49 protein-coding genes and 9 tRNA genes are annotated in these 54,664 nt (G+C 70.2%); 36 read left to right on the forward strand and 22 right to left on the reverse strand.

The annotated features are described in order from the left end of the window. The first annotated feature begins 327 nt into the window (after positions 1-327). The 4 genes from VGC13_RS20375 to VGC13_RS20390 all read left to right on the forward strand — a co-directional run bounded on the left by VGC13_RS20375 (position 328) and on the right by VGC13_RS20390 (position 3,539). Positions 328-795: a hypothetical protein gene (locus VGC13_RS20375; RefSeq protein WP_331127132.1), complete on the forward strand. Its 468-nt coding sequence runs from the start codon at positions 328-330 to the stop codon at positions 793-795. 509 nt (positions 796-1,304) lie between these two features. After that, the gene (locus tag VGC13_RS20380) at positions 1,305-1,619 is read left to right on the forward strand and encodes a hypothetical protein (RefSeq protein ID WP_331127133.1); all 315 of its coding nucleotides are present in this window, start codon (positions 1,305-1,307) and stop codon (positions 1,617-1,619) included. A gap of 128 nt (positions 1,620-1,747) precedes the next feature. After that, complete coding sequence (ypfJ, locus tag VGC13_RS20385) at positions 1,748-2,602, forward strand: KPN_02809 family neutral zinc metallopeptidase (protein ID WP_331127134.1); 855 nt, start codon at positions 1,748-1,750, stop codon at positions 2,600-2,602. 241 nt (positions 2,603-2,843) lie between these two features. Beyond that, complete coding sequence (locus tag VGC13_RS20390) at positions 2,844-3,539, forward strand: alpha/beta hydrolase (protein ID WP_331127135.1); 696 nt, start codon at positions 2,844-2,846, stop codon at positions 3,537-3,539. Positions 3,540-3,731: 192 nt separating this feature from the next. On the opposite strand, the gene VGC13_RS20395 is transcribed toward VGC13_RS20390, so the two are convergent. Next, on the reverse strand, positions 3,732-5,753 hold the full coding sequence (locus tag VGC13_RS20395) for an amidohydrolase family protein (RefSeq protein WP_331127136.1): 2,022 nt from the start codon (positions 5,751-5,753) through the stop codon (positions 3,732-3,734). A 295-nt stretch (positions 5,754-6,048) separates the two neighbouring features. Here VGC13_RS20395 and VGC13_RS20400 point away from each other — a divergent pair, with 295 nt between their 5' ends. The 11 genes from VGC13_RS20400 (at position 6,049) to VGC13_RS20450 (ending at position 8,068) form a co-directional block, all read left to right on the forward strand. Beyond that, positions 6,049-6,462, forward strand: a complete 414-nt coding sequence (locus tag VGC13_RS20400) for a hypothetical protein (protein ID WP_331127137.1) — start codon at positions 6,049-6,051, stop codon at positions 6,460-6,462. Positions 6,463-6,652: 190 nt separating this feature from the next. Then, complete coding sequence (locus tag VGC13_RS20405) at positions 6,653-7,114, forward strand: hypothetical protein (protein WP_331127138.1); 462 nt, start codon at positions 6,653-6,655, stop codon at positions 7,112-7,114. Between the two features lie 148 nt (positions 7,115-7,262). Further along, positions 7,263-7,335, forward strand: a tRNA-Lys gene (locus VGC13_RS20410). 4 nt (positions 7,336-7,339) lie between these two features. Continuing rightward, positions 7,340-7,413: transfer RNA gene (locus VGC13_RS20415), tRNA-Arg, on the forward strand. A 22-nt stretch (positions 7,414-7,435) separates the two neighbouring features. Beyond that, positions 7,436-7,519, forward strand: a tRNA-Leu gene (locus VGC13_RS20420). A gap of 25 nt (positions 7,520-7,544) precedes the next feature. Next, positions 7,545-7,617, forward strand: a tRNA-Glu gene (locus tag VGC13_RS20425). A gap of 8 nt (positions 7,618-7,625) precedes the next feature. Then, positions 7,626-7,699 (forward strand) — tRNA-Met (locus tag VGC13_RS20430). 3 nt (positions 7,700-7,702) lie between these two features. Beyond that, positions 7,703-7,777, forward strand: a tRNA-Val gene (locus tag VGC13_RS20435). Between the two features lie 15 nt (positions 7,778-7,792). Next, positions 7,793-7,865, forward strand: a tRNA-Gly gene (locus VGC13_RS20440). Between the two features lie 15 nt (positions 7,866-7,880). Beyond that, positions 7,881-7,954: transfer RNA gene (locus VGC13_RS20445), tRNA-Asn, on the forward strand. A gap of 41 nt (positions 7,955-7,995) precedes the next feature. Beyond that, positions 7,996-8,068, forward strand: a tRNA-Gln gene (locus VGC13_RS20450). Between the two features lie 309 nt (positions 8,069-8,377). On the opposite strand, the gene VGC13_RS20455 is transcribed toward VGC13_RS20450, so the two are convergent. Continuing rightward, positions 8,378-9,142 carry a metallophosphoesterase family protein gene (locus tag VGC13_RS20455; protein WP_331127139.1) on the reverse strand — a complete coding sequence of 255 codons (765 nt, stop codon included), beginning with the start codon at positions 9,140-9,142 and terminating at the stop codon, positions 8,378-8,380. Between the two features lie 424 nt (positions 9,143-9,566). Continuing rightward, positions 9,567-9,890: a metalloregulator ArsR/SmtB family transcription factor gene (locus tag VGC13_RS20460; RefSeq protein ID WP_331127140.1), complete on the reverse strand. Its 324-nt coding sequence runs from the start codon at positions 9,888-9,890 to the stop codon at positions 9,567-9,569. 139 nt (positions 9,891-10,029) lie between these two features. On the opposite strand from VGC13_RS20460, the gene VGC13_RS20465 reads away from it, so the two are divergent. After that, a complete protein-coding gene (locus VGC13_RS20465) occupies positions 10,030-10,632 on the forward strand; it encodes a L,D-transpeptidase (protein ID WP_331127141.1) in 603 nt (200 codons plus the stop codon). Between the two features lie 89 nt (positions 10,633-10,721). Continuing rightward, positions 10,722-11,030 (forward strand): hypothetical protein, encoded by a 309-nt coding sequence (locus VGC13_RS20470; protein WP_331127142.1) that lies wholly within the window; start codon positions 10,722-10,724, stop codon positions 11,028-11,030. 569 nt (positions 11,031-11,599) lie between these two features. On the opposite strand, the gene VGC13_RS20475 is transcribed toward VGC13_RS20470, so the two are convergent. From VGC13_RS20475 to VGC13_RS20485, 3 genes are all read right to left on the reverse strand, one after another. Then, a complete protein-coding gene (locus VGC13_RS20475; RefSeq protein ID WP_331127143.1) occupies positions 11,600-12,712 on the reverse strand; it encodes an AI-2E family transporter in 1,113 nt (370 codons plus the stop codon). 119 nt (positions 12,713-12,831) lie between these two features. Continuing rightward, entirely contained in the window at positions 12,832-13,422 is a 591-nt protein-coding gene (locus VGC13_RS20480) for an HU family DNA-binding protein (RefSeq protein WP_331127144.1), read from the reverse strand. A gap of 492 nt (positions 13,423-13,914) precedes the next feature. Then, a complete protein-coding gene (locus VGC13_RS20485) occupies positions 13,915-14,874 on the reverse strand; it encodes a M48 family metallopeptidase (RefSeq protein WP_331127145.1) in 960 nt (319 codons plus the stop codon). A 287-nt stretch (positions 14,875-15,161) separates the two neighbouring features. Between VGC13_RS20485 and VGC13_RS20490 the strand changes: the two genes are divergently transcribed. The 3 genes from VGC13_RS20490 to VGC13_RS20500 all read left to right on the forward strand — a co-directional run bounded on the left by VGC13_RS20490 (position 15,162) and on the right by VGC13_RS20500 (position 17,824). Continuing rightward, entirely contained in the window at positions 15,162-15,707 is a 546-nt protein-coding gene (locus VGC13_RS20490) for a hypothetical protein (protein ID WP_331127146.1), read from the forward strand. 1,008 nt (positions 15,708-16,715) lie between these two features. After that, positions 16,716-16,973 (forward strand): hypothetical protein, encoded by a 258-nt coding sequence (locus VGC13_RS20495; protein ID WP_331127147.1) that lies wholly within the window; start codon positions 16,716-16,718, stop codon positions 16,971-16,973. A 107-nt stretch (positions 16,974-17,080) separates the two neighbouring features. Beyond that, on the forward strand, positions 17,081-17,824 hold the full coding sequence (locus tag VGC13_RS20500) for a PIG-L deacetylase family protein (RefSeq protein ID WP_331127148.1): 744 nt from the start codon (positions 17,081-17,083) through the stop codon (positions 17,822-17,824). 415 nt (positions 17,825-18,239) lie between these two features. On the opposite strand, the gene VGC13_RS20505 is transcribed toward VGC13_RS20500, so the two are convergent. Continuing rightward, a complete protein-coding gene (locus VGC13_RS20505) occupies positions 18,240-19,130 on the reverse strand; it encodes a hypothetical protein (RefSeq protein ID WP_331127149.1) in 891 nt (296 codons plus the stop codon). A 142-nt stretch (positions 19,131-19,272) separates the two neighbouring features. Between VGC13_RS20505 and VGC13_RS20510 the strand changes: the two genes are divergently transcribed. The 5 genes from VGC13_RS20510 (at position 19,273) to VGC13_RS20525 (ending at position 23,434) form a co-directional block, all read left to right on the forward strand. Continuing rightward, complete coding sequence (locus tag VGC13_RS20510; RefSeq protein ID WP_331127150.1) at positions 19,273-21,060, forward strand: ABC transporter ATP-binding protein; 1,788 nt, start codon at positions 19,273-19,275, stop codon at positions 21,058-21,060. A 37-nt stretch (positions 21,061-21,097) separates the two neighbouring features. Beyond that, on the forward strand, positions 21,098-22,072 hold the full coding sequence (locus tag VGC13_RS20515; protein ID WP_331127151.1) for a HAMP domain-containing sensor histidine kinase: 975 nt from the start codon (positions 21,098-21,100) through the stop codon (positions 22,070-22,072). Beyond that, positions 22,069-22,458 (forward strand): response regulator transcription factor, encoded by a 390-nt coding sequence (locus tag VGC13_RS20520; protein WP_331127152.1) that lies wholly within the window; start codon positions 22,069-22,071, stop codon positions 22,456-22,458. The genes VGC13_RS20515 and VGC13_RS20520 overlap by 4 nt, the downstream gene beginning before the upstream one ends. Before the next feature lie 308 nt (positions 22,459-22,766). Further along, positions 22,767-23,033 carry an antitoxin gene (locus VGC13_RS33705; protein ID WP_414683009.1) on the forward strand — a complete coding sequence of 89 codons (267 nt, stop codon included), beginning with the start codon at positions 22,767-22,769 and terminating at the stop codon, positions 23,031-23,033. Positions 23,034-23,035: 2 nt separating this feature from the next. Then, entirely contained in the window at positions 23,036-23,434 is a 399-nt protein-coding gene (locus VGC13_RS20525; protein WP_331127153.1) for a PIN domain-containing protein, read from the forward strand. A gap of 169 nt (positions 23,435-23,603) precedes the next feature. Here VGC13_RS20525 and VGC13_RS20530 read toward each other — a convergent pair whose 3' ends face one another. Further along, the gene (locus VGC13_RS20530; RefSeq protein ID WP_331127154.1) at positions 23,604-24,911 is read right to left on the reverse strand and encodes an erythromycin esterase family protein; all 1,308 of its coding nucleotides are present in this window, start codon (positions 24,909-24,911) and stop codon (positions 23,604-23,606) included. Positions 24,912-25,169: 258 nt separating this feature from the next. On the opposite strand from VGC13_RS20530, the gene VGC13_RS20535 reads away from it, so the two are divergent. Beyond that, positions 25,170-25,946, forward strand: coding sequence for a c-type cytochrome (locus VGC13_RS20535; protein ID WP_331127155.1), 777 nt, complete (start codon positions 25,170-25,172; stop codon positions 25,944-25,946). 206 nt (positions 25,947-26,152) lie between these two features. Here the strand turns inward: VGC13_RS20535 and VGC13_RS20540 are convergent, their stop codons facing one another. The 6 genes from VGC13_RS20540 to VGC13_RS20565 all read right to left on the reverse strand — a co-directional run bounded on the left by VGC13_RS20540 (position 26,153) and on the right by VGC13_RS20565 (position 32,576). Continuing rightward, positions 26,153-26,554 carry a hypothetical protein gene (locus VGC13_RS20540; RefSeq protein WP_331127156.1) on the reverse strand — a complete coding sequence of 134 codons (402 nt, stop codon included), beginning with the start codon at positions 26,552-26,554 and terminating at the stop codon, positions 26,153-26,155. Positions 26,555-26,772: 218 nt separating this feature from the next. Beyond that, positions 26,773-28,401: an alpha-amylase family glycosyl hydrolase gene (locus VGC13_RS20545; protein WP_331127157.1), complete on the reverse strand. Its 1,629-nt coding sequence runs from the start codon at positions 28,399-28,401 to the stop codon at positions 26,773-26,775. A gap of 25 nt (positions 28,402-28,426) precedes the next feature. After that, positions 28,427-28,906, reverse strand: a complete 480-nt coding sequence (locus VGC13_RS20550) for a hypothetical protein (protein WP_331127158.1) — start codon at positions 28,904-28,906, stop codon at positions 28,427-28,429. A 71-nt stretch (positions 28,907-28,977) separates the two neighbouring features. Beyond that, positions 28,978-29,955, reverse strand: coding sequence for a TIGR03885 family FMN-dependent LLM class oxidoreductase (locus VGC13_RS20555; RefSeq protein ID WP_331127159.1), 978 nt, complete (start codon positions 29,953-29,955; stop codon positions 28,978-28,980). After that, complete coding sequence (locus tag VGC13_RS20560) at positions 29,955-30,833, reverse strand: SDR family oxidoreductase (protein WP_331127160.1); 879 nt, start codon at positions 30,831-30,833, stop codon at positions 29,955-29,957. The genes VGC13_RS20555 and VGC13_RS20560 overlap by 1 nt, the downstream gene beginning before the upstream one ends. 471 nt (positions 30,834-31,304) lie before the next feature. After that, positions 31,305-32,576, reverse strand: a complete 1,272-nt coding sequence (locus VGC13_RS20565; RefSeq protein WP_331127161.1) for a PepSY-associated TM helix domain-containing protein — start codon at positions 32,574-32,576, stop codon at positions 31,305-31,307. Positions 32,577-32,942: 366 nt separating this feature from the next. Between VGC13_RS20565 and VGC13_RS20570 the strand changes: the two genes are divergently transcribed. The 4 genes from VGC13_RS20570 (at position 32,943) to VGC13_RS20585 (ending at position 37,779) form a co-directional block, all read left to right on the forward strand. After that, positions 32,943-34,376 (forward strand): amidohydrolase, encoded by a 1,434-nt coding sequence (locus VGC13_RS20570; RefSeq protein ID WP_331127162.1) that lies wholly within the window; start codon positions 32,943-32,945, stop codon positions 34,374-34,376. Next, positions 34,369-35,655, forward strand: coding sequence for an amidohydrolase family protein (locus VGC13_RS20575; RefSeq protein ID WP_331127163.1), 1,287 nt, complete (start codon positions 34,369-34,371; stop codon positions 35,653-35,655). The genes VGC13_RS20570 and VGC13_RS20575 overlap by 8 nt, the downstream gene beginning before the upstream one ends. Positions 35,656-36,560: 905 nt before the next feature. Then, a complete protein-coding gene (locus VGC13_RS20580) occupies positions 36,561-36,794 on the forward strand; it encodes a hypothetical protein (protein ID WP_331127164.1) in 234 nt (77 codons plus the stop codon). A 253-nt stretch (positions 36,795-37,047) separates the two neighbouring features. Further along, positions 37,048-37,779 (forward strand): hypothetical protein, encoded by a 732-nt coding sequence (locus tag VGC13_RS20585; protein ID WP_331127165.1) that lies wholly within the window; start codon positions 37,048-37,050, stop codon positions 37,777-37,779. Positions 37,780-38,195: 416 nt separating this feature from the next. Here VGC13_RS20585 and VGC13_RS20590 read toward each other — a convergent pair whose 3' ends face one another. From VGC13_RS20590 to VGC13_RS20625, 8 genes are all read right to left on the reverse strand, one after another. Beyond that, positions 38,196-39,437, reverse strand: a complete 1,242-nt coding sequence (locus VGC13_RS20590; protein WP_331127166.1) for an acetate kinase — start codon at positions 39,435-39,437, stop codon at positions 38,196-38,198. Positions 39,438-39,562: 125 nt separating this feature from the next. Continuing rightward, positions 39,563-40,783, reverse strand: a complete 1,221-nt coding sequence (locus tag VGC13_RS20595; protein ID WP_331127167.1) for a hypothetical protein — start codon at positions 40,781-40,783, stop codon at positions 39,563-39,565. A gap of 37 nt (positions 40,784-40,820) precedes the next feature. Then, positions 40,821-41,162, reverse strand: coding sequence for a hypothetical protein (locus tag VGC13_RS20600; protein WP_331127168.1), 342 nt, complete (start codon positions 41,160-41,162; stop codon positions 40,821-40,823). A gap of 284 nt (positions 41,163-41,446) precedes the next feature. Continuing rightward, positions 41,447-42,451 (reverse strand): hypothetical protein, encoded by a 1,005-nt coding sequence (locus tag VGC13_RS20605; RefSeq protein WP_331127169.1) that lies wholly within the window; start codon positions 42,449-42,451, stop codon positions 41,447-41,449. A 79-nt stretch (positions 42,452-42,530) separates the two neighbouring features. Next, complete coding sequence (gene pdeM / locus VGC13_RS20610) at positions 42,531-43,205, reverse strand: ligase-associated DNA damage response endonuclease PdeM (protein WP_331127170.1); 675 nt, start codon at positions 43,203-43,205, stop codon at positions 42,531-42,533. A gap of 134 nt (positions 43,206-43,339) precedes the next feature. After that, the gene (locus VGC13_RS20615; RefSeq protein ID WP_331127171.1) at positions 43,340-45,835 is read right to left on the reverse strand and encodes a ligase-associated DNA damage response DEXH box helicase; all 2,496 of its coding nucleotides are present in this window, start codon (positions 45,833-45,835) and stop codon (positions 43,340-43,342) included. Between the two features lie 205 nt (positions 45,836-46,040). Further along, positions 46,041-46,871 (reverse strand): hypothetical protein, encoded by an 831-nt coding sequence (locus VGC13_RS20620; RefSeq protein ID WP_331127172.1) that lies wholly within the window; start codon positions 46,869-46,871, stop codon positions 46,041-46,043. Between the two features lie 541 nt (positions 46,872-47,412). Beyond that, complete coding sequence (locus VGC13_RS20625; RefSeq protein ID WP_331127173.1) at positions 47,413-47,886, reverse strand: hotdog fold domain-containing protein; 474 nt, start codon at positions 47,884-47,886, stop codon at positions 47,413-47,415. Between the two features lie 847 nt (positions 47,887-48,733). On the opposite strand from VGC13_RS20625, the gene VGC13_RS20630 reads away from it, so the two are divergent. The 6 genes from VGC13_RS20630 to VGC13_RS20655 all read left to right on the forward strand — a co-directional run bounded on the left by VGC13_RS20630 (position 48,734) and on the right by VGC13_RS20655 (position 54,444). Then, the gene (locus VGC13_RS20630; protein ID WP_331127174.1) at positions 48,734-49,408 is read left to right on the forward strand and encodes a M23 family metallopeptidase; all 675 of its coding nucleotides are present in this window, start codon (positions 48,734-48,736) and stop codon (positions 49,406-49,408) included. Then, positions 49,408-49,863 carry an SgcJ/EcaC family oxidoreductase gene (locus VGC13_RS20635; protein ID WP_331127175.1) on the forward strand — a complete coding sequence of 152 codons (456 nt, stop codon included), beginning with the start codon at positions 49,408-49,410 and terminating at the stop codon, positions 49,861-49,863. Before VGC13_RS20630 ends, VGC13_RS20635 begins: the two co-directional genes overlap by 1 nt. A gap of 487 nt (positions 49,864-50,350) precedes the next feature. After that, complete coding sequence (nhaA, locus tag VGC13_RS20640; protein ID WP_331127176.1) at positions 50,351-51,724, forward strand: Na+/H+ antiporter NhaA; 1,374 nt, start codon at positions 50,351-50,353, stop codon at positions 51,722-51,724. A gap of 352 nt (positions 51,725-52,076) precedes the next feature. Continuing rightward, positions 52,077-52,370, forward strand: coding sequence for a helix-hairpin-helix domain-containing protein (locus tag VGC13_RS20645; RefSeq protein ID WP_331127177.1), 294 nt, complete (start codon positions 52,077-52,079; stop codon positions 52,368-52,370). Continuing rightward, complete coding sequence (locus tag VGC13_RS20650; protein ID WP_331127178.1) at positions 52,370-52,933, forward strand: hypothetical protein; 564 nt, start codon at positions 52,370-52,372, stop codon at positions 52,931-52,933. Before VGC13_RS20645 ends, VGC13_RS20650 begins: the two co-directional genes overlap by 1 nt. A 713-nt stretch (positions 52,934-53,646) precedes the next feature. Beyond that, the gene (locus VGC13_RS20655) at positions 53,647-54,444 is read left to right on the forward strand and encodes a glucose 1-dehydrogenase (protein WP_349264249.1); all 798 of its coding nucleotides are present in this window, start codon (positions 53,647-53,649) and stop codon (positions 54,442-54,444) included. Positions 54,445-54,664: the final 220 nt, after the last annotated feature.

The following is a 54,664-nucleotide window of genomic DNA, read 5'->3' on the forward strand; positions in this document are numbered from 1 at the left end:
GGGGGTGAAGGGGTGAAGGGGTGAGGGGGTGAAGGGGTGAGGGGGTGAAGGGGTGAAGGGGTGAAGGGGTGAAGGGGTGAGGGGGTGAAGGGGTGAAGGGGTGAAGGGGTGAAGGGGTGAGGGGGTGAAGGGGTGAAGGGGTGAGCGGGTGAGGGGTGAGCGGGTGACGAGTGATGGAGGCGTGTCCCGGATTCCTCCGTCACCGATCCCCCGCCCCCCGCTCTCTGGCGCCGCCCCTTCACCCCTTCACCCCTTCATGGCTCCCCGCTTGCAATCCCTCCGCACCCTCCGAATCCTGGGCGGAAACCGGCAGCGAGCGAGGCGAACGTGAGCGACGACATGGATCCGCGCGGCGGCGAGCTGCGCGAGGTGGAGCAGAGGGCCGGCGAGCTGGCCGCCGAGGCCGCGGACGCGCGCCAGGAGAACGAGCGCGGCACCCGGCGCGGGCAGGATACCGACTACGCGTTCCGCCTTCCGCCCGACATGGTGGAGGCCGACCGCATGCGCTCCGCGGACGACGTGGAGCTCACCGCGCGGCAGGAGGACGCGGCCCAGACCCAGCGCCGCGCCGCCGAGGCCCTGCGCCGCAACGCCGAGATCCTGGGCGACACCGGACAGGCGCTCGACCAGACCGCGCAGGCCGTGCACCACAACCGCCGCGACGTCGGCGAGATCCGCGAGACCGTCGAAGAACTGCGGGCGCAGGTGGCCCAGGCCCGCGACGCCGTGGACCGCACCGAAGTCCCCCGCGTGGACGGCGGGGAAGACGACGGCGGCGACGGGCGCGGCCAGTAATCGCGACGGCGAGCAGAAACAACGTGGCTCCCGGCGGAAACTCCGCCGGGAGCCTTTTCCGATCCGCGTCAGACCAGGCAGGTGCAGCATCCACTGTAGCACCGGCCCTCAGAGTAAATACCCGAGTAGAACGTACAGGGACTGGTGCAGGACTGGTGCGAGGTGCACGATATGCCGTACTGGCTGCTGTCCGGGTTGTAGGGGCACGCCGCCATCGGGGTGGGCGAGGCCAGCACGGAGCCGGCCCCAAACGTGAGCCCGGCGGCCACCAGCGCGGCGAATGCGCGGCGGGCCGAACGAGTGAGCGCTGTCGGCATCCATTCCTCCTTGCACTGCGGGATGAGACGAGTGCCAGCCGCGCGAGAAGCGTGACTGGAAGATCAATTTTCAGGGCAGCAATTCTGAGGCCTTCCGAAAGCGCATACGTCCCTCCACCGAGGAACGGGACGTGCAAACCAGGACATCCGCATGAGCGGCGGATGATCGACACTCCAGCAGGAGCAAGCCAGATGGCTCAGGACAACGGCGGGCGCGGCAACGCGTCGGAAGACACCAGCCAGGCGCAGGAGCACATGCGCAACGTGCAGGAGAACACCGAGGCGCTGGCCGACCAGGCGCGCCGCGTGGAGGCCACCGCCCCCGAGAGCACCGACCGCCCCGTCGAGGGGCTGCACGTGGACGGCATGGGCGGCGAGGACAACCGCATGGCCGCCGAGAACCAGCGCAGCGTGCAGGAGAACACCGAGGCGCTGCGCGAGCAGGCGCGCCGCGTGGACGCCTCCGCGCCCGACGACGTGAACCGCACCGGGCCGCAGGACCGCTGAGCGGGACGGGGCGGATGTAAGGCGGGGCGGGCCCGGCGCGGGTCCGCCCCGCACGTCTTGGCGTCCGCCTTGCGAAGGGGGGTGCGCACGGGGGCGGGCGGCGGTGGATCCGGCACAGGAGACGCGACATGCGCTGGCAGGGACGAGGCGGAAGCGGGAACATCGAGGACCGGCGCGGCATGGGCGGCGGCGGGGGGATGGCGGCCGGCGGCGGCATCGGGGCGGTGGTGATCGGGCTGATCTACTTTCTGCTCACCGGCGACCCGTCGGGCGTGCAGGTGCCCGCGGCGGGCGGCGCGGGAGACCGCTCCGCCCAGTCCGCCCCGGTGGACCCCGCCACGGACAGCCTGGGGCAGTTCGTCAGCACCGTGCTGCGCGACACCGAGATCACCTGGGGCGAGATCTTTCGCCAGCAGGGCGAAACGTACCAGGAGCCGCGGCTGGTGCTGTTTCAGCAGCGCGTGGAGTCCGCGTGCGGCAGCGCCAGCACCGCCGTGGGGCCGTTCTACTGCCCCGGCGACCAGAAGGTGTACATCGACCTGGCCTTCTACGACCAGATGCGCCGCCAGCTGGGCGCCCCGGGCGACTTTGCGCAGGCGTACGTCATCGCGCACGAGGTGGGGCACCACATCCAGACGCTCACCGGCGTGTCGCAGCAGGTGAACGCCGCCAGCCAGCGCGTGGGCGAGGCCGAGCGCAACCGCCTGTCGGTGATGCAGGAGCTGCAGGCCGACTGCTACGCCGGCGTGTGGGCCCACCATGCCGAGGCGCGGCAGCCCTGGCTTGAGCCCGGCGACATCGAAGAGGCCCTCACCGCCGCCAGCGCCATCGGCGACGACACGCTGCAGCGCAAGGCGCAGGGCCACGTGCAGCCCGAAAGCTTTACGCACGGCACCAGCGCCCAGCGCATGCGCTGGTTCCGCCGCGGCTTCGACACCGGCAACGTGGACCAGTGCAACACGTTAGAGGCGACCAGCCTGTAAGTGCGGGAGTGCGGGAGTGCGGGAGTGCGGGAGTGCGGGAGTGCGGGAGTGCGGGAGTGCGGGAGTGCGGAAGTGCGGAAGTGCGGAAGTGCGGAAGTGCGGGAGTTGATGGATGAAGCGGGGCGGCTCCAGGCTGGAGCCGCCCCGTTTTCGTTCGGCGGATGCTGCCCCGCGCGTGGCACGTCCCTTCCCACCCGCCATCCCTCATCATCGATCGGATGAACCGGATGGGAAGGCGCCCGTGAGGCAGAAGAAGCTGATCCGGCCCGAGCCGGAGGACGGAGTCCTTTCCGCCCGCCCCGGTGCGCCGTCCACGCCCGCCGCGCCCGGGCTGCACCGCCTGGGAATGGATGCGCGGCGGGACGCGCTGCTGTACGTGCCGGAGGGCGCGTCCGTGGACCGGCCCCTGCCGCTGGTGCTGATGCTGCACGGGGCCGGGGGCGGCGGCCAGAACGCCCTCGGCCTCATGCGCGCGCTGGCGGACGAGCGCGGGCTGGTGCTGCTGGCGCCCGACTCGCGGGGGCGCACGTGGGACGTGCTCCTGGGCGCGTACGGACCCGACGTCGCCTTCCTGGACCGCGCCCTCACGGCCGTCTTCGAACAGTGCGCGGTGGATGCGGAGCGCGTGGCCATCGGCGGGTTCTCGGACGGCGCCTCGTACGCGCTGTCGCTGGGCGTGGCGAACGGAGACCTGTTCACGCACGTGCTGGCGTTCTCCCCCGGCTTCGTGGCGCCGCCGGCGCAGCGGGGCGCGCCGCGCATCTACGTCTCGCACGGCACCCGCGACGCCGTGCTCCCCATCGACCGGTGCAGCCGCCACCTGGTGCCACGCCTGCAGGCCGCCGGCTACGACGTCCTCTACCACGAGTTCGACGGCCCCCACACCGTCCCCCCGACCGTCGCGCGCGAAGCCATGGACTGGTTCCTGGAGGGGTGAGCTGATCCCCCGAAACGACGAGACCTCACACGGAGCCTGTGGAGCCAGCGGAGACGAACTCCGTTAACTCCGTTGACTCCGTGTGAGGCCCAGGCGGTCCCCTGCCTACCGGCTACCAGTCAGCGGATATGCGCACTCCCGCACTAACGCACTCCCGCACTCCCGCACTCCCGCACTCACGCACTCACGCACTCACCGCGGCGCCACCCCCACCGCCGTCCACAGCTCGTCCGGCCGATAGATCACCCCGTCCTTCATCACCAGCTCCACGTTGCGGATCTGCGTGACGTGCTCCATGGGGTTGCCGTCCACCAGGATGATGTCGGCCAGCTTGCCCGGCGCGATGGAGCCCAGGTCCGCCTCGCGCTTCGCCACCCGCGCCGAGCCGAGGGTGGCGATCTGCAGCACCTCGTTGGCCGGAATGCCGGCCTGCTCGTACAGCTCCAGCTCGTGGTGCAGCGCAAACCCCGGCATGGCGTCCGTCCCCGGGACGATGGGCACGCCGGCGCGGTGCAGCATGGCCGTCAGGTTCAGCAGGGCGCGGAACGAGTCGCGGTAGCGCTGGTCCATCCCCTCGGGCACCGGCAGGCCGCCGCCCCGCAGCCCGCGCTGCACCGTGGGCGGCAGCCGGTTGGCGATGGCCGCCAGCACCGGGTCCACCTCGCCCTGCCGCGCCGTGAACAGCTGCTCGAAGGCGTTCAGCGTGGGGTCCAGCACCGTGCCCCGCTCCCTGAGCAGCGCCACGAACGCCTGCACCCGCGGCGACTGCAGGTCCAGCAGCGCCGCCTCCTGCGCCGGCCCGCTGAACCGCTGCGGCGTGCGCGTGTCCAGCGTGTCGCTCAGGAAGTTGAGCACCAGCATGTTGGCGTGCTGCACCTCGTCGAAGCCGGCGCGCACCGCCTGCTCCGCCGTCATCCCCTCCGGGATGTGGCCGCTCACCCGCATTCCCCGCCGGTGCGCCTCTTCCACGATCACCGGCACCAGCTCGGGCTTCAGCGAGCTGTACAGCTTGACGTGCGTGTAGCCGTGGTCCGCGTACCAGTTCACGTGCGCCCGCCCCTGCTCGGGCGTGTCGGCGCGCAGCCCCGTGGGGCCCGTAAAGGGGCCGGAGCCGTCGATGAAGCCCGCCATCACCACCACCCGCGGCCCCACCTTGGTCCCCGCGTTCCACTCGCGCGCCACCTGGGGAAAGACCACCGTGTCGTTGGCCAGGTCGCGCACGCTGGTGACGCCCGCGGCCAGGTGCATGGGCCCGTCCACCAGCCCCAGGTGCACGTGCATGTCGAACAGTCCCGGCAGCAGCGCCTTTCCCGCCGCGTCGATCACCTGCGCCCCCTCCGGCACCGCCACACTGCCGTCCGGGCCCACCGCCTGGATGCGGTTGCCGCTCACCACCACCGTGGTCCCCGGCCGGCTGCGCCCCGTCTCGGCGTCGAACAGGTTGGCGTTGCGGAAGACCACCGGGCCCGCGGGGCGGTGCGCCAGGGTGCTGCCCATCTGCGCCCCCCACGCCGCCTCCGCCGCCTGGTCGGCGGCGAACAATTCAGGCAGCGCGCCCTCCCACCCCTGGCGCACGAAGGCCAGCCAGTCGCCGCCGGAGGCGAAGAAGTCCAGGTTCTCGTCCAGCCACAGGCGGTACGGCTGAAAGCCGAAGCCGTGGATGGCGTACTGGCGGACGGTCTGCGTGCGCCCGCCCGCGCTCACCCGCAGCTCCGTCCCGGGCTCGATGCGCACGCGCCCCTCCGGCAGCAGCGGCAGCGAGCGGTCGGGCTGGGCCAGCAGCGCGCGGGGAAGCAGGCTCGACTCCACCGACGCGTCCATGCTGGCGTACCAGGCGGGGCCGGACACGGGGCGGTCGCCGCGGTCGGCGCTGTTCTCCCACACCGCGCGTCCGTCGCGCAGCTCGAAGCGCTCGCGCACCGGCACCTTGTAGTAGTTCACGCCCTCCGCTTCGATCAGCACCGGAAAGCCGCGCCCGTCCACCCGGGTGCGGGTGTGGATGCTGGGTCCGCGGCCGCGGTCGTTGTACTCCATCCGCGAGTGCAGGGTACCGTCCGCGTCGCGCCAGACCAGCTCCTGGCCCGCGGCGTTGCCGGCGGAGATGGCCACGTAGCGCACGGTGTCGCCCGGCGCGGGAGATGCGTGTCCGGCGTGCTGGGCGGCGGCCGGCAGGGCCGCCAGCGCCAGGGCCAGCGTCGTCGACAGGGTTCGCATGGGGATGCTTTGCCAGGGTGGGATGGGGTGCGCTCCGGCGGGCCGGACCGCGCCTTCGCGACGGATCACGTCCCCCACACGATGCGGTGCGCGCGCCCCGCTGTCCAGCGGCGTCAGAATTTCCGCCGCGCTCCCGTTACATCACCGCGAGGAGGGAGCACGGCGGGGCCCGGCCGGGCCCGCCGCCGGACGGGGCCGCGGGGCCCCTGCTCCCGTCGCCGCGCCGGCCCGTCCGCGCCACTGCTCGCGGACGCCGGCGGCTCCCTGAAACCCATCCACCTCCCACGGAGGCCCCATGAACATCCGTACCCTGCTCTCCTCCGCCGCCGCGCTGGCCCTGCTGGCCGGGTGCGCCGTCCCGCGGAACGTCGACTGGACCGAGCCGCGCTCCGCCGCCGCCACCCGCAGCGTCATCACCCCCGAAGAGATCGTGACCGCCAACGCCTCCAACCTGTACGACGTGGTGCAGCGGCTTCGTCCCGGCTGGCTCACGGGACGCGGGGTGCAGAACTTCGGCGGGCAGACCGGGGGCATCGTGGTGTACCAGGACCAGGTGCGGATGGGCGGCGTCACCGCCCTGCGCGAGATGGGGCTGGAGTACGTGGTGTCGCTGCGCTACGTCGACGCCGCCACCGCCGCCACGCTGCCGGGCATTCGCCCGCGCGAGATCCCGGGCGGCGCCATCGTGGTCAACACGCCGGCCAGCTGACGGCGCCGGACGCGGCGGTCTTTCGGGTGTGGCCCGGCGCGCGTAGAATGCGTGCGCCGGGCCACACCCGGCGCTGTGTGGAGCCGCACGGGAAACTCTGGGAAACGCGCGCGGCACACCGTGCGCCCGGCCGCCGCCGGCCCCCGGAAGCCCGGCGGCGTTGCCACGGACCCCCACCCCTTTTTCCGTGATGCGCACCATGTCCTACGCCAAGCTGTTCCGCACGCTGGCCGTGACGGCCGGAATCCTGTCCATCCTTCCCGCGTGCGCCGCCTCGGCGGGCGCCGGCGCCGGCGCCGAGACGGGCGCCAGCACCAGCGAGTCGGCGCGGCGGGGACCGCGCAGCAGCCGCACCCTGATCACCGGCGACGAGCTCCGGAGCAGCGGCGCCACCACCCTGTACGACGCCATCCAGCGCCTGCGCCCGCACTGGCTCGCCAACCGCAACGCGGTGAACCGCGCCGGCAGCGAGATCGTGGTGTACCAGGGCAGCGTCAACCTGGGCGGCCTCGAAGCCCTGCGGCAGATCGAGCCGGGCTACATCGACCACGTGCGCTGGCTGGACGCGTCCGAGGCCAGCAACACCCTGCCCGGACTGGGCTCGCGCAGCGTCGCCGGCGCCATCGTCATCACCAATCCGGGGAACAACTAGCCCGGCCGATCGCGGCGGGGCTTCACAAGCGGGGCGCACGCTGGTATATTGTGCGCCCCGCCCGCTCCGATGCACACGGCGCCGGTGAGCGCCGGGGGCTTGCGCGATTGGCGAGGTTCTGCTAAGTTGAGGGCCTGCAATCGGTTACGCACTGATAGCTCAATTGGCAGAGCAGGGGACTCTTAATCCCAAGGTTGTAGGTTCGATTCCTACTCGGTGCACTGTGCGCCCGTAGCTCAGCTGGATAGAGCGTCTGACTACGGATCAGAAGGTCGGAGGTTCGAATCCTTCCGGGCGCACCTGTTGTTCTTGTTTGACAATGCTCCTGTGGCGGAATTGGTAGACGCGCTAGATTCAGGATCTAGTGGGCGCAAGCTCGTGGAGGTTCGAGTCCTCTCGGGAGCACTGGTGGTTTTTTGAAGGATGCAGGGCCCCGTTCGTCTAGTGGCCTAGGACATAGCCCTCTCAAGGCTAAAACACGGGTTCGATTCCCGTACGGGGTATTACGTGTCGCGGGGTGGAGCAGCCTGGTAGCTCGTCGGGCTCATAACCCGAAGGTCGCGGGTTCGAATCCCGCCCCCGCTATGCGGTCGCCTAGCTCAGCTGGTCCAGAGCGCTCGCTTCACACGCGAGAGGTCGTAGGTTCGAATCCTACGGCGACCACTGTTCGGAAGAAGTGCGGGCATAGCTCAGTTGGTAGAGCGCAACCTTGCCAAGGTTGAGGTCGCCGGTTCGAGCCCGGTTGCCCGCTCTGTAGTGTGTACGAGCCCACTTAGCTCAGTCGGTTAGAGCACCTGACTGTTAATCAGGGGGTCCCAGGTTCGAGTCCTGGAGTGGGCGCTTTTCGGTGTGACGGGTAGACGGGACGGCACGGCGGTTACTGCCCCCTGGTGTAATTGGCAACACGCCTGACTCTGACTCAGGAAAGTCCAGGTTCGATCCCTGGGGGGGCAACTCGGACGGATCACGATCAAGGAGCGCCCGGACCGCACACGCGGCCCGGGCGCTTTCGTTTGTCCTCGATCCGGTCCATTCCCTTCGGCGATCCGGCCCGGGTGACGTGCCGTCCGCCCGCCGGAGCGCGTCCGCAACCGGGCAGATTCATACCAGATCCTGAAAAAGAATAATCGTACAGAGGAACAGAGTCAGACAGAGAAAGCGAACTGAATTATCATCGTGGTTCCTCTGTCTGCCTCTGTTCCTCCGTACTCATAAAGGTGTTGTTTCCCCGGATCCGGCATCAGGCGGCCCCGGAACGTCCGCCTACACCCTCGCCGGTTGCGGCTTTCCGCCGGTGCGCAGATACTCGGCGAAGTCGTCGGGGAGCTCGCTGCGGCGGATGGCCTCCATCGTCCGCTCTACGTCGTACTCCACGCGCACGAACTCCGCGTCCGTCCCTCCGGAATCCACCGACAGCACCACGTATCCCGCGCGCCAGTCGCCGTCCTTGGGGCGGCCGACGGAACCCGTGTTCAAAAAGCGGATGCCCTGCACCTCGCGCGTCCACGGCAGGTGCGTGTGGCCAAAGCACACCGCGTCCCCCGCCCTGGCCCCCGCCTGCTCCGCCATCTTCAGGCAGAAGTCGTCCGTGCGGTCCTCCGTCCAGTACAGCGTGTTGAGCGTGGGCGCGCCGTGCACCAGCGTCACCCGCGGCCCGGCCACGTGCCCGCCCAGCGGCCGCAGGTCCAGCCGGAACGGCAGCGCGCCCAGGAACCGCTTCGTCTCCGCGCCCACGTGCCCGCGCGTCCACGCGTAGCTCTGGTGCGAAAGCGCCTCCTGCCGCGGGTACTCGTACCTGCACCCGCAGTGCTTGTAGTCCGCCGCCACGGTGGAGTCGTAATTCCCCGCGACCCCCGCGACCCCCTCCGCCCGGATGCGCGCCACCGTCTCATCCGGCCACGGCGCGTAGCCCACCAGGTCGCCCAGGTGGTAGGCCGCGTCCACGCCGCCCCGCGCGCGAATGGAATCCAGCACCGCCTCCAGCGCCGGCAGGTTCGCGTGGATGTCGGAGATCAGGGCGAGACGCATGGGGGAGTGCGTGAGTGCGTGAGTGCGTGAGTGCGTGAGTGCGTGAGTGCGTGAGTGCGTGAGGTTGAGCGGGGTCGGTTGGGCAAGCAAGATGAACCGGAGTTTCGACTGCCGACTCCAGTGCTCCCCCCACGCCCACCGGACTTTCGGCCTGCCGCAAAAGCCGCCAGTCCGCGAAGGCGGACTTCGTGTGGTCGTTGCAGCGAATTCATTCGCCCTTGGAGGCAGCCGGCTTGGACCCTGCCACGCGCCCCGGACCCGCGGCCACAATCCGCGCAGGCGGATTTTGCGCCTTTCCAGCGGCGAATTCATTCGCTCCTGGTACCGCCGGCGGACGCTCCGTCTCGATCCGGAGGTGCGGTTCGCCGATCCCGTCTTCATCGCATGGATGAGCCGTATCGCATGGATGAGCCGTCTCCGCGCCTCACCCGCAGCAGGTGGAATCCGCTGTGCGCTCTGCGTCGGCGCGGAGGGCGGCGGCGATGGCCTCCACTTCTTCGAACGGCTCCGCGTTCAGGCGGTAGTACGACCACCGGCCCTGCTTGCGGTCGCTCACCAGCCCCGCGGCCTTGAGCGTCTTCAGGTGAAACGAGAGCAGCGACTGCCCCGCGTCCAGCACGTCGACCAGGTCGCAGACGCACCGCTCGCCCCCGCGCAGCACCTCGATGATGCGCAGGCGCTTCTCGTCGGACAGGGCGTGGAACAGGCGCGCGGCGCGCTCGACGGTCGGTTCGGTGACGGTAGCCATGCCCAACTATACATCAGCAGATTTTGATCGGTCAAGTCCGGCGGCCCGGCCCGCGCACCATCCGTTTGGCACGATGCTGGCATTACCGTGGCGTGAAGGCAGGACGTAACCTCTTGCAAAAACGCCATCTGAGATGACGATGAACCGAATGCGCAGAGCCACCCTGACCGCGTTTGCGGCGGGGCTGCTGGTGGGTGGCGGAGGCGCGGCCACGCAGGCCGCCGCCTCGGAGCGGGCCGAAGTGGCGGCCGCCGCGGCGGACGGCTTTTCCATCACCGTCGACCTGTCGGACCGCAAGCTGTACGTCAACGAGGGCGACGAGACCGTGCGCGAGTACAGCGTGGCCATCGGCCAGCGCCGGCACCCCACGCCCACCGGCTCGTTCAACGTGCGCCGGCTGGTGTGGAACCCGCGCTGGGTTCCGCCCGATGCCGCGTGGGCCAAGAACAAGAGCGCCCGCGAGCCCGGCGACCCCCGCAACCCCATGGGGCGGGTAAAGATCTTCTTCCAGGCGCCGGACTACTACATCCACGGCACCCGCGAAACCGACTCGCTGGGCCAGGCCGAGTCGCACGGCTGCATCCGCATGCGCAACGCCGACGTCATCGAGCTGGGCCGCATGGTGATGGAGAACGGCGGCGCCTCGCGCAGCCCGGGATGGTTCCAGCGCGTCATCAACCGCGTGCGCAGCACCCAGGAGGTGCGCCTGTCGAACCCCGTGCCCATGCGCGTCCGCGCGTAGGCCGGGGACGAGCGCGCGACACACATCCGCGGGCTCCGCGCAGGTTTCGCGGGGCCCGCCGCCGTTTCCAACCCCGGAGGCCGGGCGGAATGCACGTCGTCGAGATCTTTCTTCCCCTGCGCGACAACGAGGGAACCCCGTTCCCCCGTGCGTCGCTGGACCGCGTCCGCCACGAGCTCACCGAGCGCTTTGGCGGGGTGACGGCGCACCTGCGCGCCCCCGCCGCCGGTGCGTGGAAGGACGACGACGGCGAGGTGTCGCGCGACGACGTGGTGATCGTGGAGGTGGTGGCGGACGACCTGGACCGCGGCTGGTGGACGGAGTACCGGCGTGAGCTGGAAGCCCGCTTTCGCCAGGACGAGATCCTGGTCCGCGCCACCGCCTGCGAGCGGCTGTAGGGCCCCTCCTCCGCCGGCCCCGCCCCCGGCTTCTCCCTCGCAAACTGCGCGAGGAGAGAGGGAACTTCGATCGCGCTACGGACGATTCGAACTGGCGCCGGCGGGCGCCCCCTCCGCTCGCTTAGGCTCGCACCTCCCCCAAAACTGCTGGGGGAGGTTGGCGGGGCCGAGGGACCGGGATTCGGCGACTGGCATCGAACTGCGCCCGACAGGGGCCCCTCCCCGCTCGTCCTCGCGGGGAGGGGAGAATTCGATCGTGCGCTGGGCAGCCAGCCTGCCGGGCGCGTCCGGCGGGCCCCGCCCCGCAACGTGGCAGGCACTTGCCCGACCCCACAGCCGCCAGTCCGCGAAGGCGGACTTCGTGTGGTTGTTGCAGTGAATTCATTCGCCATTGCCCCGACCACGAGCATCGAACTGCGCCTGACGGGGGCCCCCTCTCCGGCGCAGCTCCCACTGATTCGCAGCGCCCCGATCTCCGCCCAAACAAAAACCTCCCCCAGCAGTTTTGGGGGAGGTGGGCGAGTAATGCGAGCCCGGAGGGGGCGCCGAGGGTCGCGCCCAACCCTCCGTCACGCCCCATCCGGCAACGGCTGAGGCGGCGGAAGGCCGTCGGCGCCGGCGGCGGCGACAAGTGTTTCCCGGCGGTTCCACGTCTGCCGCTCTTCCGTGGGCTCCAGGTACATGATGCGCACGACCACGGCGAGCACCGCCAGCAGCGGCGTGGCCACGAACAGCGCCAGGATGCCGAAGCCCACCGCCAGCATCAGCTGCCACACCAGCAGCATGGCGGGCGGAATGTTCACCGCGCGCCGCTCCACCAGGGGAACCGTGATGGCGTTCTGCACCTGCTGCAGAAGGAAGTAGAAGATCGCCACGTACAGCGCCGTCCGCGGCGAAATGGCGAACGCCGCCACCACCGCCGGCGCCGCCGCGATCGTGGGCCCGAAGTTGGGGATGAACTCCATCAGCGCCGCGAACGCCGCCAGCGCCAGCGCGCCGGGGATCTTGAACATCGTCAGCCCGATGTAGGTCACGATGCCGATTCCCAGCATGGTGACCGCCTTGCCCAGCGTCCACCGGCGCAGGTTGGCCGCCGCCTCCTCGTACACCCGCATCCAGCGGTCGCGCGTGTCCACGGGCGCAAACCGCAGCAGCAGGTCGCGGTACAGGGTGGGCTGGGCGGCAAAGAAGGTGGCCAGCACGATGATGGCGAACGACCCCAGCAGCGTGCTGATCAGGTTGAACGCCAGGGGAACGAAGCGGGTGATGAACCCCGTCACCTGCTCGTTCAGCGAGCGCGACAGCTCCGACTCGGGCCCCTGCCCCGTCTCCCGGGCAAACCACACCTGCGCCTGGTCCAGCGTTTCGGGAAGCTGCGTGGCCAGCAGGCGAATCTGGGCCATCAGCTCCGGAACCATGGCCACCATCAGCCCCACCAGCGACCCCACGAACACGATCACCATCAGCGGCAGCGCCAGGCGAAACGGCACGCCCACCCGCGTAAGCCACTTCGCCGGCGCGTGGATGACGATGGCGATGAGGATGGCCAGCATGACGATGAACAGCGCGCTGTGCACCATCCAGAAGAACCGCCACAGGAACAGGAACAGCATTCCCATGAGGAAGACCCGCGCCACGTCGGCGGACCTCCAGATGATGCGGCGTACCTCGGTGTCGGCCATGCGTGCCTGTACGGAGCGGGGTGCCGGCGTGCCGGCGGTTCTACGGAACGGGCCGCCTACATGAAAGAACGAGGCCGCGCCCCCGGAGGGACGCGGCCTCGGTGCTCAGGACCCGCGGATCAGCGCCCGCCGCCCGACTTGCTGCCGCCCGACTTGCTGCCACCCGACTTGCTGCCACCGGACTTGCTGCCGCCCGACTTGCTGCCGCTGCCGCCGCCGCCGCGCACGCCGACCGCCGACCCGCCGTTGGTCTCGCCGCCGGTCGAGCCGCCCGTGGTCCCGCCGCCGGTCGAGCCGCCCGTGGTCCCGCCGCCCGCCGCCGCCCCGCCGCGCTTGGTGCCGCCGCCGGCCGCCGCGGCCGCCGCCGCACCAGCCGCCGCGCCCAGCGCCGCGCCCGCCGCCGCCCCGGCCGCCTTGCGGCGTCCGCTGGGCGAGCCCTCGCGGAAGTTCTTGCCGGCGGTGAACGAGATGGTGGCGCGCTCCGGGATGTCGATCACCGCGCCGGTGCGCGGGTTGCGGCCCTGGCGCGCGGCCCGGGTCTTCTTGCTGAACTTGCCGAAGCCGGGGATGGACAGCTCGCCCAGGCCGTGCACCGCCTCCGAAACCGCGCCGCCGGCGGTGTCGAAGATGGCGTCGACCGCGCGCGCCGCCGCGGCCCTGCTCATCTGGGCCTTGTCGGCGACCTTGTCGATGAACTCTGACTTGTTCATTGGAGTCTCCACGCGTGGGCGTTTCGGGTCTGGGCACGCCGGTCGGCTGGCCCGCGCGGCCCCTGATGCAAACCCGGTTCCACTTCCGGCGGCTCCATTGCTGGGCTTTAGCCGATTTCGCGCACACCGCGCACGCACGCCCCGCTGCCCGCACCCCAGGCGCCACCTGGAATTTCGGCGGCGGGAACGGCTAAGTCGCGCATTTTTCCCAACTTAGTCCTGCGGCTCACCGCCCCGGCACCAGCCACTGGCAGGCTCTGGCGGATGAGGATCATCAAGCAATTTCGCTGAAAAATGATTTTCGCACGCCCGCCCGTCCCGCGGCGCGCGTGCGAAATCGTCTGCGTCTGCTGGCGCCGAGGGGGGGGCGCGGCCTCGCCTGCGCCACAGCCCCGCGCAGTTTGCGGGGCTTCCCGTTGTTCCAGCCGCGGGTTCACCCGCCCGACACCACCCTGGCCGTTGACACCGCGGACCCACCCGTCCAGCCGCCCTCTACCGGTTCCCGAAGCCCTGGCGGAACGAGTCCACCACCCGCCGGGCCGCCTGCTGCGCGTTGCCCAGCGTGTCGCGCGCGCTCTCGCGGTACGAGGCGGCGGCGGCGGCCACGTCCTCGGAGTAGGTGGGCTCCGGCTCGCCCCGGCGGCGGTAGTCGCCGGCCACGATGCGCTCGTACGCGCCGCTCTCGAACCAGTTGCGCATCTCGGCCACGCGAATGACCGGGGCGGGATGGGTGAGCGCCAGCACGTTGAGCACCTTGAACACCTGGTCGGCCAGGTCGCCCGGCTCGCGGTACTCCTCGGCCTGGGCGATGAAGTCGGCCAGGTTGGTGTCGCTGGTGGTGCCGCCGGCAAACTTCAGCATGGTGCGCATGGCCGCCTCGGGCTCCTGCACGGCCAGGATGCCGGCGCGGTCGCACGAAAGCTCGGCCTTGCGGTGCCACTCCATCAGCGCCATCAGCACCGCCCGCGCCGCCAGCCCCACGATGGGAAAGCCCACGGTCGAGAGCTGGTACAGCACCACCATCATGGTAAGGTACAGCGTGTGGCCGCTGAGCACGTGGCCGATCTCGTGCCCCAGGACGAAGCGCAGCTCGGCGTCGTCCAGCTCTTCCACCGTGCGCAGGTTCAGCACGATGAACGGCTTCTGCATGCCGAAGGCAAAGGCGTTGATGGGGTACCCCTGCTGCACGTACAGCGGATACGGCTGCACGTCCAGCGTGCGCGCCGCCTCGAGGTAGATGCGGTGCACGCGGGGAAACTGCGTGGCGCTCACGCGCACGGAGCTGCTGAGGAACGCCAGCCGCAGCGGCTTTTCGCCAAAGAAGCCAAACACGGTGCGCAGCACCTGGTCGAACACGGGGATCTTGCGCAGCGCGTTCAGCGCGGCGCGGTCGGCCGGGTGCTCCCAGGTGCGCGGGTCGATCTGCGTAAGGGTGCGGGTCTGCTGGCTCATGGGGGTTCGCGGCGTGCCTGTGGATGTGTAGTTTGCGCTGCGGCGCTGCCGCGCGGACGCGAAAGGGTACGGGCGCACGGGCGCGGGGTTTCAACCTCCCGGCACCCCGGAACGGACCTCCCGGCGGACGGGCGGTGTACGCACCGTACGTGAAAGGGTGTTTGCTCCGGCTCTACCGCGCTGCACCCGAACGTCTTAGATTGCCTGCATACCTGCCGTCACCACGCCCCCGCCGGAGACCTCCGGCGCGCGCGGCGCGCTTTCCCACGCATCTTGGAGGATTTGCCATGCGCCGTCAACGCATCGCCCTGCTCGCGCTCGCGCTGTTCACCGCGCTTCCCGCAACCGTGAGCGCCCAGCAGTCGCAGCTGCGCGGCACCTGGGCCATCAACCGCTCGCAGAGCGACGACATCAACGCCAAGATCAACACGGCCGTCGCCCGGATGAACGTGGTGGTGCGCCAGATCGCGCGCCCCCGCCTTCGCAGCACCAACACGGCGTACCCGCGCCTGGTGATCACGCACGACAACACGGTGGTGCGCGTGGACATGCAGGGCCGCCCCTCGGTCAGCAGCCCGGCCAACGGGCAGCCGGTGCTGTGGCAGCGCGAGACGGGCAACACCTGCACGCAGATGCGCGGCGACTGCGTGCGCGTGACCGCCGAGTGGCAGAACGGCGCGCTCACCCAGACGTTCCAGGCCGAGGACGGCCGTCGCGTCAACGTGTACACCGTCAGCCCCGACGGCAACACCATGACGATGAACGTCACCATCACCAGCCCGCGCCTTCCCAACCCGCTCACGTACAAGCTGGTCTACAACCGCGCTTCGTAAGCCGGTTGGCTGAGCGGTTTTCGGTGGATGAAAGAGGCGGCCCGGCAACGGGCCGCCTCTTTCACGTTGCGTTCGATGCGGACACGGTGACGGACGGATTCGTCGCCGGCGGGTTTTGACTCGGGCGAGTTTGGTGTCGGCCGGATCCGGCGTCGGGCGGGGTTTGGCGTCGGCCGGATTCGGCGTCGGCGGGTTTTGATTCGGGCGAGTTGGGTGTCGGCCAGATCCGGCGTCGGGCGGGGTTTGGCGTCGGCCGGATTCGGCGTCGGGCGGGTTTGGTGTCAGGCGGGTTTGGCGTCGGGCGGGTTTGGCGTCGGCCGGGTTTGGCGTCGGCCGGGTTTGGCGTCGGGCGGGTTTGGTGTCGGGCGGGTTTGGCGTCGGGCGGGTGAACCCGCGGCTGGAAGAGCGGGAAGCCCCGCAAACGGCGCGGGGCTACGCGGCCGACAGGCATGTCCGACGAACGAGCCCGGCACCCACGCCCGACAACCGAGCCCACCACATGGGGGCCAACATACATACGACGCGACAAACAAATCTGTCATTCCGAGGGAGCGCCGCCCCAGCCTCTCCGGAACGAAAAAGCAGGCGCGACCGAGGAATCTACCGTCCGATGGCTCGTGGCCTTTCGTGCGCCCCACGCCCGCGGCCACAGGCCTCACGGCGCAGTCCCACGTGCATCGGCGGGCCGCGTCGTAGCCGCAGCGGAGGCGCGGGCTGCCGCGTCAGGTTCGAGCGGGCCGCGGCTAGATTCCTCGGCCCTGCGACCGGCGGCGCGAGGGGAGGGTCCTGTGTGGCCGGGCCTCGGAATGACATGCTTTGGCGCGCGTCGGACACCCCACTCCCGCACTCCCGCACTCCCGCACTCACGCACTCACGCACTCACGCACTCCCCTCGTCCTGCCCCTTGCATATTCGGTTTTTATTCGGCATCTTGTCGACCCAGCGGGTGTTCACGTGCACGCGAAGACAGGGAGCACGATGCCGATGATGGGTGGAGAGGCGGCGGAAATGGCAGCACTGGCGCGCCGTCCCGTTGCGGACGGGGAGATGGCGGACGGCCGCGATCCGTACGACCTGGGCTGGGTGGCCGACTGGCTGTACGGCGACGCGGTGCTCCCGCCCATGCCGCTCCCGCGCGACCCCGATCCCCTGCCGCTGGTCCGGCGCAGGCAGCCGGCTACGGTGCACGCGGACATTCCCGCCCTGCCGCCGGAGCCGCGGCGGAGCGGACGGAGGCGCCGCGAACGCCAGTTGGCGCTGCTCTAGGCACATGGTCGGCCCGCGGACGCTTGCCGGATACGGCCGTGGTCCGGAGATTCCATGCATGGGCCGTCGGGAACAGGGCGGAAGGGAATCTGGCGAGAGGCGAGGGAATGGAGCGCAGGACGCTGCTGGTGGGGCTGGCCCACCCGGACGACGAGGTGGGCGCGGCGGGGACCATCCTGGCGCAGAAGGCGCGTGGAGACCGGGTGGTGGTGGTCTGGCTGACGCGCGGGGAGATGACGGAGGCGTTCGGCCCCATCCCGGCCGAAGAGGTCGCGGCGCGGCGCGTGGAGCAGGGCCGCCGCGCGGGCGAGATCCTGGGCGTGGAGACGCGCTTTCTGGACTTTCCCGACTGCGGGCTGCAGGCGGACTCCGCGTCCGCCCACCGGGTCGCGAGGCTGCTGGCCGAGATCAAGCCCGACGGCCTGCTGACCTGGGGCGACGCGTGGGGACGCGGGATGCGCCACCCGGACCACCAGGCCTCGGGCAGGATCTTTCGCGACGCCGTCACGCTGGCGCGCATCGCCAAGGTGGTGGCGCCCGGGCAGCCGCACCGCCGGGCGGCGCCGGTCTTCACCTACCGCGGCGCGCACTCCACCATCCCCGCCGTGGCCGTGGACGTGGAGCCGTACCTGGACACCATCCACGAACTGGCGACGTTTTACCGCGAGAACATCGGGTTCGGCGAGCGCGGGTGGGTGGAGCAGCGCCTGCGCCGCGCCGGCGAGCCCTACGGCCTGCGCTACGCCGAGGTGTTCGACGCCTGGGAAACGCGCCCCGGCATCGTCCCCCACCTGATCCCCGCCGAGCCCACCGACGTCGGCGAGCCCATCCACCCCGACCGCGCCCAGTAGCCAGCGGCCGCGCACGGGGCGTTCCGCTTCCGCGGGGGAGGCGCATCGAGATGGAGGGCAACGCCTCCCCCGGTCGCGGACGCGCAGGTGCGTGGAACGCCGCACACCGCCGGGCCGCCGAGTCCGCGCAGGCGGACTTTGCGAATTTCCCGCGGCGAATTCATTCGCTCCGGCGGGCGGACGGCACGTTACCGGATCGGAGCCGCAACGAGCATCGTTCCCTCCCGCAGGCGGACGCGCCCGAAATCCACCGGAGTCACAATCGGTGTCACCCGCCCGGGACACACCCGGCCAGCGAGGCCCTGTCCTCGGCGGGATACACCGTCCGATACACCGTCGATCGAACCTGCCCCCAACGCGAAGCGCCCCGCCGGACAGGCCGTCCGGCGGGGCGCCTCGCATCCGGCGGCGAAGGTCAGTCCGCGCGGCGGCGGACGCTCACCGGGCCGTCCAGCCGCACCGTGGCGGTGGAGCCGCCCGAGATCACCGCGTCGATGTCGTGCGTGCCCACCACCACGCCCGTCCCCGCCGCGGCGCCCACCGCCGCGCCGATGGCCGTGCTGCGGCGGTCGCGGCCGATCACCCGGCCCGCGATGCCGCCCAGCGCCGCGCCGCCCGCCACCGTGGCCGCCGTCTGCCCGCGTCCCTGGCGGCTGCGGCGCACCACGCTGGGCGCGTCCACCATCGTCACGTCGATGGGGTAGCGCTCGCCGCCGTACGAGATGGAGGTGAGCGTCACCGACAGCGCCGCGTCGCGCCCCAGCCCGCCGCCCGAGGCCACCGCCCGCGTCACCCGCCCGCGCACCGTGGCGCCCGCGGGGATGACCGTGCGGCCCTGGTCGTCGGTAAGGTCGTGCGACAGCGTGGTGGTAAAGGTGCTGCCCTCGCTGGCCGTGCGCGTGCTGACCTGGTTGTCGAAGCGAACCGTCATCGTGGTGCCGCTGCTGACCGTGCGCGTGACGTAGCGCGGGCCGGCGGGCTGCGCCGGGCGGCTGGGCGCGTCGGCGGCGCGGTCTGGCGCGGAGGGCCGCGGCGCCGCCTGGGGGGCGGGCGCGGGGGCCGGCGTCTGGGGCTGCCCCGGGGCGGGCGCCACCGACGGCGCACCCGCTCCGCCGGCCAGCGGCACGTCGCTCAGGGCCACCTCGGGGGTGGTGTCGGGCTGCAGCGCCAGGTCAAGGTCCCGCTCCAGCGCCTGCCGCTCCAGCGCCGTGCGGTCGGCGGTGTCCTCGTCGCCGCCGCAGGCGACCAGCAGAGAGGACACCGGCAGGGCCAGCACGAGCGCCGCGGCCATGGTTCTACGCATCATCAGACTGCTCCTTTACCCGCGTGATTGCTTGCTTTCCGGCCGGGGCGGGGGTACGATGGACATCCGCCGGCGCCCCTCGGTCGGGGAGGGTATGGGGCAACCGCCGTGCCTACTGCTACGGAACAGCCGGGACAGCTGCTACATGCGAGAACTGAAGGCGCTTTTGCCGTACCTGCGGCGCTACCGCGTGCTGATCGCGGTGGGGCTGCTGACGGTGGTGGTGTCCAACGCGGTGAACGTCGCCAGCCTGGAGTACGTCAAGGCGGGGGTGGACGCGCTGGAGCGGCCGGACGCCACCCGTTCGGTGGTGGGCCGCTACGCGCTCCTTTCCGCCCTGCTGGCGCTGGCCGCGGGGGTGGGGCGCTTCTGGATGCGGCAGATCCTGAACGGGGTGAGCCGGCGCGTGGAGCTGGACCTGCGCGACGACTTCTTTGCGCGCCTGCTGCGGCTGGACGCCGGCTTCTACGCCGCCAACCCCACGGGCGAGATCATGTCGCGCGCGACGAACGACATCGCCGCGGTGCGGATGGTGGCGGGGCCGGCGTACATGTACCTGGTCAACACGGTGGTCTTCGGGGTGTTCGCCATCGTGCGGATGACGATGATCGACCCGTGGATGACGATGATCTCGCTGATCCCCCTGCTGCTGCTGCCGCCGGTCACCATCGGCTTCGGGACGCTGATCCACGACCGCTTCGAGAAGATCCAGGAGCAGCTGGGCATCCTGTCGACCATGGCGCAGGAGAACCTGGCCGGACAGCGCATCGTCAAGGCGTACGGGCAGGAGGCGGCGCAGACGGACCGCTTTCGCGCGCTGTCGCGCGAGTCCATGCGGCGCAACGTGGAGCTGGCGCGCACGCAGGGGCTGTTCTATCCCTCCCTGGGCCTGCTGGCCGGCCTGGGGATGGCGGTGGCGCTGGGGGTGGGCGGGCGCGCCATGCTGGCCGGCCGCATCAGCGTGGGCGACCTGGTGATCTTTCTGATCTACCTGGGCATGCTCACCTGGCCCATGATCGCGCTGGGGTGGGTGGTGAACCTGTTCCAGCGCGGCGCGGCGTCCATGGGCCGCGTGTCGCGCGTGCTGCAGACGGAGCCCCGCGTCCACGACGCGCCCGACGCCGTGGCCCCCGCAACGGTGCGGGGGGAGATCGAGTTCCGCGGCGTCTCGTTCCGCTACCCGGGCGCGGACCGCGACGTCCTCCGCGGCGTCAGCTTTCACGTCCCCGCCGGCGCCACGGTGGCCATCGTGGGCCCCACTGGGTCGGGAAAGTCCACCGTGGTCTCGCTGCTGGCGCGGCTGTACGACCCCACGGCGGGCGAGGTGCTGCTGGACGGCATCCCCCTGACGCGGTGGCGGCTGGACGCGCTGCGCGACGCGGTGGCGCTGGTGCCGCAGGACACCTTTCTGTTCTCCGACACCATCGCCGAGAACCTGGCGCTGGGGCTGGACGAGGCCGACGACGCGCGCCGGCTGGAGCGCATCCGCGCCGCGGCGGCGGTGGCGCGGCTGGACACCACGGTGGAAGGCTTTCCCGCCGGCTACGACACCCTCCTGGGCGAGCGCGGCATCAACCTGAGCGGCGGGCAGAAGCAGCGGGCGGCGCTGGCGCGCGCCGTGGCGGCAGACGCGCCGGTGCTGGTGCTGGACGACGCGCTCTCCGCCGTGGACACGCACACGGAGCACGGCATCCTGGAGGGGCTGCGGCGCGTGTTCGAGGGCAGGACCAGCCTCGTCGTAAGCCACCGGGTGACCGCCGTGATGCACGCGGAGCTGATCCTGGTGATGGAGGACGGGCGGCTGGTGGAGCGCGGGACGCACGCCGAGCTGCTGCGTGCCGGTGGCGTGTACGCGGCGCTCCAGCGGCGCCAGCTGCTGGCCGAGCAGGTGGAAGGAGACGCCGTGCTTGCAGGCGGGCCAGGGGCCGTCTAGATTGGCGCCTGCAAAGGTTCCCCTCCCTTCGATCTTCATGGACGACCTCCGCCTATACCTGCAGGGCGATCACGCGACCGCGGAGCGCCTGCGCGAGGTGCTTGCCCGCGAGGGATTCTGCGTCGTGGAATCTCCGCGGGCGCCGTCCGTGGCGCCCGGAATCGTCCTGGAGATGGACGGCCACGGCGCCGCGGGCCCGCGCGAGGCCGGGGGCCGGGTGCAGGAGCTGGAGCGCGCGGTGCTGGAGCTGCGCAACCTGGACGTGGCCAAGAGCCAGTTCCTGACGAACGTGTCGCACGAGCTGCGCACGCCGCTCACGGCCATCGTCACCTACGGCGAGATCCTGCGCGACGGGCTGCTGGGCGAGATCAGCCAGCGGCAGCGCGAGGCCATCGAGAGCATGATCGGCAGCTGCCGCCAGCTGCTGGGCATGATCGAAGAGATCCTGACCTACGCGCGCACCAACGCCAGCGCCATCGACATTCGCCCCGTGGAGTTCGGCCTGCACGAGGTGGTGGAGAACGTGCGCGAGATGAACGGCTCGCTGCTGGAGCGGAAGGGCCTTTCGTTCACCACGCGCTACGAGGAGGGGATCGTCGAGGCGTGGGCGGACCGCGACAAGGTGGCGCACGTGCTGGGGAACCTGATCGGCAACGCCATCAAGTTCACCCCCGAGGGCGGCTGGGTGCGGGTGGACGCGCGGCCGGCGCCGGGGCAGCCCGGGTGGCTGCAGGTAGAGGTGTCGGACAGCGGCATCGGCATCGACCCGGCGCACCACGAGCTGATCTTTCGCGAGTTCGCGCAGGTGGATGCGTCGCGGGCGCGGGTGCACCACGGCACGGGGCTGGGGCTTTCCATCGCCCGGCGCTTCGTCGAGCTGCACGGCGGCCGCATCTGGGTAGAGAGCACGCTGGGCGAGGGGAGCCGCTTCTTCTTCACCCTTCCCTCGGTGCACGCGGCCGGCACGCCCGCGGACGCGGCGGCCGCCGGCGCCGGCGGCGCGGACGCGTGAGCGGCGGGACGCCCCTGGCGAAGACGGTCCTGCTGGTGGAGGACAGCGACGCCATCCGCGACGCGTTCACCATTCTGCTGGAGGACGCGGGGTACACGGTGCTGGGCGCCGGCACGGGCGAGGACGCGCTGCGCCTGGCGGCGGCGCACGTCCCCGACCTGGTGCTGCTGGACATGGGCCTTCCCGACATGACGGGGCTGGAGGTGGTGCGGCAGATCAAGGCCGCGCCCGCCACGGCCGGCGTCGCGGTGGTGGCCGTCACCGGGCGCGACGAGGACGCGGACCGGCGCGCATGCCTGGCCGCCGGCTGCGCCGCGTACATCGTGAAGCCGGTGAACACGCAGAAGCTGGTGCGGGACCTGCCGGGGTTCATGGCGGCTGCGTAGGGGACAGGTTACAGCGGGATCGTGTCGGGGCGGGGTTTGCGCCGAATGGGAGTCGTCGCCGACGGGTTTAGCCCCGGGCGGGTAAACCCGCGGCTGGAAACGCGGGAAGCCCCGCAAACTGCGCGGGGCTGTGTGGCCGCGGGGCAGCACACACATTGATCATCCAGTGCATCCAAGCCCCGTTCAGCGGCGTGTCAGCGCGTTGAGACGGGGCTTCGCTTTTCGACTTTACAGAACTTCACCGACTTGTTCTGCCACTTGTCGGACGGAAAAATATATACTGTATATACGACGTCTTGAACTGCGAAATGGAGGTACTCGTGGCAAATGACAGCGTAGCGACACTCTTCAACAACGGTGGAAGCCAGGCGGTGCGGCTCCCCAAGGAGTACCGGTTCGAAGGATCGGCGGTTCGCATTCGGAAGCATGGAAGCGGCGTGCTTCTGGAACCTCTCGAGAAGCCCGGCTGGCCAGCCGGTTACTGGGAGCGTCTAAAGGCACTTGCCGCCGAACTCCCAGATGACTTTGCTCGTCCAGAGGCGCTTCCCGCGAGTTCCGAGCGGCTCCCGTTCTGACTATGCGATACGTCCTGGATACGGATACCTCAATCTCGATTATCCGCGCAAAAGAGCCGTACCTGTCTCGTTCCCAGGCGGAGTCCCCCGCGGACCTCGCCATCTCCGCAATGACCCTTGCGGAGTTGCACTGCGGCGCCTTGCGCAGCCAGGATCCGACACGTGCAACCAACTCTCTTCAGGCGTTCCTGTCGGGAATCATCGAAGTTCTGCCGTTTGATGAAGGTGCGGCGGGGATCCACGCCAGGTTCAGGGACGCAATCCGCAGCCAGCCCATTGGTGATCGGGATCTGGTAATCGCCAGCATGGCTGCCGCGCACGATCTAACCCTGGTTACAGGCAACACGCGGGAGTTCGGCCGACTCCCAGGTTTGAAGCTTGAGGACTGGAAGTCCACCTGACAAGTACCGGTTCGCTGAAGGGAAAGCTTGTGAGTCGAAGCCCCGTTCCGCGAGCGCAAGCGAGCGGAGACGGGGCTTCTCGATTTCCCAGCAGCGGGTTCACCCGCTCATCACTCCGGGGCTTCCCCCCATTCACCCGCTCACCCGCTCACCCCTTCACCCCTTCACCTCACATCCCGCTCGGATACGTCTCCGGCGGATCGTGCTCCATCTTGCCGGTCATCTTGAGCGGATGCAGGGCGTGGGAGTGGTCGATGTACAGCATGGCGTCGTACCGGAACGGGAGCACCGAGGGGACGTAGTTGCCGTACGCCTCGCGCTCGGGATGGTAGACGACGCCGATGGCGCGGTGGCCGCGCGACGCCTCGGCGGCCTTCACGTCGTCCAGGTCGTCCATCATCACCAGCTTGTCCTCGGCGCCGGCCTCGTGAAGGACGTGCTCCCAGCTTCCCTCGCGCGCCTCGGGGACGGGCATGCGCTGCATGGGCGCGCCCCACTCGCTCCCCGCGATCACGCTGCCGCGGTGCGACGAAAAGCCGGCGATCACCACGTCCCCGCCCCACCGCTCGCGCGCCAGCGACCCCACGTTCACCATCCCCGCGCGCGCCATGTCGGTGGCCCGCGCATCGCCCACGTGGGTGTTGTGCTCCCAGACGATCGCCTTCGAATCCGGTCCGTGGTGTTCGAGCAGGCGCTCCAGCGTCTCGATCATGTGCGTGTCGCGCACGTTCCAGCTCTGCGCGCCACCGCGGATCATGGCGCGGTAGTAGCGCTCGGCGTTGCGGGCGACCAGGGCGTTCTGCTCGGCGTTGAAGTACGCCTCGCGCCCCTCCTCGGCGTAGTCGGGGCCCTTGGCGCGCAGGTCGCTCAGGATGCGCACCACCTCCTCCTCGCAGGTGGTGGGGACCAGGGCGGTGGCCATGGCGTAGTCCTGCACGTCCTCCTCGTACGGATCGAAGCAGCCGTACGCGCCGCGCGCCCGCGCCGCCGCCTGCGGATCCACCTTTTCCAGGTAGCGGGTCACGACGTCCATGGAATCCCAGAGCGAGTACACGTCCAGCCCGTAGAAGCCCACCTTGGCGTCGTCGGCGGATAGCGACCGGTTGTGCTCGCGCAGCCACTCGGCCAGCCGCGCCACCTCTTCGTTGGCCCACATCCACGTGGGCCAGCGCTCGAACGCGTGCAGCATGTCGCGCGCGGAGCCGCCGCCGTCCGCCCCCTTGACCCAGCGGTTGACCAGGTAGCAGTCCGGCCAGTCGCCCTCCACGGCGATGAAGTGGAACCCTTTCTCCTGGATGAGGCGGCGGCTGATGCGGTCGCGCCAGGTGTAGTACTCGTGCGTGCCGTGCGACGCCTCGCCCAGCAGCACCACGCGCGCGTCGCCGATGCGCTCCATCAGCGGGTCCAGGTCCGCCTCGTCGCGCAGGGGTTTGCCCACGCGCTTCACCGCCTCGATCAGCTCACGTTCGCCCGCCATCGTCCCCCTCTCGCCGCGTCCGGCCTGGTTCCGTGATCCGCGCGGACCGGCTGGATTTCTCCCCCGCCGCGCGCCTCCACCAGACCGGCGATTCGCATGATCCACGCCCGATCCTGTGCACGTTGCACGCGAACGGAGCGGTGCGGGCGAGGGGCGGAAAAGCATGGAAATTGCGGCTCCGGCGGATACGCGGCGCCGCCGATGCATGGCCGGCGCTCCGCACCCGATCCGGCGCCATCCCCCTTTCCGCACCGCCCGATGCACAGACGACAGGCGTTCCGTACCGTGCTGCTGCTGGCCGCGCTCTCGGCCTGCGTGGGCCAGGGCTCCCGCCCCACGTCGGGCGCCGCGCCCACGGAACAGGCCGGGGAGCACCAGAACCTGCAGGTGCTGCCGAAGGACATTCCCCACGACGAGCTGATCGCCGTGATGCGCAACTTCACCAGCTCGCTGGGGGTGCGCTGCACGCACTGCCACGTGCCGTACGAGGGCGGGCCGCCGGACTCGCTGAACTTTGCCTCGGACGCCAAGCCCACCAAGGACGTGGCGCGCGGGATGATGCGGATGGTGCGGGAGATCAACGGCGACCTGCTTCCCGACGTTCCCAACCTGGGCGAGAACCCCATGCAGGTGGGATGCATGACCTGCCACCGCGGCGCCCCGCGCCCGGTGACGCTGGAAGACTCGCTGGGGACGGTGGCGCGCAGGATGGGGGTGGACTCGGCGGTGGCGGCGTACGGGGCGCTGCGCCGGCAGTACTACGGCCGGGGGACGTACGACTTTGGCGAGCGGTCGCTGAGCACGCTGGCGTCGCGGCTGACGGCGGAGGGGCGGGCGGCGGACGCGCGGCGCATCCTGGAGCTGAACGCGGAGCAGTTCCCCAGCTCCGCCGGCGCGGCGTTCGAGCTGGGCCGCGCGTACGAGGCGGCGGGCGACCGGGCGCGCGCGATCACGCAGTACCGCCGCGCGCTCACCATCCAGCCCAACAACCGCCAGGCGCAGGAGCGGCTTCGGGCGCTGGGGGAGCAGCCGTAGAGGGCCCTCACCCGCTCGCTCAGGCTCGCACCCTCTCCCGCGAGCGGGGGAGGGTATAAAGTCACGAAGACTCGCGGAGCGTTTCCGCGGTTGCGGTCGAAGCCCCGTCCGGCGAGCGTGAGCGAGCCGGGATGGGGCTTGTCGCTTTCCCAGCAGCGGGTTTACCCGCTCATCCCGGACGGTGCCTTGCAACCAGTATCGCCGCGTCAGGGCATGCGTGCGCCGGAGGCCCAGCCGACCACCGCACCGAGGAGCATGCCGGCGGGCGCGCCGACGAGGCAGCCGTTGAAGCGCACCGGCGCCTTTTCGCGCTCGTCCACGTCGTCCCCGCTGGACATGATCACGGCACCGGCCACGCATCCCACCGCGGAACCGATCATCATCATCGAGACGAACGAGAGGCGAGGCCGCGCCTCCACCGCGTAATCCGCGGCGGACGGGCTGGCGGGCGCGGCCACGGCAAGGCGCGGATCGGTGGCGGCGGGGGAGCGCGGGGTGAACCACGTGGGGGTTTCGGCCAACTCCAGCGCACGGGGTCCATCCGCATCCTGCCCCGCCAGCGGAGCCGCCAGCGCGGCAACAGCGGCGAGCACGAGCATCATCCTCATGGTGAAAACCCGGGCGAGAGACGGTGGGGGAGAGCGGGAGCCGACGAACCAAGACTGCCCACGGCAGCCCGGTCTTCATTCCCGCGCGCGGCCGCCGGGCGAATGAATTCGCGTCTGGGAAAACGCGATGTCCGCCTGCGCGGACGGGTGTTTCGCGAAATCCGAGCAGTTGAAGCCCCGCGCAGTTTGCGGGGCTTTCCGCCCTTGTTGCGGCGAGTTTACTCGCTCCCGCCGACCCGGACGATCACCCCCTCGTCGCCCCGTAGTTCAATCGTCCCGCCGACGCGCGCGCCCTCCGCGCCGGCCAGCGTGCCCAGCGCCACCTCGCCCGCTCCATCGAACTCCAGCGTGGCAGGCTCGGCGCCCAGGTTCAGCGCGACCAGGAAGCGCGAATCGCCGTGCGTGCGCAGCCAGGCCAGCACGTCGCCCTCCGCGTCCACCGGCGCCCAGTCGCCGACGGAGAGCGCGGGCTCCCGCCGGCGCAGGGCCAGCAGCGCGCGGTGCAGCGCCAGCATGGAGCCGGGGTCCACCCGCTGCGCGGCGACGTTGACCACGCGGTAGTCGCCGGCCAGGGGAAGCCAGGGCTCGCCGGTGGTGAAGTCGGCGCCGGGCTCGGCACTCCACTGCATGGGCGTGCGCTCGGGGTCGCGCCCCAGGCCGCGGCCGGGAAGGTTCTTTTCCCACGGGTCCTGCACGCGGTCGGGCGGAATCTGCACGTCGTGCATCCCGATCTCGTCGCCGTAGTAGATGGTGGGCGTGCCGCGCAGGGTGAGCAGCAGCATGGCCGCCACCCGCGCCTGCGCCGGCCCCACGCGGCTGGCGATGCGGTGCCGGTCGTGGTTGCCCAGCACCCAGTTGGGCCACGCGCCCGGCGGAAGCAGCCGCTCGTAGCGGCGGATGGCGGCGTCCAGCGTCCGCGCGTTCCAGGGCAGCTTGATCAGCTGGAAGTTGTAGGGAAAGTGCACGCCACGGCCGTCCTCGCCGTAGTACGCCATCATCCGCTCGACCTCGTTGTAGATCTCGCCGATGAGCACCCGGTCGCCGTACCCCTCCACCACTTCGCGCATCCGCGCGATCAGCCGGTGCACCTCGGGCCGGTCGGCGGAATACTGGCGCAGCAGGGCGTCGTACGGATCGTCCACCCCCTCGCGGTAGGCGGGGTTGGGCGGGTTGTCGCGGAACTGCTCGTCCTTCATCACGACCTGGATGGCGTCCACCCGCACGCCGTCGGCGCCGCGCTCCAGCCAGAAGCGCAGCACGTCCAGCATCTCCACCTCGACCGCCGTGTTGCGCCAGTTGAGGTCCGGCTGCTCGCAAAGGAAGGTGTGCAGGTAGTACTGCTCCGTGGGCGCGTCCCACTGCCAGGCGCTGCCGCCGAACGCGCTGAGCCAGTTGTTGGGCGGGCCGCCGCCCGGCGCGGGGTCGCGCCAGACGTACCAGTCGCGCTTGAGGTTGTGGCGGGCGGCACGCGACTGGGTGAACCAGGGGTGGCGCCACGAGGTGTGGTTGGGGATGTAGTCCACGATCACGCGGATTCCGCGCGCGTGCCCCTCGGCCACGATGCGGTCGAAGTCCACCAGGCTTCCGTACGCCCGGTCCACCGCGCGGTGGTCGGTGACGTCGTAGCCGAAGTCGTCCATGGGCGAGGGGTAGAACGGGCTGATCCACACCGCGTCCACCCCCAGCCACTGCAGGTAGTCCAGCCGCCGGACGATGCCGCGCAGGTCGCCCACGCCGTCGCCGTCCGTGTCCTGGAACGAGCGGGGATAGACCTGGTAGATGACGCCGCGCTGCCACCACGCCGGCCCCGCCCCCGCCTCGCCCCCCTCCACCCTCCCCTGCGTCATCGGCGTACGTCCTCCGGCCCCGGGATCAGGGGTTCACGATGGTGACCTGGTTTCCGCTGGGCTGAAAGCGCATGCGGACGCGCACCTGCGCCCCCGCGGCGCCCGGCGGGGAAAAGCGCAGCTCGCGCGCAAGGGACAGCGACGCGTTCAGGAACTGGGCCTGCGTTTCGTCCGGCTGGCCCACGGGCGCGGCGGACTGCACCTGGCCCTCCGCGTTCAGCGTGACGTCCACCAGCACGTCGGCGGTGGTGCCGGCGTCCAGCAGGTACTGCGGGTACGCGCCGCGCATCCGCCGCGCCACCCGTTCCGCGTTCAGCAGCCGCACCGTGCCCGTCGGCGCGGGGGCGGCCTGCGGCACCGGCGGCGGCGCGGACCCCGGGCCCGGCGCCGGGATGGCGGCCACCCCGCCGGGAACCGACGCGGGGCAGGTGCACTGGGGCGCGCAGCCGCCGGCCGTGGCGGCCAGGGCCAGCGTGGCGACGATCGCGAAGGGAGTGCGGATCATGGGCGTGTCCGGGTCGCGGGCGAAGGAGGGGTGAAGAGACCGCCGCCCCACAAGGGAGCGGCGGCGCGCGCCTACGTCAACGTGCCGGCCAGCCGCGGCAGGACACGCTCCCCGAAAACGTCGATGAAGCGCGCCTGCTCGCCCCGGTGCACGCAGTGCAGGTTGATCTCCTCGAACCCCATCTCCACGTCCCCCGCCAGCCACTCCAGGTGCTGCTCCACGTCGGCGGAAACGCGCATCTTCCCCTTCACGTCCTCCTTGCTCACCCCCTCGCCCACGGCGTCGAACTGCGTGGGCAGGCGCAGGTCGGAGAGGACGGGGCTGGGAAGCTTGACCGTGCGCCACTGCTCCCACGCGCCGTGCAGCGCCTCCTCCTCCGTCCGCGCGAACGAAAGCTGTGCCTGCAGGTAGATGGGCTTCCCCTCCCCGCCGCCGCGGCGAAAGGCGTCGATCATCTTCTGCATGCTCTCGCGCGGGCCCACGACGGTGATCATCCCGTCGGCCCAGCCGCCCATCCACTCCGCCGTCTCGGGGCTCAGCGCCGCGCCCACGATCTTCGGCGGCACCTTGGGCAGGCTGTAGATCCTGGCCTCCTCGACGGTGATCAGCCCGCGGTGCGTCACCTTTTCGCCGGTCCACAGGGCGCGGATGATGTCGACGCCTTCGCGCAGGCGGGCGTTGCGCTCGTCCTTGGCGGGCCAGCGCTGGCCGGTGATCCCTTCGTTCAGCAGTTCGCCGCTCCCGGGCGCGATCCAGAAGCGGCCCGGGTACATCTCGGCCAGCGTGGCCGCGGCCTGCGCGATGATGGCCGGGCTGTACCGCCATCCGCCGGGGACGGTGACCACGCCGAAGGAGAGCGACGTGGCCTGCAGCGCCGACCCCAGCCAGCTCCACGCAAAGCCGCTGTGCCCCTGCTGCTCGCCCCAGGGATGAAAGTGGTCCGAGCACATCCCGCTGCCGAACCCGGCTTCCTCCGCCCGCTGCACCAGCCGCAGCAGCTCGCCCGGGGCGTACTGCTCGTGGCTGGCGTGATATCCGATGCGCGCCATCAGCGGCTGCTCGTCTTGCCGGTGATCGCCAGCACCTCGCCCGAGATGTAGCGCGCGTCGGCCGACGCCAGGTAGACGAAGCCGGCGGCGATCTCCACCGGCTGCGCGGCCCGCTTCCACATGCTGTCCTGGCCGAACTTCCTGACGTGCTCGTCCTCGAGCGTGGCGGGGATGAGGGGCGTCCACACCGGGCCGGGCGCCACCACGTTCACGCGGATCCCCTTGTCGGCGATGCTCTGCGCCAGCGCCTTGGTGAAGGTGTGGATGGCACCCTTGGTGGCGGAATAGTCGATGAGCCCGGGGTTCCCCTCCAGCGCGGTGACGGAGCCGGTGTTCAGGATGACGCCGCCGGCCTTCAGGTGCCGCAGCGCCGCCTGGGCCATGTAGATGTAGCCGAAGATGTTCGTGCGGAAGGTGCGGTCCAGCTGCTCCTCGGTCACGTCCTCCAGCTTCTCCTGCTCCATCTGGTAGGCAGCGTTGTTCACCAGGATGTCCAGCCGCCCGAACTCCTTCGCCGCCAGGTCCACGAAGTCGGTGCACGCCTGCTTTTCGCGCACGTCCAGCCGCTGGACGATGCACCGGCGCCCGGCGGCTTCCACCTGCCGCCGCGTCTCCTGCGCGTCCTCGTCCTCCTGTTCCGACAGGTAGCCGATGGCCACGTCGGCGCCTTCCCTGGCGAAGCAGATGGCCACCGCGCGCCCGATGCCGCTGTCCCCGCCGGTGATGACGGCGGCGAGGCCTTCCAGCTTGCCGCAGCCCGTGTAGCTGGTTTCGCCGTGGTCGGCGCCGGGCTTGAGGTCGTCGTCGGTGCCGGGGTACGGCTGGTCGGTCTGCTTGCCGGACGGGTCGGGCCCGGCCAGCGGGTTGCGGTCCAGCATATCGAAGATCCCTGCCTGCGGGTGGATGGATGCGAATTTTCGGAGCGCGGGGAGGTTGCAGGGGTTGTGCCGGGGGCGGTGCAGGGGGTGTGGGGGTGAACGGGTGATGGGGTGATGGGGTGATGGGGTGATGGGGTGATGGGGTGATGGGGTGATGGGGTGAACGGGTGAACGGGTGAACGGGGTCGGATGATGTGTGCCCCGCGCGGTCCCCGGGCGGGTTGGAGGGTTGTGTGCCCCGCGTGGTCCCCGGGCTAAAGCCCGGGGCTATAAATGCCATAAGCCCCGTCTCGGCTCGCTTGCGCTCACCGAACGGGGCTTCAACTACATGCGGACCGCAACGCTACCGCGCGAGGCCCGCCGTCACGAGCAGGTGAAGCCCCGCCGGGCGAGCTCCGCGAGCCCAGGGCGGGGCTTATGGCCGTTCTAGCCCCGGGTTTTAACCCGGGGTGGCCAAACCCGCGGGTTCCGTCAGACGGAGACCGTCTCCGCCTCCTCCATCGCCTCGGGGCGGCGCGAGGCGGGCGCGGTGCGCCTGGGGGCGCGCCACTGGCGAAAGCGCCGCCAGGTGAGCGCCAGGCCCGTCCACACCAGGAACGCGGCGCCCAGCGACACGATCCCCGCCAGCGTCTGGCCGGGAATGCCCAGCACCTCGCCGGTGTGCGCAAAACGCAGGATGCCGCGCAGCCGCCGCCCGGGCGACTGGCTGGGGAACGGCTCCCACTTCGACACCTCGCCCGTGGTGCGGTCCAGCGCCAGCGAGGCGCGCTTGTGCGGCTGCCCGCCGTCGCCCCGGTCGATGTTGAACGCGACCGGCTCGTCCGCCTTCTTGGGGAGCGTCAGCGTGATGCTGCGCCACCCCTGCACCTGCCGCTCCGCCCGCGCCGCCAGCACGCCGATGCCGTCCAGCGGCACGGCCTCGCCCGCATCGCCCCCGCCCCGCCCGCCGCGCTCTCCACCGGCACCGCGCTCCCCACCCGCGCCGCCAGGTCGCGACGCCGACGCGCCCCCCGGTCCCGCGGGTCCGCCGGCACCGCCCTGCGGAGGCGGCGGGGTGTCGCCGACGACGCGGTAGACCAGGTTGCCGGCCCAGGGATACGAGATGACCACGCCGGAAACGACGATGACGAACAGCGGCACGGCGGACCAGAAGCCGATGACGTTGTGCCAGTTGAAGTCGCGCGCCTTGGGAGAGAGGCCGCGCCGGAACCAGGTCACGTTCCGGAACGCATTCCGGGTCCAGTTGCGCGGAAACCAGAGGTAGAAGCCGCTGACCACCAGGAACAGGAACGCCAGGTTGGCGGCGCCGGTGATCATCTTGCCCAGCTCGCGACGCTCGCCCTCGCCGCCCACCCAGCGGTGCAGCGCGACGACCTTCTGGAAGAACGCGCGCACGCCCATGGAGCCCTCGCTGAGCACCTGGCCCGTGTACGCGCTCACGAACAGCGTCTTCTCGCGCCCGAACGCCACCTGCGCGGGCGCGTCCGCGTCCGCGAACCACTTGAGCGTGGTGGGCGTGCCGGGGTGCGTGGCCGCCACGCGCGACAGCAGCGCGTCCGGCGCCAGGCGCGCGGCGCCGGCCGCCGGCGGCCCGGCCTCCAGCCCGCGCAGGTCCGCCCAGGCCGTGATCTGCCGCTGGTAGGTCAGCAGCACGCCGGTCACCGACATCAGCAAAATCACCACGGCCGCGCTCACGGCGGTCACCAGGTGCGTCCAGAATACCAGCTTGCGAAACAGCTTCACGACCAGGTCCGCCGTTCAGGAGGGGTGCCTTCGCCACGACGAACGCCCACGCGGCGGACCGGCGGGCGGCGTCAGGAGCAGAGTAGATGAAAACCGTTCTCAACTAATACCGGAGTGCCGGGACGGCGTCAAGAGCGTGTGAGAACGATTTTCACCTTTGCGGATGCTCCGCGATCCGATCCATCGAGCCGCCGAACGGACGTTCGCCCTTGCCCCTGTATCGTGTATACGGCATTATGCCGCCGACCTTTCCAGCGGCACCCGCGCAGCGCACTCCCCGAGCCGTCGATCCCTGCTCTCGTGAATGCTAAAAAACCTGAACGCCGGGGTGCCGCAAATCGTTCGCAACGCTTTCGGGAGAAGCACATGAAGCGTGCGTTGTGCGCCCTGGCGCTGGGGGCGGCGACCGCCGCCTGCTCGCAGGGGCAGGCGCGGCCCGCCGGCTCACCCGCGCCCCAGGGCCAGAGCGGGGCGCAGCGGGCGGCGGACCCGTTCCCGTCCACCTACCGGCCGCTCCCCTCGGCCCCCACGCTCATCCGCGGGGGCACGGTGATGACGGCCGCGGGGCAGGTGATCCCCAACGGCCAGGTGCTGATGGTGGACGGCCGCATCGCCGCCGTCGGCCAGACGGTGGACGCGCCGGCCAACGCGGTGGTGGTCGACGCCACCGGCCGGTGGGTCACGCCGGGCGTCATCGACACCCACTCGCACCTGGGCGTGTACGCCAGCCCCGGCGTGCAGGCGCACGAGGACGGCAACGAGGCCACCAGCCCCAACACCGCCGAGGTGTGGGCCGAGCACTCGGTGTGGCCGCAGGACCCCGGCTTCATCCGGGCGCTGGAGGGCGGCGTGACGTCCATGCAGATCCTGCCCGGCAGCGCCAACCTGTTCGGCGGCCGCAGCGTGACGCTGAAGAACGTGCCCGCGCGCACCATGCAGCAGATGAAGTTTCCCGGCGCGCCGTACGGGCTCAAGATGGCGTGCGGCGAAAACCCCAAGCGCGTGTACGGCGAGCGCGGCGGCCCCAGCACCCGCATGGGCAACGTGGCTGGCTTTCGCAACGCCTGGATCCGCGCCGCCGACTACCGCCGCCGGATGGACGCGGCCGGCGGCAACGGCGCGGGCCAGGGCGGCAGCGCGGGGGGCGGAGCCAGCGCGCCCACGCGCGACCTGGAGCTCGAGACGCTGGCGGGGGTGCTGCGCGGCGAGATCCTGATCCACAACCACTGCTACCGCGCCGACGAGATGGCCAACATGATCGACATCTCGCGCGAGTTCGGCTTCCGCATCCGCTCCTTTCACCACGGGGTCGAGGCGTACAAGGTGCGCGACCTGATGGCCCGCGACAGCATCAGCGGCAGCCTGTGGGCCGACTGGTGGGGCTTCAAGATGGAGGCGCTGGACTTTACCCGCGCCAACGTGGCCATGGTGCACCAGGCCGGCGCCCGCGCCATCGTCCACTCCGACGACCCCACGGGGATCCAGAAGCTGAACCAGGAGGCCGCCAAGGCCCTCCAGGCCGGCCGCGAGGCGGGAATCGAGGTCAGCGAGAACGACGCGCTGCGCTGGATCACCGCCAACGCGGCGTGGGCGCTGGGCATCCACGAGCAGGTGGGGACGCTGGAGACGGGCAAGCAGGCCGACGTGGTGATCTGGTCGCACAACCCCTTCAGCGTCTACGCGCGCGCCGACCGCGTGTACATCGACGGCGCGCTGATCTTCGACCGCTTCGACCCGTCGCGGCAGCCGCGCACCGACTTCGAGGTGGGACTTTTCCCGGCGGAGGCCTCGAATGACTAACCGGTTCCTTTCGGCCGCGCTGGCGGCCGCGGCGCTGGCGGCCGCCCCGGCGGCGGCGCAGACCATCGCCATCACGGGCGGCACGGTGCACCCCGTTTCGGGGCCCGCCATCCCCAACGGCACCGTCATCATCACCAACGGCCGCATCACCGCCGTGGGCGCGGGGATCGCCGTTCCCGCGGGCGCGCGGCGCATCGACGCCACGGGAAAGATCGTCACGCCGGGGCTCATCGAGTCGTCCACCAACATGGCGCTCATCGAGGTGGAGTCGGTGGGCACCACCAACGACTTCCGCTTCCAGGACAACGAGGACCAGGTGGCGGCGGCCTTCAACGTGGCCGACGGCATCAACCCCCGGTCGATGGTGATCCCGGTGACCCGCATCGCCGGGGTGACCACGGTGGTCAGCCGTCCGGCGGGCGGGCTGATCGCGGGCCAGGGGCTGGCCTTCGACCTGGTGGGCGACAACATCGCCGAGATGCAGATCCGCTCGCCCATCGCCATGTTCGGCTCGGTGAGCGAGAACGCGCACCAGGCGGGGGGCGGCACGCGCGGCGGGGTGTTCATGCGGCTGCGCGAGGTGCTGGAGGACGCGCGGGCGTGGAACCGCAACCCGCAGGGGTACGAGCGCGGCGAGACGCGCGAGTTCTCGGTGAGCCGGCTGGACCTTGCGGCGCTGCAGCCGGTGCTGCGCGGCGAGATGCCGCTGGTGGTGGAGGCGCACCGGGCCAGCGACATCCAGACGGTGCTGCGCCTGGCCCAGGAGTACGACCTCAAGGTGATCATCACGGGCGGCACCGAGGGGTGGATGGTGGCCGACGACCTGGCGCGGGCGCGGGTGCCGGTGCTGGTGAAGGTGCTGCGCAACCTGCCCGAGAGCTTCGAGTCGCTGGGCGCGCGCTACGACAACGCGGCGCTGCTGCGGCGGGCGGGGGTGCAGGTGGCCATCACCACCGGCGAGACGTACAGGGCGTTCAACATTCGCCAGGAGGCCGGCAACGCGGTGGCCTACGGCCTTCCGTACGAGGAGGCGCTGCGGGCCATCACCCTGTACCCGGCGCAGATCTACGGGATGGCCGACCGCTACGGCACGCTGGAGGTGGGGAAGGTGGCGAACGTCGTGGTGTGGAGCGGCGACCCGCTGGAGCTGCTGACGAACGTGGAGCACGTGTTCATCCGCGGCCAGGAGGTGCCGCTGGTGAGCCGCGAGACCCTGCTGCGCGACCGCTACATGAACCTTGACGAGAACGTGCGGACGTACCCCGCGCCGAGGCCGTAGGACAGTGCGTGAGTGCGTGAGTGCGTGAGTGCGGAAGTGCGTGAGTCGCGCCGCTCTCACGCCGGGCCGGATGATCGCGGCGAACCGCCCCCGCGGACCGATGGGTCCGCGGGGGCGGCTTGCGTTCGGCAGTCAGAATCCGCCGCAGCAAGCACGGAATCAGGCTGATACCACCCCTATCCAGCCAGCTCGCGGACCTACTTCCCGCCAGCACTTCCGGTTGGTTCCCGTCGCTGTTATGCTCTGTTCACTGTGAGCGCCTTCGGGATCAGACTGGATGGGGCAGATGGGTGAGGTGGAACTGTGGCGACAAGCTCTGCTGGTGCGAGAGGCCCGGCAGGGGTGATGCGCTCGAGCTATGCAGGCGCGCGTACCCGGCACGCGGCGGCGCGCGCGGAAGCCTATGCGTTCGCACGCATGGATGCCATCGAGGAAGGAGTCTGCGGACCGGATCTCCGCTTCGGCGACATCGATGCGCTCGCGCTGCAGACGTGGACGCACACGTGGACCGGTGTTCATCCATCGGGCGCTGGAAAATGGAACTGGGAGGCGCGGGTGGATCAACTCCCGCGCCGCCCGGCAGTCCTTCCCATGGCGATCTGGCACGGTCAGGACCTTTGCGGGCTTGCCGTGGGACAGGCATCCAGGAAACGCGCGACGGGTGTGCGCCACACGGTTACCCTTACGTTCGTGGAACGGCGCCCGGAGCCCCCGGACGTGCCGCTGCGGGAAAGATCATCTACCTGGCGATCACCGCCGCGCGAGCATACGGGATCACGCTGGGCGCGCGGCGTCTGCGGCTGCGGAACCCGGACCGGAACCTGCTCTGGTACTATCAGCTTCTCGGCTTCGAGGTTGTATGGAAGGGCGACGAAGCCATATATTGTGAACAGGAGATATGACCCATGAAGACAGTGCCCATGCCCTTCGACGCGCCCACCCCCTCGATCCGCCATACGGGCGGGTTTGCCGCGCGCGTGGTGGAGTGGCTCGTGGATGACGCCCCTTCGCGCGAAGAGGCCCGGCGCCGGCTCCGGAGCAAGCCGGGGTTCTTTTCCACGCTCAGCCCCGAGGCCCGTGCCGCGGTGCTGAGCTACGACGGACCCGAAAGCCTGGGCCGTCCCGAATCCAGGCGCTGACCACTGGCACCTGCTACGGTGCGCCTCCGCGGCAGCGGCCGTGGGGACGTCTTGCGTTTGCGCGGATCCCGCCGCCGAAGCCGTGAGCCGCCCCTCCCGCGGATGATGGGAAGGTGCAGCGTACCTGAATGCGTGAGTAGCCTGCCGATCGATCACGCTCCTGTCGGAAGAATCGCCCCCGTGGACCGATGAGTCCGCGGGGGCGGTTTGCGTCCAGCAGCCAGAATCCGCCGCAGCAGGCACGGAATCAGGGGTGATTCGCGCCTATCCAGCCAGCTCGCGGACCTACTTCCCGCCAGCACTTCCCGCTGATTCCATTCGCTGTTATGCTCCGTTCATTGCGATCACCTTCATGCGTGGGGAGGTGTGGGTGGAGACGGCGGACGAGGCGGATGGTGGAGAGGCGGACGCAGTCTGGCGGCCGGTGCTGCAAGGGCGCTACGCCCGTGCTCGGACCCGCCACGCGGTTGAACGGGAAGAAGCGTATGAGTTCGCGCGGGAGCGTGCGCTCGCCAAGGGGATCTGCGGACCCGAACTGCGCATCACGGACATCGATGATCACACGCTGGACGTGTGGGATCGCACGTGGGTGGGCACGCACCTCTCCGGTGCCGGCAAGTGGGATTGGCGAGCGTTGACAGCACGGCTCCCGCATCGTGCAGCGGTGCTTCCGGTCGCCGTCTGGTACGGAGATGATCTCTGCGGACTGGCGCTTGGGTACGCCTCACGTCGCCGTGCAAACGGATCTCGGCATACGATCACGCTTATCCATGTGGAGCGAAGACCCGAGCCGCCGCCCGTTGCGTTGCGTGGCCACGTAGTCTGGACCGTGACGGGAGTTGCGCTGGGATACGGCTTGGCGATGGGGGCACGGCGGCTACGCTTGCGCAATCCAGACCGCAACCTGCTGGATTACTACGAGTCGCTAGGATTCACGGCCGTATGGGACGGCGGGATCCCTGTGTATTGTGAACGGGAGGTGTAAACCATGAAGCTCTCAGATTCGGCTGTCGCGCCATCGGCTCCGCACGCCATCGTGTCTCGCGGGGGCGTTCTCGCGTGGATTCGTCACGCGCTTCAGCCGGAAGCGCCCAGCCGCGAAGAGATCCGGCGCCGCGTGCGCAGCAAGCCTGGAATCTTCGACTCCCTCAGCCCGGAGGCACTGGAATACCTTCGGGACTACGACGGACCCGAAAACTCGGGGCCTCCGCTCACGTGGCCGGAGCACCGGAAGCTCGCTTAACGCCTGTCGGACAAGTGAATCGCCCCCGCGGACGGATATGTCTGCGGGGGCTTTCTCCTGCCCCGAACGTTGATGAGCACTCGCCGAAGGCTGGCACCCTCCTCCGCACTTCCGCACTTCCGCACTTCCGCACTCCCGCACTCCCGCACTCCCGCACTTCAAAACCGCGTCTCGATCCCCTTCATCACCCGGTACGTGTCGCGGGCAATCAGCAGCTCCTCGTCGGTGGGGATCACCCACACGGCGGGGTGCGCGCCCTCGGGGCTGATGCGGGCCTCCACGCCGTTGCAGGCGTGGTTCGCGCTGGCGTCCAGGCGAATGCCGGCCCACTCCAGCCCCTCGCAGATCATCGCCCGCACCGCCGGCGCGTTCTCGCCGATGCCGCCCGCGAAGCAGATGGCGTCGGCCCCGCCCATCGCCGCCAGGTAGGAGCCGATGTACTTGCGCACCCGGTAGCAGAAGATCTCGATGGCCAGCCACGCGCGCCGGTCGTCGTGCTCCTCGGCCTCGGCCAGCAGCTCGCGCATGTCGTTGGTCAGGCCGCTGATCCCCAGCAGCCCCGACTGCTTGTTCAGCAGCGTCTCCACCCCCGCCGGCGACAGCCCTTCCTTTTCGGCGATGTAGTCCAGCAGCGCCGGGTCCAGGTCGCCCGAGCGCGTGCCCATCACCAGCCCCTCCAGCGGGGTGAAGCCCATGGAGGTGTCGATGGACTCGCCGCCCACGATGGCGCACGCCGAGCAGCCGTTGCCCAGGTGCAGCGTGATGATGCGCTCCTGCTCGCGCGCGGTGCCGGTGATCTGGCGCCAGCGGTAGCTCACGTACCGGTGCGAGGTGCCGTGAAAGCCGTAGCGGCGCACCCGGTGCCGGCGGTACAGCGAGTAGGGGATGGCGTACAGGAAGGCGCGCTCCGGCAGCGTGTGGTGGAACGCCGTGTCGAAGACGGCCACCTGCGGCACCGCCGGCCCCAGCACCGCCCTGACCGCCTGCACGCCCTTCAGGTTGGCCGGGTTGTGCAGCGGCGCCAGGTCGATGGTTTCTTCGATGCCGCGCATCACCTCGTTGTCGATGGCCACCGAGCGCACGAAGTGCTCTCCCCCGTGCACCACCCGGTGCCCCGCCGCGCCGATCTCCGCCAGCGAGTGGATCTCCACGTCCGAGTCGTCGCTGACGATCCACGCCAGCAGGTACTCCACCGCCGCCCGGTGGTCCTTGAGCGATGCCGAGCCCTTGACCGCCGGCGCGTCCCCCGCGCGAAAGCTCCACACCGCCTCCCCGCCAATGCGCTCGATCTGCCCCCGCGCCAGCCGCCGGTCGGTGTTGTTTTCGAAGCGGCTCTCGTCCGTGTCGATGAGCTGAAACTTGAGTGACGAGCTGCCGACGTTCAGGACCAGGATGTTCATGGGATCAGCCGGATGCGAAAAGCGGGCGGTAGTCTCCGAGCCCGGAGACTACCGCCCGATCCTGCTTCACGCCAGACGTTGCGTCAGGGACGCGGGCCGGTTCCGCCGTTGGTCGTTCCGCGCTTTTAGGGTGCCTGGTAGCGGTCCTCGGTGACATGGAACTTGACCCCGAGCTGCGCGAGCAGACTGCCGTCGTTGCTGGACTGGTAATCGCGGCCAAAGGTCGCGGTCAGCCACAGGTCCGGCCGCAGGCGGTATTCCAGAATTCCTGCGATTCGGTACAGGGTCTCAGTATCTCCCTCTCCCTCTCCCTCCTCCTCCAGCGGCATCCGGAGGATGCCCTCTACGGACGCGGTGTACGCCGGACCCGAGAGCATGAAGCGCCCTCCCGCGTCAAACGTGGTCGACACCGAGTCACCGCCGCGATTGCTCAGTAGCCGGGCCACGACCATGGGCGTGAAGCTCGATTCCTCGCCCACCTGCGTGCCTTCATAGCTCAGGGTTGACCAGAGACCAAGATTGTGAACGTGCCCAGCCTTCCACACGTCGTTGGCGAACCCCCACGATGCTCCTCCGGCTACCCCCCAGAACAGCCCCGCGCGCTGCGGGGTGGCCTCCTGCAGCTGCTCCAACGGGTTATTCACCTCCCATTGCTTGAAAACGGAATCCTGTTGCGCGGCCAAGCGCGCGGCGAGCGTCTTGGCAGACACCTCCGCCGTGAGCAGCCGTACCAGCTCGGTGTTGCCAGCCTGCGCCGCCTCGGCGATCCTGCGGCCGTATTCCGCCTCGATGGCCGCGAGTTGCGATGCCACCAGCACGCTTTCCAGGCTGTCGCGCGCCGCCAAGTACTTCTCGATCTCTTGGAACCGCGCTTGGGCTGCGGATGACATGCGGCCGGAGAGCAGGTATGCCGAGGCGCCGAATCCGACCCCTGACATCGGCGCCTCTTCGTTCCCCAGTTCGGCGGTGGCCAGTGAGAGCGTCAGCGTTCGCTGAAACGACGTGGCTGGGGACCGGTCGATGTCGTCCCGCCATCCCAAGGTGGGACGTGAAAAGAGCCAGTACGGGGAGATCTCGGCCGCGTAGTTCTCCGGAAGAGTGGAGAACGTTTCCGTCTGGTTGACCAGCGAGAACGCCACATCCGAGGGTGTCTGCGGCCGCTCGACGGAGGCGGGTGCCACACCCAGGAGGATGAAGGCAGGTGCCGACGAGGGCTTGAGCGAATTCAGTTCGGGTAGCTCATCCTCTGTCTCCTGCGCCGCCGCAGGCGGTGCGAGGACGGCGAACGTCAGACAGAGCGCGGCGCCCACGCACAGGGCGCGGCGAACGATCATGAGAATCGGCATGATGGCGTCGGAAGGCGTGGAGATCGGCGGCTCCGTCTTAGACGAAGACGAAGTTGATGGAGTACTCGGCGATCGCGCCCTGATCCGGCACGGTCAGCTCGTAGTAGTACTCCTTCGGCGCGAGGCCGCCGGTGAGCCGGTAGGTGACGCAGGTGTGGTTGGTATCGGTGCGCTCGTCCTTGACGCTGGCCTTGCAGAACAGGATGGAACCCACGAGGGAGGCGCCGTCCTTGTCATACGAGCGGCCGCCGAGTGGAACGCTCCGCACGTCACCCTGCCAAGTCGTGGTGGTGCTGCCCGGCTGAGCGTCGCCGTACGTGACCTGGAGGTTCACGCTCGTGGCATCGCCTACCTTATAGATCTGGGTGTCGCTGACCATCGCTCCGCTCCGGCTGGGAGTGTTGGTGTGTGCTGAACCGAAGGGGAAGAGCGCAGACACAGCTCGGGAACCCGCCCGGATCATACGCGGAAGAAGGTGGAGCTACTTGGAAGAGCACGTGCTCCACTGTGGCTCGCACCAGCGGTCCACGCACGTTGGATGGGCAGGTTTTTGGAATTTCCCACGGGGACGCGGGAGGCGAGATTTCGACGAAGTCGCGCTCACCCCAACATTCAGAATGGGGGTGAGGGGGTAGACTTTCAAGGAGTGGTTGGGACGAGCCTCTATCCCGGCATCATGCAGGTAAGGCGCGAGAGGGTGGCGGGGTCTTCCTTCTTGCCGCCTTCGCTGCTCAGGTACAGGATGCCGTCGCCGCCGAACTCCACGGCCTCGCCCTGCTTTTCGTTCAGCGGCTTCAGGTCGTGGGTGAGCGGCTGGCCCAGGCGTCCGGCGGCCAGGTCGCCGGCGCGGTAAAAGGCCAGCGCGTCCAGCGTCCGCAGCACGATCCACCGCCCGTCCGGCGAAGCGGCGGCGCCGGTGATGCGCTCGCGGCGGGGCACCTGGCCCGGCCGCAGCTCGGCGACCTGCTCCAGCGTGGCGGGCGTGCCGGGGCGGGCCGTGCGCGGCAGGCGGTAGATGGCCACGTGCCCCGTCTCGCCCTTGGTGACCACGTGCACGCCGCCGTCGGGGAGGACGAACATGGCCTCCGCGTCGTGGGCGCCGTCCGGGTACTCGGCGGCCAAAGCCTCGGCGGGGCGGCTTTGCGCGTCGCCCGCGGCGGGCTCGGGGACGCGGTAGATGACGATGCCGGGGCGCGCCGCCTGGTTGTCGCCGATGTCGGCCACGTACAGGCAGCGCCCGCCGCCGGGGCAGGGGCCCGCGGCCACGTCCTCCCAGTCGGTCACCGTGGCGCCGGCAATGCGCACCCGCCCGCGCGGCGTGCCGTCCGTCCCCACCAGGTGCAGCACCGGGTCGCCGGAATCGTTGTGCGTCCACAGCGCGTCGCCGCCGGCGCCGAGCGCCAGACCGCTGGACTCGTGCACGGTGGCCGGCAGCGCCACGCCCGACGCATCGGTGCGGCAGGCGAACGCGGGCGCCACCGCGCCGGAATCGGCGGTGACAACGGAGACGGCGGGCACGGCGGCGGCCGCCACGGGGGCGGAGGCCTTTTCCGTCCCCCCGCCGCGCCGCCGCCCGCCCTTGTCGCCGTCCCGGTCCTGCGGCACGATGACGGTCGCCAGCCCGCCGATCAGGGCGGTCATCGCCATGAGCACCAGCCCGGACCGCATCAACGGAATCTCCTGCACCCATCCTCCCGGCGTAATGGAAAATCGCGCGGCGGCAGGGATGCACCGCACGTGCCGTGCGTCATCCAGCGAGCACCACCTGCCCCCCCGCCACCACGTACACCCGGTCGCCCGGCACCACCGGCACGTCCGCCGTTCCCGTGAACTCGCCAAAGGCCGGAAGAATGCCCACGCGCGGCCCCAGGTGAAAGCACGACAGCCGCTGCCGCTGCCGCCCGGCGCCCCGCAGGGTGACGGAGGGGTGCACGTGGCCGGCCAGCACGTAGCACGCGGGCGCCGGCTGCGGGTGGTGCGCGTACGCGAACGGCTGCGACTCCAGCGGCCCGTCCACGCAGGTGATGTCCAGCTCGTCGGGCGGGTCGCCGGCGTGCGCGTCGTGGTTGCCGCGCACCAGCGTCAGCGCAAGGTGCGGGTGCGCGCGCCGCCAGTCCAGCAGTGCGTCCAGCGTCCTGGCCGCGCGCCCGGCTTTCGCGTGCAGAAAGTCGCCCAGGAACACGATGGACTCCGCGCCCGTGCGCTCCGTGGCGCGGGCCAGGCGCACCAGCGTCTCCGTCGTCGTCCCCCCCGGCACGGGCAGGCCGTGCGCGCGGAACGCCGCCGCCTTGCCAAAGTGCGGGTCCGCCACCAGCAGCGCCCGGTGCGACGGGCGGTACGCCGCGCGCTCGGGCAGCAGCACCAGCCGCTCGCCGCACAGCTCGATCTCCAGGTCTCCGTCCAGGCTTGCCGCACTCGTCAAAAGATCAGGTCTCACACAGAGTTAGCAGAGTAAACAGAGTTTGTTCCAACGCGTGGCGGCAACATAGCCTGCCGCCGGGCACGGGAAAACTCTGCTGGTCCTGTTGACTCTGTGTGAGGCCGGTCTTTTTGTTGTTACTTGCCCGTCTCCGCGTACTTCTCCAGCGCCACCTGCATCCGCCGCACGCGGTCCGCCATCGACTCGCTGCTCACGGCCTCGCGGGTGCGGTCGACGAGAAGCGGAAAGGCCAGCGGGGGCGTGCGCCTGGGGTCGGTGAGCGCCACGCGGCCGGCGGCCAGGCGCTCCAGCGTGCGGCCCAGGCGGCTGCTTTCCAGCTGCCGCTCCAGCACCTCGCGGTGCGCCTGGGTAACCAGCAGGTTGCCGGGGTCGTAGCGGGTAAACACGTCGAAGAACAGGCCGCTGCTGGCTTGCAGCTGCCGCGCGGACTTTCCCGCGTACGGGTAGCCCTGAAACACCAGCCCCGCCACGCGCGCGATCTCGCGGAACTGCCGCCGCGCCATCTCGGTGGCGTTCAGCGACGCGGGGACGTCGTCCAGCAGGTTGTGCGGCGCCAGCAGCCCGGCCTTCAGCGCTTCCTCGATCGGCGGGGGATCGGGGGAAAGCAGCTCGAAGCCGTAGTCGTTCATCGAAAAGGTGAAGCTGATGGGCTTCAGGCGCGAGATGCGGTACGCGAACAGCGCCGCCAGCCCCTCGTGCACCAGCCGGCCCTCGAAGGGAAAAAAGAAGAGGTGGTGCCCCTCGCGCGTCTTTACCCGCTCGATCAGCAGCTCGTCCGCGGCGGGAATGCGCGACCAGCGGGCCTGGATCTCCAGGATGGGGCGGATGGCCTCCATCTCGGGGTCGCGCCAGAGGCCGCGCGACGCCTCTTCCAGCCGCCCGCGCAGCGACGCCGCCAGCTCGGTGCTCAGCGGCATCCGCGCCCCCATCCACCGGGGGATGGCGCCCTTTGAATTCTTCGCGCGGCGCACCCACGCCACCATGTCGCGCACGCGGGCAAACTCCAGCGGCTTGCCGGCAAAGATGAACTTGTCGCCCGGGTTCAGCCGCGCGATGAAGCTTTCCTCCACCGACCCCAGCGTTCCCCCGCCGATGTACTTTACCGTCACCGACGCGTCGCTGACGATGGTGCCGATGGACATGCGGTGCCGCCGCGCGATCTGCTTGTCGCCCACGTTGAAGGTGCCGTCCTCGCTTACCACCACCCGCTGGAACTCGGGATAGGCGCTCAGCGCGTCGCCGCCGCGCGTGACGAAGTCCAGCACCCACTGCCACTCGTCGTCCAGCAGCTCCGCGTAGGCGCGCGTCGTCCGCACCTCGGCCTTGAGCTCGTCCGGCTGAAAGCCGCCGCCCAGCGCGATGGTCACCACGTGCTGCGCCAGCAGGTCCAGCGGGCGTTCCACGGGGAGGCGGCTTTCCACCGCGTTGGCGCGCATCCCGTCGCGCGCGGCGGCCACCTCGATCAGCTCCAGCACGTTGGTGGGCACGCAGGTCACGCGGCTTACCGCGCCCGGGCGGTGTCCGCTGCGCCCCGCGCGCTGCAGCAGCCGCGCGACCCCCTTGGGGCTGCCGATCTGCAGCACGCGATCGACCGGCGAGAAGTCGACGCCCAGGTCCAGGCTGGAGGTGGCCACCACGCAGCGCAGCACGCCGGAGCGCAGTCCATTCTCAACCCACTCTCGCCGGGCGCGGTCCAGCGAGCCGTGGTGCAGGGCGATCTGCCCTGCCCAGTCCGGCCGCGCCTCCAGCAGCGCCTGGTACCAGATCTCCGTTTGTGAACGGGTGTTCGTAAACACGATGGCGGTTTCGCCCTCTTCCACCGCCTCCACCACCTGCGGCAGCATCTGCGTGCCCAGGTGCCCCGCCCAGGGAAAGCGCTGGATGGTGGGCGGGATGAGGGCATCCACCACCACCTCCTTGGGGACGTGGCCCTGGACCGAGCGGCCCGTCGGGCGGTCGGGCGCCGTGCCCAGCAGCGCGTCCAGCGCGTCCTGCAGGTTGCCGATGGTGGCCGACAGCCCCCACGTGCGCAGCCCCGGCCGCCACGCGCGCATCCGCGCCAGCGCCAGCTCCGTCAGCACGCCGCGCTTGCTTCCCATCAGCTCGTGCCACTCGTCGATCACCACCGCCTGCAGGTCGGCGAACAGCCCGCGGGCGTCGTCGCGCGACAGCAGCAGCGCCAGGCTCTCGGGCGTGGTGACCAGCGCCGTGGGCAGCCGCTTGCGCTGGCGGGCGCGGGTGGCGGCGGAGGTGTCGCCGGTGCGCGACTCCAGCGTCCAGGGAAGCTCCAGGTCCGTCAGCGGCGCGCGCAGGGCCTCCTCGGTGTCCGCCGCCAGCGCGCGCAGGGGGGTGATCCACAGCACCCGCAGCGGCGGCGCCTTGGCGTTGGAGGGGGATTCCGGGTGTTCGGCGAGCCACTCCAGCACCGCGCCCAGCCACGCGGCGTAGGTCTTCCCCGTTCCCGTGGCGGCGTGGATCAGCCCGCTCTCGCCGGCCAGGTACGCGCGCCACACCTCGCGCTGAAAGCCGAACGGCTCCCACCCGCGCGCGGCGAACCACGCCTCGGCGGGGGCAAGCGGATCGGCGGCGGGGGGCGCGGCGGTGCGGGGCATCCGGATCGGTGGAGGGTGCTGGTCGTCAGGCGTCGTGCGCGTTCACGACGGGCACCTTTCGCACTCTCCGGGCCGCGGCGGGAAAGCATCATGCGGAGGGCGCGGGCGGAAAAGAGAGAGGACGCGGATGATGGCTCATCCACGTCCTCTCTTTCGTTCCCGGGCGATGTGTCCGGGCCGGCCGATCGTGATCAGCCGCGGGCCGTCAGCGGACCGGGGCGTCGCGGTTGAACACGATGGTGATGGAGCCCGAGGCGGGCTTTACCGGAATGCGGAACAGCGCCTGTCCCCGCGACAGCGAGGGGACGAAGAAGAGCACCGGGCCTCCCTGGCCGGTGGGCCACTGCGGGCCCGTCTGCGCCCGGGGCTGCACGTACACCGCGGAGTCGGCATCCACCGTGGGCGCGGGGAACTCGGCGGTAAAGCCGCCCGGCACGCGGCCGTGCGCGCCCATGGAGGGAATGAACTCGCTGTCGCTGGTCCACGGGATGTTGCGGACGCGGACGAAGTAGTTCAACCCCAGCATCTCGTCGTGCGCCAGCGCCGGGTTGGAGAACACGAAGGTGTACGTGGCCGTGGTCCCCGCCCGCAGGGTGTCGGGCCCCGACATGGTGAGCGACAGGGGGAGCACGTTCACCGCCGCCTGGTTGGCCTGGTCGGCCAGGATGGTGACGTCGTGCGTCACGCCCGCGGCAAAGCCCTCGCGGCCGATGCCGACGGAGTTGAAGCGGTAGGCCACCACGCCCACCGAGTACCCGGTGCCCGCCGGCAGCGAAAAGTTCACCTGCGACTGCGTTCCGGGTGCTGGGATGGCGACCGCCTTGAGCGCGTTGACGTTGTTCGTGGTGTTCCAGATGCGCACCAGGGCGCTGTCGGCCAGCGCGGGGATCTGGCTGTTGGCCGCGCGCACCAGGGTCATGGTGAAGTCGCCGGTGCCGCCGGGCTCGGTGGGAGGCGTTCCGGGCCCGTCGCCGCCGCACGCGGCGCTCAGGACGAGCAGCGCAAACGCGGCCGCACGCGTGGAGGTGAGTCGCATCAGGATTTTTCGGGAAAGCGGTGGGGAGGCCGGCTGGGCCGGCGTATACGAAAGGCGCCCCGCGCCAGGCTGAATGCCAATGCGGGGCGCCAAACCTATATCAAACAAACATTTGAGTCAACCGCCGGGCCTCGCCGTCTCCCACACCATCGCATCGGCTACGGCTGGGCCGGACGCGAGAGTCCGCCCGCTCCGGAGGGTTTTGTCGGACCCCCGCGGAAATACTGTCATTCTGAGGGAGCGCCTACCCCGTGCTACCGGAAAACCGCGGAGCCAGTGGCGCGACCGAAGAATCTCCCTCCCCTCGCGCGGAACCCCGTCCCGGGCATCGCCCGGAAAGCTCGCATTGCCGACAGGCCTGCCGCCCGGCAGGCAGGTTCTTCGGCGGCCGCCACACGCACGGCAGCGTCACCGCGGCCGGATTCGGCGCGAGGGGCCGCGCGTTCCCGACAAAAATTCTTCGGTCGGCGCAGAGGCTGCTGGGCGCTTCGGACGGATCCGGGCGGCGCCTTCCTCAGAATGACAGCGATCTTCCGTCGGCCTACTTGCGCGGGCCCACCAGCCAGCGGGCCTGCGCGGTGGCCACCACGTCGCCGGCGGCGTCGCGGATGGCGGTTTCGACGGTGATCTCGCGCTCGTCGTTGCTGTCCAGCACGGGCGCGGTGGCCTCGGCGGTCAGGGTGCCGCGGGCCTTCTTGGTGTAGTCGATGGACAGGCCCTTGAGGATGGAGCGCGCGTCCGCCCGCATGGCGAAGTTCAGCGCCAGGCCCGTGGAAAGCTCGGCCATGTTCATCAGCGCGATCGCGTGGATGCTTCGCAGGTGGTTGCGCACCCGCCGCCGGTCCCGCAGCGTCACGCGGGCGTAGCCGGGCCGCAGCTCCTCGATCCGCGCGCCGATGGAGCCGGAGTACGGCACCAGGCGCCCCAGCAGCAGGCTGAAGATCGCCTTGCCGCCCGGGCGGACGCTCCACTTTTCCCACTCCCGCCGGATCACTGCTTCGGGGCTGCTCGCCATCGGTGCGTCTCGCTGCCGTGGATTGGAGATCGGAATCCCGCCACCGCCGATATAAACCGCCGACCGTGCCCGCGTCCAGTGCGGCGGCGGCGCGCGTGGGACGCGCCGGACGGCACGCCGGTGCCAGGCGAGGCGGACAGCCTCTTCGTAGGCTCCTTACCTCGGCGCTGTCGCTGCAGATCTGGTTCTGATCCGGATTCCGGGAAAGAACTGCTTTCTCAGGCTCAGCGTGTGTTCAAGAATCCGACGCTGCACCTCCAGGCAGATCCACCAGCGCTGTCATTCCGAGGCCCGGCCACGCCGTAGCCTGCCTTCACACCAGAGGTTGCAGGGCCGAGGAATCCCCTGTCGGATTGCTGGAGGGCAGACGCGGTAGCCGTGCCTGCTTCGCGGCTACGACACGGGCGGACAGGGCCAGTGCCGGAGCGGTGCAGCGGGGCACCAGCGGCAGACAGTAGATTTCTCAGTCGGCGCCCAGGATTTCGTGCGAGCCGATGGTGCGGTGTGGCGCCTCCTTCGAAATGACATACGGGGCACGAGCGCAGGGGATTCCTGGACACACTCTCAGCGTGCCCATTCTGTCGCCGAGCCGGTGCGATTCCGGTCGCCGGCGGCTCCATCCACGGCATGTCCGTGCCCCGCAATACGGAATGGCGCGCCTTGCGATGCACGCGTGCGGGCGGGCCATCCACGGCCTGCCCGCACGAGGTTCTTGCCATCCCGCCGCAATGGGTGCAATATACGCCCCGTTAACCCGGCGCACTTCGTCATTCCCACATCCAACCCCGTACGGGCACCCGCGTAGCACCGGGTACCCGCCGCAAAGAACCATTCCGCGGACGGTGCCATGATCGCATTCCCCATGCACTACGCCCGGCTGGGCGCGCTCGCGCTTCTGCTTGCGCTGCCCGGCTGCACCATCGCCATCGGCGCGCCGCCGGAGGGCGCCCCGGGTGCGCAGGGGCGCCGCGAGCGCCCGCGCGACCAGATCGTCATCCGCGCCAACCCGCGGGCGGACGAGGCGGAGGTGACGATGGAGCCGGGCGAGCCGGCGCCGGGCGCGTCGCTGCTGATTCCCGTGCGCGGCGTTCGCCCCGACCAGCTGCGCGACAGCTACGCCGACGCGCGCAGCGGCGGGCGGGTGCACAACGCCATCGACATCATGGCGCCGGGGGGCACGCCCGTGCTGGCCGCGGCGGACGGCACCATCCACCGGCTGCGGACGGGCGGGATGGGGGGGGTGACCATCTACCAGATCGGCGAGGACGGGCGGACGCTGTACTACTACGCCCACCTGCAGCGCTACGCCGCCGGCATGCGCGACGGCCTGCCCGTGCGCCGCGGCCAGGTGATCGCCTACGTGGGCGACACGGGCAACGCGGGCCAGGGCAACTATCACCTGCACTTTTCCGTCGGCCGGCTTCCCGATCCGCAGCGCTACTGGGACAGCGAGAACGTGAACCCGTATCCCCTGCTGGCGGGCGAGTACGCGCGCCGCACCGCCCTTACGCGAGACCGCTGATGCGCATCCGCCAACTCCGCCGCGCCGGCCTGGCGGCCGTGCTGCTGCTGTCCGCCTGCGCCGCGCCCGCCGCCGGCCCCGCGCCCGCGGGGAACGCGCAGCAGGAGATCACGGAGGTGCTGGTTCGCTCTACCGAGGGGTGGAACCGGCGCGACCTGGACGCCTTCATGGTGCCGTACGCGGCCGACGCCACCTACGTGGGCGCCGACGGGCTGGTGCGCGGCAAGGAGGCCATCCAGCGGGACTACGCCGGCAGCTGGTTCGCGCCCGGCCGCGACCCGGGGCAGCTGCGCTTCGTCGACATCGAGGTGCGCATGCTGGGCCGCGACCACGCGCTGGCCCTGGGCCGCTTCGTCGTGGAGGCCCCCGGGCGCGAGACCGCCACCGGCCCGTTCTCGCTGACCATGCGGCGCACGCCGGACGGGTGGCGCATCGTCCACGACCACTCCGGCTGATCCCGGGCGGACGCGGATCTCACGCGAGAAGGCGCGGCGGAACAGAGAGGACGTGGATGAGCGCTTCATCCACGTCCTCTCTTCCGTTCTCCCCCTTCGAAACGGAGATCTGCCTCATGACCGAACCCGGAAGACAACGACTTCATGGGTACAGAGGAACAGAGTCAGACAGAGGAACCACGATGATGTTTCCAATTCGCTTTCTCTGTCTGACCCTGTTCCTCTGTACGATGATTCTTTTTCAGGATCGGGGATCACGCAGCGGCCCGGCAACGCGGAGGGGAACGGAAGCGCGGTTCTCTCGGCGCCTCTGCGTCTCTGCATGAGGCTTGTCGTCGCGAAGACGGATGGACGGGGAGGAGTGCGCGGATCGTGAAAAATCCAGAGTAGCTGCTGAATTTGAGGCAGCAGCAGGGTTGGATTGTACGCGGCCCTGCGCTACCTTCCCCGTTCGGACGACGTTTCGGACACGGACGGACAGGAGACGATGGCCGCACACCCCACCGCGATTCCCCCCCAGCCGCTCACGCCCTTTCAGCGCGTGCTGTCGCCCTTTGCGCGGTTCGCGCGCGCGGAGTCGTCGGGCGGCATCGTGCTCATCGCCGCCGCGCTGGTCGCCATCATGTGGGCCAACTCGCCCTGGGCGGAGTCGTACCACCACCTGTGGGAAACGCAGGTCACCCTCGGCGCCGGGCAGTACGCGCTCTCGTACCCGCTGCACTACTGGATCAACGACGGCCTGATGGCCGTGTTCTTCTTTCTGGTCGGGCTCGAGATCAAGCGCGAGTTCCTGGTGGGCGAGCTGGCCTCCGTGCGCCGCGCCGCGCTGCCGATCGCCGCGGCGCTGGGGGGGATGATCGTCCCCGCGCTCATCTACGCGGCGCTGAACGCGGGCGGCGCGGGCGAGGCGGGGTGGGGGATCCCCATGGCCACCGACATCGCCTTTGCGCTGGGCGTGCTGGCGCTGCTGGGGCCCCGCATTCCCCTGTCGCTCAAGGTGTTCCTGGCCGCGCTGGCCATCGTGGACGACCTGGGCGCGGTGCTGGTGATCGCCGTGTTCTACACGGACCAGATCTCGTGGAGCGCGCTGGGGGTGGGGATGACGGTGCTGGCGGCGCTGGTGGTGGCGGCGCGGCTGGAGGCGCGCGCGCCGCTGGTGTACGTGACGCTGGGGCTGGTGCTGTGGGTGGCGTTCCTCAAGAGCGGCGTGCACGCCACCGTGGCCGGCGTGCTGCTGGCGCTGACCATTCCGGCGCGCACCCGCATCGACACCGGCGAGTTCCTGGAGCGCGGCCGGCGCATCCTGGACTACTTCGACGCGTCGGGGAGGGAAGGGACGGACGTGCTCACCAACCGCGACCAGCAGGCGGCCATCCAGGAGATGGAGAACGCGTGCGAGGCCGCGCAGGCGCCGCTGCAGCGCATCGAGCACGAGCTGCACTACCCGGTGGCGTTCTTCATCATCCCCCTCTTTGCCCTGGCCAACGCGGGGGTGCACCTGGGCGGCAACCTGGGCGAGGCGGTCACCAACCCGGTGGCGCTGGGCATCTTCCTGGGGCTGGTGGTGGGCAAGCCGGTGGGCATTACCCTGTTCGCGTGGCTGGCGGTAAAGATGAACCTGGCGGCGCTGCCGGCGGGGACCACCTGGCGCTCCATCCGCGGGGTAAGCCTGCTGGGCGGCATCGGCTTCACCATGTCGCTGTTCATCGCGGGACTGGCGTTCCCGGGCGCGCCGGTGCTCAACGAGGACGCCAAGATCGGCATCTTCGCGGCGTCGCTGGTGGCGGGGATCGTGGGATACCTGGTGCTGCGGGGCGCGCGGCCGGTGGACGAGACGGCGCGCACCGCGGTGGAGGGGTGAAACGCGGCGGAGCCCGCCGAATCAGGAAGATCCAGCGGGCTCCGTCGTCGCATGATGCGCGGTACAGCAAACTCACCTGCCCAGGTACTTCGCCAGCCTTCTGGTTCTCAGCCGTGCCCACCCGGAGGACGCCTTGGGAGCATGAGGTGGGGGTCAGGTCGGCATTCTCGAAACCGTCCAGCCTTTCGTACCGTGTGTACTACCGCCGGAACCTCCGCGGTGTTGCGCGCGGACCATTAGAAGAACATGAATCCTGCCGCGCATTTGTTCGTACGCGCGGACCCCGGCGGAAGTTTCACCGCCCCTCGCGCACGTCCATTCCGATGCGCTTCGCCCGCGAAAGGTTGCACCGATGACCCGCACCCGCGCCCCCAAGGACGAGCTGCGCACCATCCCCGGGGTGGGGGTGACCATTGCGCAGGACCTGCGGAACCTGGGGATCGAACGCGTGGAGCAGCTTCGCGGGCGTGATCCCCAGGCACTGTACGACCAGCTGTGCGAACACCAGGGGATGCACGTAGACCGCTGCATGCTGTACGTGCTGCGCTGCGCGGTCTACTTCGCCAGCGAGTTTCCGCACGATCCGCAATTGCTGCAGTGGTGGGCGTGGAAGGACGGCGGCCCGGCGTACGACGGGAGGCGCTGATGCTGATCGACGATTACCTTCCGCACGCCGACTTCGCGGAACGCCACGCACTGCGGGTGAACGCGCCCCCCGAGCGCGCATACGCGGCGGTGCGGCAGCTGGACATGAGCGGCTCCCCGCTGGTGCGGACGCTGTTCGCGCTGCGCTCGCTGCCGGGCCTGTTCACGCGCAAGCCCGGCCGGGGCGAGCGGGCGCTGGGCGTGACGACGGAAAGCCTGCTGCGCAACGGCTTCGTGCTGCTGGGCGAGCGGCCGCCGCACGAGGTGGTGCTGGGGCTCGTCGGCCGGTTCTGGACGCCGACGGGCGGCATCGTGCGCATCGATCCCGCGGAGTTCACGGCGTTCGACCGGCCGGGGATGGCGGTGGCGGCGTGGAACTTCACCGTGCTCCCCACGGACGAGGGCTCGCTGGTGGCCACGGAGACGCGCGTGCGCTGCACCGACGACGCGGCCCGCCGCTCGTTTGCCCGCTACTGGCGTGTGGTGCGCCCCTTCAGCGGCCTGATCCGCATGGAAGCCCTGCGCGCCGTTCGCCGCACCGCGGAATCTTCGTCCGGGGATTGAAAAGATCTGGCCTCACACAGAGTCAGCAGAGTTAACAGAGTACGATCTCCTCTGTTGACTCTGCTGACTCTGTGTGAGAGGGTGTTGCTAAACCCCAAACTCACAAGAAGAGATGACTTCCTGAGGGAGCGCGCCACGTGTAACCCGATTCCACACAACCGCTTGCGCGCGACCGAAGGACCTGCTCTCCAGCGAGGCGGGGCCGGCTCCATGCCGCGGGACCAGCCCCCCGGTTTGTGCCAACGAGGTCCTTCGGTCGGCGCCATGGCATTTTCGTATCCGCAGATGAGGAGCGGCGCCTTCCTCAGAGGGTGTTGCCAACCTCCCAGCGTGATTGACTTCCTGAGGGAGGCGCCGCCCTTAACTCGCTTGTACACTGCACCCTGGCGCTGACCGAAGGACCCCGCCAGCAGAACGACGGGGCTGGTCCCGTGCCCTGATCTGGCCCCTGCGCCACCGGGACGAGGTCCTTCGGTCGCGCGCAATCCGTAGTGTGACTTCTGGTTGCACGTTATGCGCTCCCTCAGGAAGTCACCGCTTCGTCATGGATTTGAGGTTTGGCAACACCCTCTCAGGAAGCCAATCACGGGGTCCGGTTTAGCAACACCCTCTGAGGCATTCTTTCCGGTGGCATGGGTCAGATGCCCGATTCCCTGCGTGGATGCGTCCAGTCTACCATTCCGGCCGGATGTGACACTCACGCGGGGGGCGAGATGCGATTGAGCGGCAAGGTGGCGCTGGTGACGGGCGCGGCGCGCGGGATCGGGGCGGCGGCGGCGCGGGCGCTGGCGGCGGAGGGCGCGCGGGTGATGGTCACGGACCTGCGCGACGACGCGGGCGCCGCCGTGGCGCGGGAGATCGGCGACGCGGCGGCGTACCGGCGGCTGGACGTGCGCGAAGAGGCGGAGTGGGCGGCGGCGATGGACGACGTGCTGGCGCGGTGGGGTGCGCTGGACGTGCTGGTGAACAACGCCGGCGTGACGGGATTCGAAGACGCCGTGGGGCCGCACGATCCCGAGCACGCGTCGCTGGAGGACTGGCGGGCGGTGCACCGGACCAACCTGGACGGCGTGTTCCTGGGGTGCAAGCACGGCATCCGCGCCATGCGGCCGCGCGGCACCGGCTCCATCATCAACGTCTCGTCACGGTCGGGGATCGTGGGGATTCCCGCGGCGGCGGCGTACGCGTCCAGCAAGGCCGCGGTGCGCAACCATACGAAGTCGGTCGCGCTGTACTGTGCGCAGCAGGGAATGCGCATTCGCTGCAACTCCATTCACCCCGCCGCCATCCTGACGCCGATGTGGGAGCCCATGCTGGGCGACGGCCCCGACCGGCAGGCGCGCATGGACGCACTGACCCGCGATACGCCGCTGCGCCGCTTTGGCACCGTGGAGGAGGTGGCGGCGGCGATCGTCTACCTGGCCTCGGACGAGTCGGCGTACATGACGGGCTCGGAGCTGCACCTGGACGGCGGCATTCTCGCCGGCTCCGCCGCATCACCCGAGCGCTGACGAAAGAAAGCCTTATACCGAATCCTGAAAAAGAATAATCGTACAGAGGAACAGAGTAGACAGAGAAAGCGAGATAAAATATCATCCTGGTTCCTCTGTCTGACTCTGTTCCTCTGTACCCATAAAGGTGTTGTTTTCCCGGATCCGGTATTACGCAGAGATGCGGAGGTGCGGAGAGAAGAAAGGAAAAGGGGGACGGAGGATGAAGATCCCCCGTCCC

The organism is Longimicrobium sp., from assembly GCF_036399255.1.
Classification (GTDB): domain Bacteria; phylum Gemmatimonadota; class Gemmatimonadetes; order Longimicrobiales; family Longimicrobiaceae; genus Longimicrobium.

What these genes read in the sequence shown, in the direction of transcription:
- VGC13_RS20650 (WP_331127178.1), top strand. Translation starts at nt 52,370, where the DNA reads ATGCTGATCGACGATTACCTTCCGCACGCCGACTTCGCGGAACGCCAC.
- VGC13_RS20380 (WP_331127133.1), top strand. Translation starts at nt 1,305, where the DNA reads ATGGCTCAGGACAACGGCGGGCGCGGCAACGCGTCGGAAGACACCAGC.
- VGC13_RS20515 (WP_331127151.1), top strand. Translation starts at nt 21,098, where the DNA reads ATGGACGACCTCCGCCTATACCTGCAGGGCGATCACGCGACCGCGGAG.
- VGC13_RS20395 (WP_331127136.1), bottom strand. Translation starts at nt 5,753, where the DNA reads ATGCGAACCCTGTCGACGACGCTGGCCCTGGCGCTGGCGGCCCTGCCG.
- VGC13_RS20620 (WP_331127172.1), bottom strand. Translation starts at nt 46,871, where the DNA reads ATGCGACTCACCTCCACGCGTGCGGCCGCGTTTGCGCTGCTCGTCCTG.
- VGC13_RS20460 (WP_331127140.1), bottom strand. Translation starts at nt 9,890, where the DNA reads ATGGCTACCGTCACCGAACCGACCGTCGAGCGCGCCGCGCGCCTGTTC.
- VGC13_RS20485 (WP_331127145.1), bottom strand. Translation starts at nt 14,874, where the DNA reads ATGAGCCAGCAGACCCGCACCCTTACGCAGATCGACCCGCGCACCTGG.
- VGC13_RS20400 (WP_331127137.1), top strand. Translation starts at nt 6,049, where the DNA reads ATGAACATCCGTACCCTGCTCTCCTCCGCCGCCGCGCTGGCCCTGCTG.
- VGC13_RS20505 (WP_331127149.1), bottom strand. Translation starts at nt 19,130, where the DNA reads ATGATGCGTAGAACCATGGCCGCGGCGCTCGTGCTGGCCCTGCCGGTG.
- nhaA (WP_331127176.1), top strand. Translation starts at nt 50,351, where the DNA reads ATGGCCGCACACCCCACCGCGATTCCCCCCCAGCCGCTCACGCCCTTT.
- VGC13_RS20625 (WP_331127173.1), bottom strand. Translation starts at nt 47,886, where the DNA reads ATGGCGAGCAGCCCCGAAGCAGTGATCCGGCGGGAGTGGGAAAAGTGG.
- VGC13_RS20655 (WP_349264249.1), top strand. Translation starts at nt 53,647, where the DNA reads ATGCGATTGAGCGGCAAGGTGGCGCTGGTGACGGGCGCGGCGCGCGGG.
- ypfJ (WP_331127134.1), top strand. Translation starts at nt 1,748, where the DNA reads ATGCGCTGGCAGGGACGAGGCGGAAGCGGGAACATCGAGGACCGGCGC.
- VGC13_RS20570 (WP_331127162.1), top strand. Translation starts at nt 32,943, where the DNA reads ATGAAGCGTGCGTTGTGCGCCCTGGCGCTGGGGGCGGCGACCGCCGCC.
- VGC13_RS20600 (WP_331127168.1), bottom strand. Translation starts at nt 41,162, where the DNA reads ATGGTCAGCGACACCCAGATCTATAAGGTAGGCGATGCCACGAGCGTG.
- VGC13_RS20595 (WP_331127167.1), bottom strand. Translation starts at nt 40,783, where the DNA reads ATGCCGATTCTCATGATCGTTCGCCGCGCCCTGTGCGTGGGCGCCGCG.
- VGC13_RS33705 (WP_414683009.1), top strand. Translation starts at nt 22,767, where the DNA reads ATGGAGGTACTCGTGGCAAATGACAGCGTAGCGACACTCTTCAACAAC.
- VGC13_RS20510 (WP_331127150.1), top strand. Translation starts at nt 19,273, where the DNA reads ATGCGAGAACTGAAGGCGCTTTTGCCGTACCTGCGGCGCTACCGCGTG.
- VGC13_RS20555 (WP_331127159.1), bottom strand. Translation starts at nt 29,955, where the DNA reads ATGGCGCGCATCGGATATCACGCCAGCCACGAGCAGTACGCCCCGGGC.
- VGC13_RS20575 (WP_331127163.1), top strand. Translation starts at nt 34,369, where the DNA reads ATGACTAACCGGTTCCTTTCGGCCGCGCTGGCGGCCGCGGCGCTGGCG.
- VGC13_RS20465 (WP_331127141.1), top strand. Translation starts at nt 10,030, where the DNA reads ATGAACCGAATGCGCAGAGCCACCCTGACCGCGTTTGCGGCGGGGCTG.
- VGC13_RS20475 (WP_331127143.1), bottom strand. Translation starts at nt 12,712, where the DNA reads ATGGCCGACACCGAGGTACGCCGCATCATCTGGAGGTCCGCCGACGTG.
- VGC13_RS20615 (WP_331127171.1), bottom strand. Translation starts at nt 45,835, where the DNA reads ATGCCCCGCACCGCCGCGCCCCCCGCCGCCGATCCGCTTGCCCCCGCC.
- VGC13_RS20545 (WP_331127157.1), bottom strand. Translation starts at nt 28,401, where the DNA reads ATGACGCAGGGGAGGGTGGAGGGGGGCGAGGCGGGGGCGGGGCCGGCG.
- VGC13_RS20645 (WP_331127177.1), top strand. Translation starts at nt 52,077, where the DNA reads ATGACCCGCACCCGCGCCCCCAAGGACGAGCTGCGCACCATCCCCGGG.
- VGC13_RS20495 (WP_331127147.1), top strand. Translation starts at nt 16,716, where the DNA reads ATGGCAGCACTGGCGCGCCGTCCCGTTGCGGACGGGGAGATGGCGGAC.
- VGC13_RS20635 (WP_331127175.1), top strand. Translation starts at nt 49,408, where the DNA reads ATGCGCATCCGCCAACTCCGCCGCGCCGGCCTGGCGGCCGTGCTGCTG.
- VGC13_RS20535 (WP_331127155.1), top strand. Translation starts at nt 25,170, where the DNA reads ATGCACAGACGACAGGCGTTCCGTACCGTGCTGCTGCTGGCCGCGCTC.
- VGC13_RS20525 (WP_331127153.1), top strand. Translation starts at nt 23,036, where the DNA reads ATGCGATACGTCCTGGATACGGATACCTCAATCTCGATTATCCGCGCA.
- VGC13_RS20580 (WP_331127164.1), top strand. Translation starts at nt 36,561, where the DNA reads ATGAAGACAGTGCCCATGCCCTTCGACGCGCCCACCCCCTCGATCCGC.
- VGC13_RS20550 (WP_331127158.1), bottom strand. Translation starts at nt 28,906, where the DNA reads ATGATCCGCACTCCCTTCGCGATCGTCGCCACGCTGGCCCTGGCCGCC.
- VGC13_RS20540 (WP_331127156.1), bottom strand. Translation starts at nt 26,554, where the DNA reads ATGAGGATGATGCTCGTGCTCGCCGCTGTTGCCGCGCTGGCGGCTCCG.
- VGC13_RS20590 (WP_331127166.1), bottom strand. Translation starts at nt 39,437, where the DNA reads ATGAACATCCTGGTCCTGAACGTCGGCAGCTCGTCACTCAAGTTTCAG.
- VGC13_RS20605 (WP_331127169.1), bottom strand. Translation starts at nt 42,451, where the DNA reads ATGCGGTCCGGGCTGGTGCTCATGGCGATGACCGCCCTGATCGGCGGG.
- VGC13_RS20405 (WP_331127138.1), top strand. Translation starts at nt 6,653, where the DNA reads ATGCGCACCATGTCCTACGCCAAGCTGTTCCGCACGCTGGCCGTGACG.
- VGC13_RS20530 (WP_331127154.1), bottom strand. Translation starts at nt 24,911, where the DNA reads ATGGCGGGCGAACGTGAGCTGATCGAGGCGGTGAAGCGCGTGGGCAAA.
- VGC13_RS20630 (WP_331127174.1), top strand. Translation starts at nt 48,734, where the DNA reads ATGATCGCATTCCCCATGCACTACGCCCGGCTGGGCGCGCTCGCGCTT.
- VGC13_RS20480 (WP_331127144.1), bottom strand. Translation starts at nt 13,422, where the DNA reads ATGAACAAGTCAGAGTTCATCGACAAGGTCGCCGACAAGGCCCAGATG.
- VGC13_RS20490 (WP_331127146.1), top strand. Translation starts at nt 15,162, where the DNA reads ATGCGCCGTCAACGCATCGCCCTGCTCGCGCTCGCGCTGTTCACCGCG.
- VGC13_RS20455 (WP_331127139.1), bottom strand. Translation starts at nt 9,142, where the DNA reads ATGCGTCTCGCCCTGATCTCCGACATCCACGCGAACCTGCCGGCGCTG.
- VGC13_RS20500 (WP_331127148.1), top strand. Translation starts at nt 17,081, where the DNA reads ATGGAGCGCAGGACGCTGCTGGTGGGGCTGGCCCACCCGGACGACGAG.
- VGC13_RS20470 (WP_331127142.1), top strand. Translation starts at nt 10,722, where the DNA reads ATGCACGTCGTCGAGATCTTTCTTCCCCTGCGCGACAACGAGGGAACC.
- VGC13_RS20560 (WP_331127160.1), bottom strand. Translation starts at nt 30,833, where the DNA reads ATGCTGGACCGCAACCCGCTGGCCGGGCCCGACCCGTCCGGCAAGCAG.